This is a genomic window from Arsukibacterium indicum (assembly GCF_019100565.1).
Lineage (GTDB): Bacteria > Pseudomonadota > Gammaproteobacteria > Enterobacterales > Alteromonadaceae > Alishewanella > Alishewanella indicum.
This window is the reverse complement of sequence record NZ_JAHRID010000010.1, coordinates 1-57,418: the sequence shown is the minus strand read 5'-3', so window position 1 is coordinate 57,418 and position 57,418 is coordinate 1. Positions and strand designations below refer to the sequence as shown.

Annotated in this window: 55 protein-coding genes (1 of these 55 cut by a window edge); 33 read left to right on the top strand and 22 right to left on the bottom strand. The window is 48.7% G+C overall.

Annotated elements, in window-relative coordinates; translation table 11 throughout:
• The 3 genes from ompR to KQY15_RS17450 all read left to right on the top strand — a co-directional run.
• Positions 1 to 673, top strand: partial view of an osmolarity response regulator transcription factor OmpR gene (ompR, locus tag KQY15_RS17460; RefSeq protein ID WP_217671204.1) — the 3' portion only. The gene continues 53 nt to the left of window position 1, outside the view; the window shows 673 of its 726 coding nt (coding positions 54-726); its start codon lies beyond the left edge, outside the window; the stop codon is at positions 671 to 673.
• The gene (envZ, locus tag KQY15_RS17455) at positions 673 to 1,986 is read left to right on the top strand and encodes a two-component system sensor histidine kinase EnvZ (RefSeq protein WP_217671203.1); all 1,314 of its coding nucleotides are present in this window, start codon (positions 673 to 675) and stop codon (positions 1,984 to 1,986) included. Before ompR ends, envZ begins: the two co-directional genes overlap by 1 nt.
• A gap of 353 nt (positions 1,987 to 2,339) precedes the next feature.
• Positions 2,340 to 6,083 (top strand): S8 family serine peptidase, encoded by a 3,744-nt coding sequence (locus tag KQY15_RS17450; protein ID WP_217671313.1) that lies wholly within the window; start codon positions 2,340 to 2,342, stop codon positions 6,081 to 6,083.
• Positions 6,084 to 6,149: 66 nt separating this feature from the next.
• Here the strand turns inward: KQY15_RS17450 and hslO are convergent, their stop codons facing one another.
• Together hslO and hslR are read right to left on the bottom strand one after the other, a co-directional pair.
• Positions 6,150 to 6,995, bottom strand: coding sequence for an Hsp33 family molecular chaperone HslO (gene hslO / locus KQY15_RS17445; RefSeq protein WP_217671202.1), 846 nt, complete (start codon positions 6,993 to 6,995; stop codon positions 6,150 to 6,152).
• Positions 6,996 to 7,005: 10 nt separating this feature from the next.
• Positions 7,006 to 7,416, bottom strand: a complete 411-nt coding sequence (hslR, locus tag KQY15_RS17440; protein ID WP_217671201.1) for a ribosome-associated heat shock protein Hsp15 — start codon at positions 7,414 to 7,416, stop codon at positions 7,006 to 7,008.
• Between the two features lie 168 nt (positions 7,417 to 7,584).
• Here hslR and gspC point away from each other — a divergent pair, with 168 nt between their 5' ends.
• Genes gspC through KQY15_RS17380 form a run of 12 tightly spaced genes read left to right on the top strand, consistent with a single transcriptional unit; the run spans position 7,585 to position 18,899 of the window.
• Positions 7,585 to 8,520, top strand: coding sequence for a type II secretion system protein GspC (gspC, locus tag KQY15_RS17435; protein ID WP_254795813.1), 936 nt, complete (start codon positions 7,585 to 7,587; stop codon positions 8,518 to 8,520).
• 30 nt (positions 8,521 to 8,550) lie between these two features.
• Positions 8,551 to 10,662: a type II secretion system secretin GspD gene (gene gspD / locus KQY15_RS17430; protein WP_217671200.1), complete on the top strand. Its 2,112-nt coding sequence runs from the start codon at positions 8,551 to 8,553 to the stop codon at positions 10,660 to 10,662.
• Complete coding sequence (gene gspE / locus KQY15_RS17425; protein WP_217671199.1) at positions 10,662 to 12,173, top strand: type II secretion system ATPase GspE; 1,512 nt, start codon at positions 10,662 to 10,664, stop codon at positions 12,171 to 12,173. Before gspD ends, gspE begins: the two co-directional genes overlap by 1 nt.
• Entirely contained in the window at positions 12,173 to 13,393 is a 1,221-nt protein-coding gene (gene gspF, locus KQY15_RS17420) for a type II secretion system inner membrane protein GspF (RefSeq protein ID WP_217671198.1), read from the top strand. Before gspE ends, gspF begins: the two co-directional genes overlap by 1 nt.
• A gap of 1 nt (position 13,394) precedes the next feature.
• Positions 13,395 to 13,838 (top strand): type II secretion system major pseudopilin GspG, encoded by a 444-nt coding sequence (gene gspG / locus KQY15_RS17415; RefSeq protein ID WP_217671197.1) that lies wholly within the window; start codon positions 13,395 to 13,397, stop codon positions 13,836 to 13,838.
• A complete protein-coding gene (gspH, locus tag KQY15_RS17410; RefSeq protein WP_217671196.1) occupies positions 13,838 to 14,425 on the top strand; it encodes a type II secretion system minor pseudopilin GspH in 588 nt (195 codons plus the stop codon). The genes gspG and gspH overlap by 1 nt, the downstream gene beginning before the upstream one ends.
• Positions 14,425 to 14,793 (top strand): type II secretion system minor pseudopilin GspI, encoded by a 369-nt coding sequence (gene gspI / locus KQY15_RS17405; RefSeq protein ID WP_217671195.1) that lies wholly within the window; start codon positions 14,425 to 14,427, stop codon positions 14,791 to 14,793. The genes gspH and gspI overlap by 1 nt, the downstream gene beginning before the upstream one ends.
• Positions 14,786 to 15,514, top strand: a complete 729-nt coding sequence (gene gspJ / locus KQY15_RS17400; protein ID WP_217671194.1) for a type II secretion system minor pseudopilin GspJ — start codon at positions 14,786 to 14,788, stop codon at positions 15,512 to 15,514. Before gspI ends, gspJ begins: the two co-directional genes overlap by 8 nt.
• Complete coding sequence (gspK, locus tag KQY15_RS17395) at positions 15,514 to 16,500, top strand: type II secretion system minor pseudopilin GspK (RefSeq protein ID WP_217671193.1); 987 nt, start codon at positions 15,514 to 15,516, stop codon at positions 16,498 to 16,500. Before gspJ ends, gspK begins: the two co-directional genes overlap by 1 nt.
• Positions 16,497 to 17,687, top strand: a complete 1,191-nt coding sequence (gspL, locus tag KQY15_RS17390; protein WP_217671192.1) for a type II secretion system protein GspL — start codon at positions 16,497 to 16,499, stop codon at positions 17,685 to 17,687. The genes gspK and gspL overlap by 4 nt, the downstream gene beginning before the upstream one ends.
• Positions 17,684 to 18,154, top strand: a complete 471-nt coding sequence (locus KQY15_RS17385) for a type II secretion system protein M (protein WP_217671191.1) — start codon at positions 17,684 to 17,686, stop codon at positions 18,152 to 18,154. Before gspL ends, KQY15_RS17385 begins: the two co-directional genes overlap by 4 nt.
• A 1-nt stretch (position 18,155) precedes the next feature.
• Positions 18,156 to 18,899, top strand: a complete 744-nt coding sequence (locus KQY15_RS17380; RefSeq protein ID WP_217671190.1) for a type II secretion system protein N — start codon at positions 18,156 to 18,158, stop codon at positions 18,897 to 18,899.
• An 18-nt stretch (positions 18,900 to 18,917) separates the two neighbouring features.
• Here the strand turns inward: KQY15_RS17380 and yrfG are convergent, their stop codons facing one another.
• Positions 18,918 to 19,616, bottom strand: a complete 699-nt coding sequence (yrfG, locus tag KQY15_RS17375; RefSeq protein WP_217671189.1) for a GMP/IMP nucleotidase — start codon at positions 19,614 to 19,616, stop codon at positions 18,918 to 18,920.
• A gap of 60 nt (positions 19,617 to 19,676) precedes the next feature.
• Here yrfG and nudE point away from each other — a divergent pair, with 60 nt between their 5' ends.
• From nudE to KQY15_RS17335, 8 genes are all read left to right on the top strand, one after another.
• Positions 19,677 to 20,264 (top strand): ADP compounds hydrolase NudE, encoded by a 588-nt coding sequence (nudE, locus tag KQY15_RS17370; protein ID WP_217671188.1) that lies wholly within the window; start codon positions 19,677 to 19,679, stop codon positions 20,262 to 20,264.
• The gene (gene cysQ, locus KQY15_RS17365; RefSeq protein ID WP_217671187.1) at positions 20,242 to 21,072 is read left to right on the top strand and encodes a 3'(2'),5'-bisphosphate nucleotidase CysQ; all 831 of its coding nucleotides are present in this window, start codon (positions 20,242 to 20,244) and stop codon (positions 21,070 to 21,072) included. The genes nudE and cysQ overlap by 23 nt, the downstream gene beginning before the upstream one ends.
• A 214-nt stretch (positions 21,073 to 21,286) precedes the next feature.
• Positions 21,287 to 22,885: a phosphoenolpyruvate carboxykinase (ATP) gene (gene pckA, locus KQY15_RS17360; protein WP_217671186.1), complete on the top strand. Its 1,599-nt coding sequence runs from the start codon at positions 21,287 to 21,289 to the stop codon at positions 22,883 to 22,885.
• 168 nt (positions 22,886 to 23,053) lie between these two features.
• Positions 23,054 to 23,560 (top strand): hypothetical protein, encoded by a 507-nt coding sequence (locus tag KQY15_RS17355; protein ID WP_254795811.1) that lies wholly within the window; start codon positions 23,054 to 23,056, stop codon positions 23,558 to 23,560.
• Entirely contained in the window at positions 23,560 to 24,228 is a 669-nt protein-coding gene (locus KQY15_RS17350) for a PspA/IM30 family protein (RefSeq protein ID WP_217671185.1), read from the top strand. Before KQY15_RS17355 ends, KQY15_RS17350 begins: the two co-directional genes overlap by 1 nt.
• A complete protein-coding gene (locus KQY15_RS17345) occupies positions 24,228 to 24,911 on the top strand; it encodes a YqiJ family protein (protein ID WP_217671184.1) in 684 nt (227 codons plus the stop codon). The genes KQY15_RS17350 and KQY15_RS17345 overlap by 1 nt, the downstream gene beginning before the upstream one ends.
• Before the next feature lie 35 nt (positions 24,912 to 24,946).
• Positions 24,947 to 26,692, top strand: a complete 1,746-nt coding sequence (locus KQY15_RS17340; protein ID WP_217671183.1) for a flotillin family protein — start codon at positions 24,947 to 24,949, stop codon at positions 26,690 to 26,692.
• Between the two features lie 122 nt (positions 26,693 to 26,814).
• Complete coding sequence (locus tag KQY15_RS17335; protein ID WP_217671182.1) at positions 26,815 to 27,960, top strand: Kelch repeat-containing protein; 1,146 nt, start codon at positions 26,815 to 26,817, stop codon at positions 27,958 to 27,960.
• 7 nt (positions 27,961 to 27,967) lie between these two features.
• Here the strand turns inward: KQY15_RS17335 and KQY15_RS17330 are convergent, their stop codons facing one another.
• Together KQY15_RS17330 and KQY15_RS17325 are read right to left on the bottom strand one after the other, a co-directional pair.
• Positions 27,968 to 28,990 carry a CNNM domain-containing protein gene (locus KQY15_RS17330; protein WP_217671181.1) on the bottom strand — a complete coding sequence of 341 codons (1,023 nt, stop codon included), beginning with the start codon at positions 28,988 to 28,990 and terminating at the stop codon, positions 27,968 to 27,970.
• Between the two features lie 111 nt (positions 28,991 to 29,101).
• Positions 29,102 to 31,906: a TonB-dependent receptor gene (locus KQY15_RS17325; RefSeq protein WP_217671180.1), complete on the bottom strand. Its 2,805-nt coding sequence runs from the start codon at positions 31,904 to 31,906 to the stop codon at positions 29,102 to 29,104.
• A 179-nt stretch (positions 31,907 to 32,085) separates the two neighbouring features.
• Here KQY15_RS17325 and KQY15_RS17320 point away from each other — a divergent pair, with 179 nt between their 5' ends.
• Positions 32,086 to 33,627 carry a ParB-like protein gene (locus KQY15_RS17320; RefSeq protein WP_254795828.1) on the top strand — a complete coding sequence of 514 codons (1,542 nt, stop codon included), beginning with the start codon at positions 32,086 to 32,088 and terminating at the stop codon, positions 33,625 to 33,627.
• On the opposite strand, the gene KQY15_RS17315 is transcribed toward KQY15_RS17320, so the two are convergent.
• Positions 33,624 to 33,860: a YheU family protein gene (locus KQY15_RS17315; protein ID WP_217671178.1), complete on the bottom strand. Its 237-nt coding sequence runs from the start codon at positions 33,858 to 33,860 to the stop codon at positions 33,624 to 33,626. The genes KQY15_RS17320 and KQY15_RS17315 overlap by 4 nt on opposite strands.
• Positions 33,857 to 34,876, bottom strand: coding sequence for a hydrolase (locus KQY15_RS17310; RefSeq protein WP_308160263.1), 1,020 nt, complete (start codon positions 34,874 to 34,876; stop codon positions 33,857 to 33,859). Before KQY15_RS17310 ends, KQY15_RS17315 begins: the two co-directional genes overlap by 4 nt.
• A gap of 46 nt (positions 34,877 to 34,922) precedes the next feature.
• Between KQY15_RS17310 and KQY15_RS17305 the strand changes: the two genes are divergently transcribed.
• From KQY15_RS17305 to KQY15_RS17295, 3 genes are all read left to right on the top strand, one after another.
• Positions 34,923 to 35,426 (top strand): hypothetical protein, encoded by a 504-nt coding sequence (locus tag KQY15_RS17305; protein ID WP_217671176.1) that lies wholly within the window; start codon positions 34,923 to 34,925, stop codon positions 35,424 to 35,426.
• Entirely contained in the window at positions 35,426 to 36,976 is a 1,551-nt protein-coding gene (locus tag KQY15_RS17300) for a GMC family oxidoreductase (protein ID WP_217671175.1), read from the top strand. Before KQY15_RS17305 ends, KQY15_RS17300 begins: the two co-directional genes overlap by 1 nt.
• 88 nt (positions 36,977 to 37,064) lie before the next feature.
• The gene (locus KQY15_RS17295; RefSeq protein ID WP_217671174.1) at positions 37,065 to 38,441 is read left to right on the top strand and encodes a diguanylate cyclase domain-containing protein; all 1,377 of its coding nucleotides are present in this window, start codon (positions 37,065 to 37,067) and stop codon (positions 38,439 to 38,441) included.
• Here the strand turns inward: KQY15_RS17295 and KQY15_RS19205 are convergent.
• The 4 genes from KQY15_RS19205 to KQY15_RS17275 all read right to left on the bottom strand — a co-directional run bounded on the left by KQY15_RS19205 (position 38,438) and on the right by KQY15_RS17275 (position 42,075).
• On the bottom strand, positions 38,438 to 39,226 hold the full coding sequence (locus KQY15_RS19205; protein ID WP_217671173.1) for a CLCA_X family protein: 789 nt from the start codon (positions 39,224 to 39,226) through the stop codon (positions 38,438 to 38,440). The two genes, KQY15_RS17295 and KQY15_RS19205, sit on opposite strands and share 4 nt — an antisense overlap.
• Positions 39,227 to 39,231: 5 nt before the next feature.
• Positions 39,232 to 40,866: an NAD(P)/FAD-dependent oxidoreductase gene (locus KQY15_RS17285; RefSeq protein ID WP_217671172.1), complete on the bottom strand. Its 1,635-nt coding sequence runs from the start codon at positions 40,864 to 40,866 to the stop codon at positions 39,232 to 39,234.
• Between the two features lie 158 nt (positions 40,867 to 41,024).
• Positions 41,025 to 41,447, bottom strand: coding sequence for a response regulator (locus tag KQY15_RS17280; protein ID WP_217671171.1), 423 nt, complete (start codon positions 41,445 to 41,447; stop codon positions 41,025 to 41,027).
• Positions 41,434 to 42,075 carry a response regulator gene (locus tag KQY15_RS17275; RefSeq protein ID WP_217671170.1) on the bottom strand — a complete coding sequence of 214 codons (642 nt, stop codon included), beginning with the start codon at positions 42,073 to 42,075 and terminating at the stop codon, positions 41,434 to 41,436. The genes KQY15_RS17280 and KQY15_RS17275 overlap by 14 nt, the downstream gene beginning before the upstream one ends.
• Before the next feature lie 229 nt (positions 42,076 to 42,304).
• On the opposite strand from KQY15_RS17275, the gene fdxA reads away from it, so the two are divergent.
• Positions 42,305 to 42,628 (top strand): ferredoxin FdxA, encoded by a 324-nt coding sequence (gene fdxA, locus KQY15_RS17270; protein WP_217671169.1) that lies wholly within the window; start codon positions 42,305 to 42,307, stop codon positions 42,626 to 42,628.
• A gap of 27 nt (positions 42,629 to 42,655) precedes the next feature.
• On the opposite strand, the gene KQY15_RS17265 is transcribed toward fdxA, so the two are convergent.
• From KQY15_RS17265 to KQY15_RS17255, 3 genes are all read right to left on the bottom strand, one after another.
• Positions 42,656 to 42,802 carry a DUF3149 domain-containing protein gene (locus KQY15_RS17265; protein WP_217671168.1) on the bottom strand — a complete coding sequence of 49 codons (147 nt, stop codon included), beginning with the start codon at positions 42,800 to 42,802 and terminating at the stop codon, positions 42,656 to 42,658.
• Positions 42,803 to 42,890: 88 nt separating this feature from the next.
• Positions 42,891 to 43,367 (bottom strand): TIGR02444 family protein, encoded by a 477-nt coding sequence (locus KQY15_RS17260; protein WP_217671167.1) that lies wholly within the window; start codon positions 43,365 to 43,367, stop codon positions 42,891 to 42,893.
• Positions 43,360 to 45,267, bottom strand: coding sequence for an ATP-binding cassette domain-containing protein (locus KQY15_RS17255; protein WP_217671166.1), 1,908 nt, complete (start codon positions 45,265 to 45,267; stop codon positions 43,360 to 43,362). Before KQY15_RS17255 ends, KQY15_RS17260 begins: the two co-directional genes overlap by 8 nt.
• Positions 45,268 to 45,368: 101 nt before the next feature.
• Here KQY15_RS17255 and KQY15_RS17250 point away from each other — a divergent pair, with 101 nt between their 5' ends.
• The gene (locus KQY15_RS17250) at positions 45,369 to 45,575 is read left to right on the top strand and encodes a YheV family putative zinc ribbon protein (protein WP_217671165.1); all 207 of its coding nucleotides are present in this window, start codon (positions 45,369 to 45,371) and stop codon (positions 45,573 to 45,575) included.
• Positions 45,576 to 45,601: 26 nt separating this feature from the next.
• Here KQY15_RS17250 and KQY15_RS17245 read toward each other — a convergent pair whose 3' ends face one another.
• Positions 45,602 to 45,829, bottom strand: coding sequence for a SlyX family protein (locus KQY15_RS17245; RefSeq protein WP_217671164.1), 228 nt, complete (start codon positions 45,827 to 45,829; stop codon positions 45,602 to 45,604).
• Positions 45,822 to 46,793: a WD40 repeat domain-containing protein gene (locus KQY15_RS17240; RefSeq protein ID WP_217671163.1), complete on the bottom strand. Its 972-nt coding sequence runs from the start codon at positions 46,791 to 46,793 to the stop codon at positions 45,822 to 45,824. Before KQY15_RS17240 ends, KQY15_RS17245 begins: the two co-directional genes overlap by 8 nt.
• A 104-nt stretch (positions 46,794 to 46,897) precedes the next feature.
• On the opposite strand from KQY15_RS17240, the gene bamJ reads away from it, so the two are divergent.
• Positions 46,898 to 47,626, top strand: a complete 729-nt coding sequence (bamJ, locus tag KQY15_RS17235) for a BamJ family beta-barrel-assembly machinery protein (RefSeq protein WP_254795809.1) — start codon at positions 46,898 to 46,900, stop codon at positions 47,624 to 47,626.
• A gap of 59 nt (positions 47,627 to 47,685) precedes the next feature.
• On the opposite strand, the gene rsd is transcribed toward bamJ, so the two are convergent.
• Entirely contained in the window at positions 47,686 to 48,171 is a 486-nt protein-coding gene (gene rsd, locus KQY15_RS17230) for a sigma D regulator (RefSeq protein WP_217671162.1), read from the bottom strand.
• Between the two features lie 164 nt (positions 48,172 to 48,335).
• Here rsd and nudC point away from each other — a divergent pair, with 164 nt between their 5' ends.
• A complete protein-coding gene (gene nudC / locus KQY15_RS17225) occupies positions 48,336 to 49,121 on the top strand; it encodes an NAD(+) diphosphatase (protein ID WP_217671161.1) in 786 nt (261 codons plus the stop codon).
• A 310-nt stretch (positions 49,122 to 49,431) separates the two neighbouring features.
• Entirely contained in the window at positions 49,432 to 50,511 is a 1,080-nt protein-coding gene (gene hemE, locus KQY15_RS17220; RefSeq protein ID WP_217671160.1) for a uroporphyrinogen decarboxylase, read from the top strand.
• Positions 50,512 to 50,542: 31 nt separating this feature from the next.
• Here hemE and KQY15_RS17215 read toward each other — a convergent pair whose 3' ends face one another.
• From KQY15_RS17215 to KQY15_RS17205, 3 genes are all read right to left on the bottom strand, one after another.
• Positions 50,543 to 51,910, bottom strand: a complete 1,368-nt coding sequence (locus KQY15_RS17215; protein ID WP_217671159.1) for a TonB family protein — start codon at positions 51,908 to 51,910, stop codon at positions 50,543 to 50,545.
• A 126-nt stretch (positions 51,911 to 52,036) separates the two neighbouring features.
• Complete coding sequence (sthA, locus tag KQY15_RS17210) at positions 52,037 to 53,464, bottom strand: Si-specific NAD(P)(+) transhydrogenase (RefSeq protein WP_217671158.1); 1,428 nt, start codon at positions 53,462 to 53,464, stop codon at positions 52,037 to 52,039.
• A gap of 80 nt (positions 53,465 to 53,544) precedes the next feature.
• Entirely contained in the window at positions 53,545 to 54,663 is a 1,119-nt protein-coding gene (locus KQY15_RS17205; RefSeq protein ID WP_217671157.1) for an acyl-CoA desaturase, read from the bottom strand.
• Between the two features lie 95 nt (positions 54,664 to 54,758).
• Between KQY15_RS17205 and fabR the strand changes: the two genes are divergently transcribed.
• Positions 54,759 to 55,370, top strand: a complete 612-nt coding sequence (gene fabR / locus KQY15_RS17200; RefSeq protein WP_217671156.1) for an HTH-type transcriptional repressor FabR — start codon at positions 54,759 to 54,761, stop codon at positions 55,368 to 55,370.
• Here fabR and trmA read toward each other — a convergent pair.
• A complete protein-coding gene (gene trmA, locus KQY15_RS17195) occupies positions 55,367 to 56,461 on the bottom strand; it encodes a tRNA (uridine(54)-C5)-methyltransferase TrmA (protein ID WP_254795808.1) in 1,095 nt (364 codons plus the stop codon). The genes fabR and trmA overlap by 4 nt on opposite strands.
• A gap of 155 nt (positions 56,462 to 56,616) precedes the next feature.
• On the bottom strand, positions 56,617 to 57,090 hold the full coding sequence (locus tag KQY15_RS17190) for an RNA recognition motif domain-containing protein (protein WP_217671155.1): 474 nt from the start codon (positions 57,088 to 57,090) through the stop codon (positions 56,617 to 56,619).
• Positions 57,091 to 57,418: the final 328 nt, after the last annotated feature.

Here is a 57,418-nt window from a genome sequence, read left to right as displayed (position 1 = left end):
ACGTTCACTGCTTGAACGCTATCTGGTCGAGCAGGGTTATCAGGTACGAAGCGTTGGCAACTATGAGCAAATGCAGCGGTTAATGGAGCGTGAGCATTTTCATCTGGTGGTGCTTGATCTGATGTTACCCGGCGAAGATGGATTATCGATCTGCCGTAAGTTACGTCAGCAAAATAATGACGTGCCGATTATTATGCTAACCGCCAAAGGTGATGAGGTGGACAGGATAATTGGCCTGGAGATGGGCGCCGATGATTACCTGCCCAAACCCTTTAATCCCCGAGAGCTACTGGCCAGGATCCGCGCAGTACTGCGGCGCAAAAGTAAAGACTTACCCGGCGCGCCATCGCAGGAAGAAACTGTTATCAGTTTTGGTCCTTTCACTTTCAATTTAGCTACCCGCGAAATGCGCAAGGGCGACCAGCCGTTGCCACTTACCAGTGGTGAATATGCCGTGTTAAAGGTGTTAGTCAGCCATCCGCGCGAGCCATTGTCACGTGATAAACTGATGAACCAGGCCCGGGGTCGTGATTATTCAGCCATGGAGCGCAGTATCGATGTGCAGGTTTCGCGTTTAAGGCGCATGCTGGAAGACGATGCCACTAACCCGCGCTATATTCAAACTGTCTGGGGCCTGGGCTACGTGTTTGTTCCTGATGGCAGCATTGCCTGATGCGGTTGCTACCCCGTAGCGCTTTTGGTCAGACGGTTTTTTTAATTGGGTTTTTATTACTAATTAACCAACTGGTCTCTTATGTATCGGTTGCACTGTACTTTATTAAGCCGACCACCCAGCAAATAAATCACTTAATTGCCAAACAAATTAAGGTGGTTTTTATTGATGCAGGTCAGGATACGCCGGTGTTATCTGAAGAGCTGACCCGCCGCTTCAGTGAGGCGACCGGCATTGAGGTGTACGATGAGACCGAGGCGCTGCAGCGGGGGCTGGCCAATGCCCGTTACTATGGCTATTTTTCTGAACAAATGTCGGCAGAGCTGAATGGCGATGCTGAGGTACGCATTGAGCAGGGCAGTGCCTTTGCTTTTTGGGTCAGGCCACCGCAGGCACCGCAGTACTGGGTGAAAGTACCGTTAAGCGGTTTAGACGAAACAGACTTTTCCCCTTTAACCTTTTATTTGCTACTTATTGGCGTGTTAAGCGTTGGTGGTGCCTGGGTATTCGCCCGCCATTTAAACCGGCCATTAAAGTCGTTGCAGCAAGCGGCACTGCAGGTGGGCCGGGGTGATATTCCGCCACCGCTGAATGCCGACAAAGGCTCAACTGAAATTATTTCGGTGATCCGGGCCTTTAATTATATGGCAGAGGGTATAAAACGGCTTGAGCAGGACCGGGCTCTGCTGATGGCAGGGGTATCCCATGACCTGCGCACACCCTTAACCCGGATCCGGCTCGCTTCAGAAATGATGGCTGAGCCAGACAGTTGGATCCGTGACGGTATTGTCAATGATATCGACGATATGAATGCTATCATCGACCAGTTTATTGATTTCCTGCGACATCATAAACAGGAAAGTCTGCAGAGTGTTGATTTAAATGAGCTGATAAATGAGCTGGTGCTAGCTGAACAGGTTCAGCAGCGACATTTTATTACTCACCTTGACCCGAAACTGCCGGCCATTATGTTGCGAAAAATTGCGATAAAGCGGGTACTGAATAATTTGCTTGAGAATGCCCTGCGGTACAGTGATGGTGATATCGAAATCAGCACCGGTTATGAAAAAAGCCGCAAACAGCTTTATCTCGAAGTGCGGGATCATGGGCCGGGTATTCCTGAACATAAAATGGATGCTATGTTTGCACCTTTCACGCAGGGCGATGAAGCCCGTGGCAGCGGTGGTTCGGGCTTAGGGCTGGCTATTATTAAGAAAATAGTCGATGCTCATCAGGGTAGTATCAGTTTATTTAACCATGCGCATGGTGGCCTGGTTGTCAGAGTTTATCTGCCGATTAAAGCTTCTACCTAGTATATTTACATTTCAGGGCTACCATTGCAGCTTGAAGCCGTGAATTGGCTTAATTTAATCGCTAATGTCAACATTTAGTAACAAAAATAGCTTTTTCGGCTATTTTTTTACGCTGCTATGTCGCAATTTCTTACAATTGCTGAATTACATCCCATTACCTTTGTGATAAAAGAAGATTGGTTTGGTAAAGCAAAGTTTGCTTGCCAGTCAATCAGCTTTTTTGCGTAGTACACAACACGCAAGCAATTCAGTCACCGTGACTGTGCTTTTTGCTGCACCCTCAGCCGCAGCCGGTGATTGTCAGAATAATAGAAAAGTACCTATGCAGTACAAAGGAGTACACCTTGGGAACCATGAATAAAGCCTTATTGGCAACGGCGGTGAGTTTAGCGCTTTCAGGCTACGCTCAAGCCGGTATTACAAAAATAAAGCCTGCTGGTCAGCAGAGTGTCCACGAGTTATTTGGCGACGTGACTGTTAGTCTGGCGGAGCAAACCCCGTCAGCCTGGTATGTGTTATTAAAGGCTCCTGCCGCTAGCTATGCTTTGCAGGGTGAAAACTTTAATCAGGCCCAGGCACAACAGCTTACCTTAGAAGCCGAGACTGTTCAGCAACGTGTAAGCCAGGTATTGTTCAATCTGAACCCGGACGCAAAGGTTCTGACAAAAACAACAAAATTGGCAGTTGGTATGGTCATTACCGCCGATACAGCAACGTTGCAGGCCTTAAAGCAAAATGCACTAGTTGTTGACATCATGCCGGTTTACGACAGTGAGTTGCATGTTGCCGATTCTGCAGAATATATTAAAGCTGCTCAAACTGTGTTGTCTGGCAAAGCAACAGGAGCGGGCGTTAAGGTCGCTATCTTAGATAGCGGTGTTGATTTTACTCATGCTGCTTTTGGTGGTGAAGGAACACCTGAGGCGTATGCTGCCGCTTTTGCAGACCAAACGGCACCACAGTGGCCACAAGGTCAGATTAAAGGAGGGTTCGATTTCGTTGGCAATGATCCTAACCCGATCGACCCGATCAATGATGGCATAGGAGTAAATGGCGGTGGCCATGGTACGTCAGTTGCTCACTCGGTGACTGGTATAGCACCGGGTGTTGATTTATACGCTTACAAAATTTGTACCCGTAGTTGTCCTGGCGCCAATCAGATTGCTGCGTTAGAAGCAGCGATGGATCCGAATGGTGATGGTAATCTCGCTGACCGTGTTGATGTAATTAATATGTCGCTTGGTGGTGAGTTTGGTTCAACTTCAACCATTTCAGGCACCCAGTTTCTGATCCAGCGTGCGTCTGATTTGGGCGTTAATATGGTTATCTCTGCGGGTAATGATGGCAATGTACCGTTCCGCGTTGGCGGGCCAAGTACTACACCTAATGCATTATCTGTTGGCGCAATGTCTCATCCGACATCGGCAGTGGGTGTATTCAGCTCGTCTGCAATCGACGGCGAGACAGTTGAAATGGTGTCTGCCGGATTTAATCCAACATTCGATTTTTCCTTTACTTCTACGGATACGCCTCTGGTGTTAGTTCCAGGTGAATATACCGCATGTGACCCATTGGCAGAAGATGCTGATCTGACAGGTAAAGCGGTATTACTATCAAGGGGAACCTGCCCGTTCTCGCAAAAGGTTCTGAATGCTCAGGCACGCGGTGCTGCTTTTGTTATTATCGCTAATAGCAACCCTGGCGAAGCCCCGATTGTTGCCGGTGGTGATGGTACGGGTATAACAATTCCAACAGTAATGATCACTAAAGAAGTGGGCGATGCGATCAGAGCGATGTTGCTGGAAGAAACAGAAGTCAGTTACGCCATTACTTCTGAAGCGAGATCGGGTGCTGATGCAGTGGCTGGCTTCAGCTCTCGTGGTCCTTCGATGGATGGTTTGCTAAAACCAGAAATTACGGCGCCTGGTGTAAATATCATGGTTGCAGATGTTGGTACGGGTGACGGCCTTGCTCCAGCAACCGGCACTTCATTCTCAGGCCCTATTACGGCCGGCGCTGTTGCTTTACTACGTGAGGCATTGCCCGAACGAAATGCGGCTGAAATTAAAGCAACATTAATGAACAGTGCAAACCTTAATGTCTTTATGGATGCACCTGATATTAACCCGGATGCTGCTGTAGCGCCTATCAGCTTAATTGGCGCAGGTTTGGTTGATGTTGAAAAAGCGGTAAATCTGCCTGTGGCTGCGTGGGTTCATGAACCGGCTTTTGACACCCGTCAGGCTGCCTTATCATTTGGTCTGCAAACCTTAACTGCTGTAAGCAGTATGACCAAAACGGTTACCCTGAAAAACTTCAGTATGCAAGAGCGTACATACGAGCTTTCTGTGGAAGATCGTTTCGCGGATAAAACCGCTACCGGAGCAACCAGTTGGGAGCATCCTGCTGCAGTTACCGTGCCGGCTGGACAATCTGTGCAGTTTGATGTGACGTTAACCATTGACCCTTCGAAGTTACCTGCTTTTGGTCTGGTGAATCAGTTAACCTGGACTGACGTTGGTATTGCTGATGCACTAAGTCGCGCTGAATTTGATGGCGCCCTGGTCTTTAATGACACCAATACCGACAGTGAGCACGACTTGCACATGGTATACCACGTTATTCCAAAACCATCAGCTCAGCTGACACTCGCCAGTGAGATGGTTTCTGAGGAGCTGGTTACTACCCTAACCAACACGGGCGTTGTGCCGGTTGAGCCGGTTGCATCTGCATTAGTTGCTACTTCACCTATGAATTCTGCTGTGATGCCACAGCACGACATTGCTACAATTACGTTAAATGTAGATGAAGCAGCCTGGTGTAGCACCGGCTATGCCTTTTACCCAACCTTCCACCTTGCGGGGGGCATTAACCACCTGTTGCAAGGCAACTATGCTCTTGATTTAGACATCGATGGCGATGGTATTCTGGATTACACCATGAATACCTTGTTGGTTACGCGGCTTGGTACTGCTTATGCCGCTTTCCCTGGCGGTATGGTGTCGTTCAACACGCGGTTCGGTGAGTTATCAGGCGCATTGGGTGATGTTTATCATTTTGCTGGCGGCAAGCAAGTGACACTTGAATCGTGTTTCGAAGACATTGGCCTGACAGCTGATGATATTGGCAGCGACATTGTTGTTCGCTTCAGAACAAATGCAAATAGTTACTCATTAAGCTCGGCTAACACTGCAGATCAGCTTGTCAGTTTAGTCAGGGTAGAGTTAACCCCGGAAATAAGTCTGTCATCTGAACCAATGCCAGAAGCTAACATCACGGCGCAAAACGAAGATGAAACAGCAGTTGATACTACGGTCGAAATGCTTGCGCCGGGCGAAAAAGCTTATGTGGTGCGTGACGCAAACGACAACCGCAGTTTTGTCATGTTGTCCGCCCAGGCTGAAGCAGTAGCGATTGCTGATTTTAGTTCAGCAGTTGCTGAGCCAGTAGTGGTTGCTGAGCAGGTTATGATGGTAAGTGAAAATGCTGCGAATGGCACTGTTGTTGGTCAGGTTGCTGCTACCAGCGATTTCAGGACAGTCATTACGGAAATAGTAACACTGGCAAGCAGTTCAAGTGCCTTTAGTATCAATTCGAACGGTGAAGTGGTCGTGGCAAATTCGGCAGCACTGGATTACGAAGCCGGCATGATGGAAGTCACATTTGAGGTTGCAGCAATTGATGCCAATGGTTCGATTTCAGAACCTGCAACAGTGACGGTAATGGTTAATAATGTGCCGGACGAGCAACCTGACGTTACTGTTAATGTGACTACGCCACAGCTATTGATCGGCAGTGCGGCTGGCACAGTACTTGGCAATGTAGACGTTGTTGTTAACGAAGCTGACGCCACTCTGGTTTCAGTTACTACTAATAACCCATTGTTTACAGTAGACAATGGCCAGCTGAAGTTGGCCAGAATGCCGGTTAAATCTGATGTACGGATGCATACCATAACAATTGCCGCTACAGACAGCGCTGGTATGCGTGGTACGACTAATGTTCAGGTAACCGTTAATAAAGGTTCAAGCGGTAGCTTTGGTATCTTCGCACTGCTGTTACTGCCATTAGCGTGGCTGCGTCGTCGTACTAACTAAGACAAACTAAATTGTTTTAACTAAGCACACTAGTGAATAAAAAGCCCCGCAATCGCGGGGCTTTTTTTACAGCTGATTGCTGATTTGCTGTAATTCGTCGGCACTAAACTGGTACTGTTGATTACAGTACTCGCAGGTCATGTCCAGTTTACCTTCGGCAATATGTTCATTCAGTGCTTCTTTGCCGATGCTGTAAAGCGCTGTTTCACATTTCTGACGGGAGCAGCCACAAACGAATCTGACATCCTGCTCCGGGAACAGCTCAACCTGTTCCTGATGAAATAACCGGTATAGCATTTGCTCAGCGGGCAGCGTTAACAGCTCGTTTGCCGTAATGGTGTCAGCCAGTACGACCAGCTCGGCAAAATCGGCCGCTGCTTTTTCCGGCTCAACCGGCATCACCTGTAACATTAGCCCGGCGGCAGTGTTATTCTCTGAAATGTCAGTATAAATGTACAGCCGGGTGGGGAGTTGTTCAGACTGGGCAAAATAACCTTCCAGCGTGCTGGTCAACGTGTCGCCGGTAAGTGGAATAATGCCCTGATAACGCTCTCCCTGGCGAGGCGTGATCGTAACAATCATATAGCCCTCGCCAATTAACTCACGAAAGCTCTCGCCACTAAGTTCCGCCTGCAGCCGCACCACCGCCCGGAAATTTTGCTGGTTATCACCATTTACCGCGGCAAACTTAACCGGTCCGTCACCTTGCAACTGCACCGCAATTTCGCCATCAAACTTCAGGGTAGCGGTAATTAAACTGGTCGCAACCACAAGTTCGGCCAGCAGCTGTTTTACCGGCAACGGATAATGATGATTACGAAGCATCTGGTCCAGGCTGTCTGCAACCTGCACCAGCTCGCCTCTGACATGTTTTTGCTGAAACAAAAAACGGTGTAGCGTATCCGGGGTCATAACGTCTCTCTTACTGCTTAGATTTTAAAAGTAATAACTGGCGGCGCATTTTTTTATCCGGTTTGGTATCCGGATGGGGTGCGAACAAACTGTTCGTTTTGCGCAGTTCTGCCCGCGCCAGCCGCTGTTCAGTGCTGGCTGCAGTTTCCTGATAAAGCGCCTGGGCAAGAGGTGCAGCCAGACGTTTTTCTGATAAGCCTAAAACAATAACGGTTTTTTCGTCGCTGCCCTGCGCCAGCTTGATGGTTGCGCCAATCTCGACCTGGCGGCTTGCTTTGCAGCGCTGGTCATTGTAGTGTACTTTGCCACCTTCAATCATGCTTTTAGCCAGGGCACGGGTTTTGTAAAACCGGCACGCCCAAAGCCACTTATCCAGCCTTATGCCGTCATTTTGCTGTATGTTGGCTTGCGTTGCTGTCATATTTAACCTGTATGCTGAACTGAATGAGCATTATAGTGCCAAATGGCTGGTGAAGCGTAGTCCCGGTATTGTTTTTACTGTTATTAAGTTGTAAAAATACCGGCCCGCTCTTGTTGGTAAGCCGACAACTGAGTAAGATGAAACCGAACTTATTATAAGAAAGCTGAAATGAATCTGTCCTTGTCGATGCAAGATTTTAGTCGCTATAGTCAGCGTATACCAGTCAGTACTGTTCGCAGGTTACTGAATCTGGTGCTGGTGTTATTGCTTGCCTGGCTGCTGGCCAGGTTAAGCTGGCAACTATTGCCTGCGCCTGAGCTGATTGGCCCGGTTCCGTTGCAACAGGCTGCTACCTCTACAAGTGGTTCAACCGCAATGTCAGTTGAGCAGCTGTTAAGTTTTCCACTGTTCGGTAAAGTTACTGCTGAACCGGAACAAGCTGCGCCTGTGGTTACCGAAGCACCCAAAACCCAGCTTAATGTTAAGCTGACCGGGGTGGTGGCAAGGCCGGATCCGAACAATGGCAGCGCAATTATTGAAAGTCGTGGTAGCGAGGGCACTTATGCCGTGGATGACACTATCGATGGCACCAATGCGGTGTTAAAGCAGGTATTAATTGATCGGGTGCTCATTCAACAGGCTGGCCGGTTTGAAACCTTGATGCTGGATGGCATTGAGTATACCAAAATGGCGCAGGCTAACGCCGGGCTGGGACGGGAAGATAACCCGGAGCCGGCCTATGAAAATGAATTGATCGAGTCGCCTCAGGCTGTAGCGCCTGCCCTGGATGAAAGTGAACTGGCGGTCAGCAGAGAAGAACTGCTGGCGGAGCCAATGAAATTTTTTGATTATATCCGTGTATCGCCTCAGCACCGTGACGGCAACCTTGTCGGTTATCGGTTAATGCCCGGAAAAGATCCGGCCCTGTTTAATCAGCTGGGTTTGCAGCAAAACGATCTGGCTGTCGAGATAAATGGTATACCGCTTAATGACATGCAGCAGGCAATGCGAGTTATTAATGAGCTCAGAGATGCCAGCGAAGCGGCGATAAAAATAGAACGTGACGGCGAAATCAGAGATATTCTGTTTAGTCTGTCGCAATAAAATAATTAGATAACAATTGGTTAAATTCTCATGATATCAGGTGGTTTTCTCAGGGGTTCAGGGCGCGCCATAGCCGGTTTGCTGGCTGGCGCAGTGTTTAGTTTTGCGGTATTGGCTGATACTGAACAGGTGCAGTATTCACCTAACTTCAAAGGCACAGATATCAACGAATTTATCAATATCGTTGGTATGAACCTGAAAAAAACCATAATTGTTGATCCTCAGGTGCGTGGCCGGATTAATGTCCGCAGTTACGAAATGCTGAATGAAGAACAGTATTACCAGTTTTTCTTAAATGTACTTGAGGTTTACAGCTTTGCCGTGGTGGAAATGGAAAGCGGTATTTTAAAAGTTGTCCGGAACAAAGACGCCAAAACCTCGAATATTCCGGTAGTAGGGGATGACGATCCCGGTTACGGCGATGAAATGGTGACCCGGGTAGTACAGGTTCGCAATGTTTCAGTGCGGGAACTGGCTCCGCTGTTGCGCCAGTTCAGCAACCAGGCTGGCGGTGGCCATGTTGTTAACTATGACCCGTCTAATGTCATTATGATGACGGGGCCGGCAGCCGTAGTAAACCGGATAGTGGATATTATTCAGCGGGTGGATAAAGCTGGCGATCAGGAACTGGAAATTTTAAAGCTTGAATTTGCCTCAGCCGGTGAAATTGTCAGGATCCTTGAGAACATTTATAAAAGCCAGGGCCGGGCTGAGCAGCCTGATTTTCTAATTCCAAAAATTGTCGCTGATGAGCGCACCAACAGCGTAATCGTCAGTGGAGAATTGCAAGCGCGGCAGCGGGTTATCGAACTGGCCAAGCGGCTGGATGCCGAGCTGAAAACCAGCGGCAATACCCGGGTTTACTATTTAAAATATGCTAAAGCCGAAGAATTGGTGCCGGTGCTAAAAGGGGTAAGTGAGTCTATTGTTGCTGAAGTGCAGGGGGCGACAGGCGCTGCCGGAGCGCAGGGCGCCAGACGAAGTGGCGGCACCGGCCGTGAAATCAGCATCGAAGCGCATGCTGACAGCAACTCGCTGGTGGTAACCGCCCAGCCTGATATGATGCGCTCCTTAGAGGATGTTATCCGGCAGCTGGATATTCGCCGCGCCCAGGTACTGGTAGAGGCTATTATCGTCGAAGTATTTGAAGGCGATGGTACCGACTTTGGGGTGCAGTGGTTAAACGCCAATGGGGGCGGTACAAACTTTAGTAATGGCAATACCATTCCGATTGTTAACGTCGCAGGGGCTGCGGCGCTTGCGTCGCAGGTAAATCAGGGGACAACCACCACTACCGTAGTCGATGGTGTTCCGGTAACGCAAACGACACCAGATTCAAACCGTGATTACTCGGCCTTAGCCACCGTATTACAGGGCCTGAATGGTGCGATGCTGGGCTTTTACAATGGCGACTGGGCTGCTATTTTGCAGGCTGTTCGTACCAGTACTAACTCTAACGTGCTGGCAACCCCGCATATTACTACTATGGATAACCAGGAGGCCTTCTTTCTGGTTGGTCAGGAAGTGCCGGTCATTACCGGTTCTACCACCGGCGCCAATAATACCAACCCTTTCCAGCAGGTACAGCGTCAGGAAGTGGGTATTAAGCTTAAAGTTACCCCGCAAATTAACGAAGGCAATGCCGTGCAGCTGACAATTGAACAGGAAGTGTCGAGCATTGGCGGTGCCACTCCGGTAGATATCACCATTAATAAGCGTGAAATTAAAACCACGGTGATGACCGATGATGGCGCAACAGTGGTGCTGGGCGGCTTAATTGATGAAGACGTGCAGGAAAGTGAGTCTAAAGTGCCATTGCTGGGCGATATTCCACTGCTGGGTCATTTATTTAAGTCTACCAGTGTCACAAAGCAAAAACGGAATCTGATGGTGTTTATTAAAGCTACCATCGTCCGGGAGGGCTCTGCTATCTCGGGTATTTCCAAGGCGAAATACAACCATATCCGTGCTGAGCAACTACTGCGCGATGAAGAAGGTATTCGATTGATGCCAAACACCAGGCAGGTGGTATTGCCGGAGTGGGACGACTCGTTAACCCTGCCACCGACCTTTGATCGCTTTATGCAAGAGCAACAACAGCAGCCGGCCGAGCAACAGCCTGCCACCGGAAGCCGCGACTAATGGAAGGCCTGGTAGCGGAAGAAGAAGTTAAGCCGGTAAGCAGCCGGATCCGGTTGCCGTTTAGTTTTGCCAAACGCCACGGTGTACTGCTACAACAGCAGCAGGATGGCTGGTTGTTGTATGTGCAGCCAGGTACCCGACCAGAATCTGTTCTTGAAGTCAGGCGTTTACTGGCTGAAAGCTTTAGCGTGACATCTTTGTCGGCGCCAGAGTTTGAAGCTTTACTGGAAGCCAGCTATCAGCGTGATTCTTCCGAGGCGCAGCAGCTGATGGAGGATATTGGCAATGAAGTCAACCTGGCGTCACTGGCTGATGATATTCCGGAAACGGAAGATTTACTGGAAAATGAAGACGACGCGCCCATTATCAAACTGATCAATGCCATGCTTGGTGAGGCGATTAAACTGGGTGCTTCCGATATTCATATTGAAACCTTTGAAAAAGCGCTGATTATCCGTTTTCGGGTTGATGGCCTGTTGCGTGAAGTGCTAAGGCCTAACCGTCGCTTATCCAGCCTGCTGGTGTCGCGGATTAAAGTCATGTCAAAAATGGATATTGCTGAAAAGCGGGTGCCACAGGATGGCCGGATTAGCTTGCGCATAGCAGGCCGGGCAGTAGATGTGCGGGTGTCGACCATGCCGTCAAGTCATGGTGAGAGGGTGGTATTGCGTCTTCTGGATAAAAATAACTCGCACTTAAATCTGGCCGATTTAGGTATGACGTTAGCGGTGCAACAGGCGTTCTCTAAGCTTATTTTGAAACCCCATGGCATTATTCTGGTAACCGGCCCTACCGGATCGGGTAAAAGTACCACCCTGTATGCCGGTTTAACTGAAATTAATAGTAAAGACCGCAATATCCTGACCGTTGAAGACCCGATAGAGTATGAGCTGGAAGGGGTTGGCCAGACTCAGGTTAATACCAAAGTCAGCATGACCTTTGCCCGTGGCCTGCGGGCCATTCTGCGGCAGGACCCGGATGTGGTGATGGTTGGCGAAATCCGTGACCTTGAAACCGCACAGATCGCAGTGCAGGCCAGTTTAACCGGTCACTTAGTGTTATCGACCTTACACACCAACACGGCAGCAGGTGCTATTACCCGGTTGGAAGATATGGGAGTAGAAGCATTTTTATTGTCATCCAGTTTGCTGGGGGTATTGGCTCAGCGACTGGTGCGAACCTTATGCAGCCACTGTAAAGAATTACATGAGCCTGACAAAGAAGAGCGAAACTTGCTTGGCATCAGCAAAAAAGAAGGCCAGCAAATTTACCGGGCTAAAGGCTGTGAGCATTGTAACTTTACCGGCTATCGCGGTCGTACCGGCATTCATGAGCTGCTACAGGTCGACGAAACAATTCGAGAAATGATCCATAACGGTAAAGGCGAGCAGTCTATTGAAAAGTATGCCCGGGCCCATTGCCCCAGTATCCGGGTTGACGGTTTCAGCAAGGTGCTGGCCGGCCAAACTACCCTGGAAGAGGTATTGCGGGTTACCCGTGAGGATGTGTAATGGCCGCATTTGAATATCTGGCGCTGGATTTACGCGGTAAAAAAAATAAAGGGGTGCTGGAGGCCGACAACGCACGCCATGCCAGGCAAATGCTGCGCGAGCAAAAGTTACAGCCACTGAGTGTTGAGCTGGCGTCGCAACAGGAAAAGCTGGTTGCATCGGGCAGGAAATGGCTGAGCCGGAAAATTTCTGCAGCAGAATTAGCGCTGTTAACCCGTCAGCTTGCTACCCTGGTGGAAGCGGCATTACCGATTGAAAGTGCGTTGCTGGCGGTGGCCGAGCAGTGTGAAAAACCGCGCTTACAAAATATGATGATGGCGGTGCGCTCCAAGGTGGTCGAAGGCTATACTCTGGCTGAGGGCCTCGCGGAGTTTCCGCATGTGTTCGACCATTTGTTTCGCTCAATGGTTGCAGCGGGTGAAAAATCCGGGCATCTGGAACAAGTGCTTAACCGGCTGGCTGATTATACCGAGCAGCGCCAGCATATGCGCAGCCAGATCATGCAGGCCCTGTTATATCCGATTATTCTAACCTGTTTCGCGGTATTGGTGATTAGCATACTACTGGCGGCGGTGGTACCGAAAATTGTTGGTCAGTTTGAGCATATGGGCCAGTCTTTACCGGGTACCACCCTGTTTTTGATAGCCGCCAGCGATTTTATTCGAAACTACGGTGTCTTATTGCTGGTAGCGATTATGCTGGCGGCGGTATTCTGGCAGCGGGCACTGCGCAAACCTGAGCTGAAATACCGCTGGGATCGTTTTACGTTGCATTTGGGCATGTTCGGAAAAGTGAGCCGGGGCCTGAATACCGCAAGGTTCGCTCGCACACTGAGTATTCTGAATGCCAGCTCAGTACCATTGCTTGAAGCGATGCGGATCAGCGCCGATGTATTAAGCAACAGTTATATGAAAGAGGCAGTTGCTGAAGCAACCGGAAGGGTGCGGGAAGGAACCTCGCTTAGAAACGCCCTGGAGCAGACTAAAATGTTCCCGCCGATGATGCTGCATATGATTGCCAGCGGTGAGAAAAGTGGCCAGCTTGACAGTATGCTGGAGCGGGCAGCAAACGCCCAGGATAAAGAATTTGAGTCGTTAGTAACGGTGTCGTTAAAAGTTTTTGAGCCCGTGTTGGTATCAGTTATGGCGGGCATGGTGTTATTTATTGTAATGGCAATATTACAACCTATTTTAGCGTTAAATAATATGGTGGGGGGATAAGATGTTAAAGCAGATTCAAAAAGGCTTTACCTTGCTTGAGGTAATGGTGGTTATCGTTATTCTGGGTATTATTGCCAGTATGGTGGTGCCGAATTTAATGGGTAACCAGGAGCAGGCCGCCCGCCAGAAAGTGGTCGTTGATATTCAGCAACTGGAGAGTGCGCTGGATATGTACCGGCTTCGGAACGGTTTTTACCCGACCACTGAGCAGGGTATTGAGTCATTGGTTACAGCACCTACTTCACAACCTGTACCGCGCTCTTTTCCTGAAGGCGGTTTTATTCGCCGCTTACCCAAAGACCCATGGAATGAAGATTATATTATGGTAAGCCCAGGGCAGTTGGGCCGGATTGATGTGTACAGTAAGGGCCCGGATCGGGTAGCGGGTACTGATGATGACATTGGTAACTGGAATCTGGACGCGGCTGAAAGCAGCGAAAATTAATGCCAACTTTGCTGCCGGGCCAGTTGCGCCAGAGGGGATTCACCTTATTGGAAGTGATGCTGGTAATGCTATTGATTGGCTTACTGGCTACTACCGTTGTCTTGAATTTCAGTGGTGATTCGCCAGAGCAGCGGTTGAATAAAGAAACTGAGCGCTTTCAGCAGGTTTTTCAGTTTATTGCAGAAACTGCGATGTTAAAGCAGCAGGAATGGGGTTTGGTGGTGCAGGAGGGCAGTTACAGTTTTGTCTATTTCGATGGCGAAAAATGGTTGCAGGCTGATGAACCCAAAGCCGCTGAAATTTATGAACTGGCAGATGATATCGGCTTACAACTGGAACTGGAAGGGCTGCCAGGGGCAGAGCTCAGCCTGCTAAGCCAGCTAAACTGGCAGAATGACGACGAGTTTGCTGATGATTCCAGTGAGCAACAGCCTGTACTACCGCAAGTGTTTATTTTGTCGTCTGGTGAAATCAGTCCCTTCCGGTTAATGTTTCAGCTGGGTGAGCGTCTTGATCAGGTAAGCCAGACTGTGGGTACCGATTTTACTATTCCGCTAAACCGTTCAGAAGTGGTTACGGTGCGCTGATGAGCAACCGCGGCTTCACCCTGTTAGAATTGCTGGTGGCCATGGCGATATTTGCCACAGCTGGTCTGGCTATTATGCAGGCGAGCGGAGGTCATATCAGGGCGCTGAGCCAGATTGAAGATCTGACAATAGCCGGTTATGTTGCTAACAATCAGCTGCAACTGGCAATGCTGGAACCCAACTGGCCGCCAAAAGAAATACTGCAGGGTGAAGTGGAAATGGCCAACCGGCAATGGCTGTGGCGCCAGCAGGCCACAACTGTGCCGGATGCAGATTTACGTCAGCTGGTGGTAAGTGTCAGCCTGGCTGAGCAGCCAGATGACGTGTTGCTACAACTGACAACGTTTGTGGGTAAACCCAGTGGTTAAACAACGGGGTTTTACCTTTATTGAAATGTTGCTGGCTACTGCTATCTTCGCCATGGTAGGCCTTGCTTCGGTTGCCGTGCTGAGCAGTGTTACTAACAGCGACGAGTTATCACAGGAAGCGACCGAAAGAATCCAGCAACTGCAGCGAACTATGCTGATGCTGGAACGTGATTTTATGCAAATCAGTGCCCGCCATGTCAGGCTCGATGGAGAAGCGCCGGTAAAATACCGGCTGTACGGTGAGCAGTATTTGCTGGACAGTGAAGATCATGGCCTTAGTTTTACCCGGCAGGGTTGGCGTAACCCTGGCCATATCCTGCCACGTGGTGAAGTACAGCTGGTTGCCTACCGGCTGCAGCAGGGCCAGCTGCATCGCATGTTTAGCCTTTACCCCGACGCAGTGGCCGGCAGCGAGCCGTTGGTGCAGGTTTTGCAACATAACCTGACAGCTTTTAGCGTGAGTTATTTGCAAGGCGAAGAATGGCTGGAAAAATGGCAGGACAGCGTGATGCCTAAAGCCGTAAAAGTAACCCTGACTCACGATTACCTTGGTACTATTGAGCGGATTTTCAGCTTACCATCTGGCATGGTGGTGCAACGCAGTGCGGCCATGACTGACCCAAACTCAGGCGGACAGCAGCGGCAAAATAATAACCGCGACCGCCCGGGAGACACCAATAACCCCGGACAGCCGGATGATCAGCGGCGGGGGCAGCGTTGATGCTAAAACCAGAGCGCGGTGCAGCGCTTATTACCGTACTGATGATAGTGGCGATAGTGGTAGTGATAGCCGTTAATATGACTGGTCGGTTGCAATTACAGCTGCAGCGCCAGCAAAATCTGCAACAGCAACAACAGGCATTCTGGTATGCGATGGGGGCTGAGCATTTTGCCCGGGTATTACTAAGCCGTAGCCTTAGTGGTGAGCAAACAGTGAACCTTGAACAGGACTGGGCGCAAAGTGGCGCCAGTTTTGTAGTGACGGATGGCAATATCGCAGGTGAGATCACTGACTTACAAGCGTGTTTTAACTTAAATGCGTTGCAACAGGCTGGCCAGCGCGGGCCCTCAGGTCGGATTGAGCAAACTGCCGCACAGCGCGGTTTTAACCGGCTGCTGGAATTGGTCGCCGCGGATTTGTCGATGCCAGCCGAGTACCTGGTAGCAAGAGTTCACGACTGGCTGGATGAAGACAGCCTGCTCAGCACAGCCGGAAGTGCGGAAGAAGATGATTATGCTGCGCTGCAATTTCCCTACTATAGCGCTAACTCGCTAATGGTCTCAGTCAGTGAGCTAAGACAAATCCTGGATATCACACCGGCGGATATGCAGCTGCTGTTACCCTACGTGTGTGTAATACCGGAAAACAGCCAGTTTCAGTTAAATATTAATACCCTGACAGAGCAGACAGCAGTTTTGCTGGCTGCGCTGGTCCCGGAATTAACCGAAGCTGATGCGGTTGATATGATTGCAGAGCGGCCGGAAGGCGGCTTTAGCAGTGTAGATGAATTACTGGCGCTGCCGCAATTATCCGGGGTTGAGATAAATGATGATGTTAAAGCACTATTAACGATAAAATCCAGTTACTTTCAGTTACTCGCAACCACATCTTATCTGGAAAGTGGTTTCGTGCTAACGTCAATATTCAGAGTAGATGATGAGAATACAGTCAGGGTATTGGCCCGGCGATTTGGAGGCCAGGGATGAGTGAACAGTTAATTATCAGGCTGGGAAGCCGGGCTGGTGACACCATCAGCTGGCTGGTATGGGCCAGCCATAATGCTGAGGTCATCGCCTCAGGTGAAATTGGCCATGCTGATGAACTGGCAGATTTAGCGGAACGGGTTGGCAACAGGCCGGTGGTAGCACTGGTACCCGCCTCTGACGTGGTATTAAAACAGGTTAGCCTGCCTACCCGGCCCACCCGGCAGATTTTACAGGCACTGCCCTATATGCTGGAGGACGAGCAGGCTGAGGATATTGATCAATTGTGGCTGGCACTTGGTGATTTAGAGCAACAGGAAGGCCAGTACCAGCAGCACGTGGCAGTGGTAAAACGGGCACGGATGGATGACTGGCTTAGCTGGCTACAACAGGCTGGCTTTAAAGTAGTGCGCATGTTGCCGGACGCTCTGCTTTTGCCTGATAACCCTTTACCGGCCTGCATTGAGTTGAATAATCAGTGGCTGATTAAGCAGGGCGTCTGGCAGGCGAGTGCGATAGATAGTAGCTGGTGGCCGCAATATCTGGCATTAGCAGCATTGCCTAATATTGCCAGCTACAGCCCGTGGCCCGCTGATATTATGCAGTCTCAACAAAACATGGAACCAGAATTGCCATTGGCGTTGCTTGCCAGACAGCTGCCGCAAATTAACTTTACCCTGCTGCAGGGGCCCTATGCGCCCAAGCGCCAGAGCAACAAATACTGGCAGCAATGGCGCAGTACTGTGGTTCTGGCTGCCAGCTGTTTCGGACTATTTCTGTTGGTGCAAAGCTTTGCAATTTGGCAGCTGGACAGGCAGCTAACTCAGGTACAGCAAAATAGCCTGGCTGAATATCAGCAAGCCTTTCCTGGTGAAACCATCGTCAATTTATCCCGCCAGATTGAGCAAAAACTGGCAACAGTAGGGATGGGGAGTGAGTCAGCAGGGTTTCTGACCTTGTTGAATGCGCTGCAACGTCACCTTGCCGAAGTCGGTGATATTAATGTTGATAGTTTACGGTTTGATGCAGCCCGAACCGAGCTGAGGTTTTCTGCCAACGCAGGAGGCTTTCAGAATTTTGAGCGTTTAAAAACCGCACTGGAGGGTGCCGGCTATGTGATAGAGCAGGGTGCATTAAGCAATGACGGCGCCAGAGTTCAGGGAACGGTAGTAATGCGGAGCAGGGCATGAAACAGCAAATACAAAACTGGTGGGGCGGATTGGCTGCGCGCGAGCAGCGGCTGGTGAGCATCGCGGTAGTGGTGCTGGGTGTAGGTGCCCTTTACTGGTTTATCTGGCAGCCATTGCAGCAGGGATATGCCAGCAAGCAGGCTGCGTTAGCTCAGGCCCAACTGCAGCTGGCTAAATTACAACAGGCTATACCGCAGCTGCGGCAGGCCGCTTCAAGCCAGGGGCGGGTAGGTGGAAGTCTGGCTCAGATTGTCAGTAACAGCTCGCGGACCTACAATATCCGGGTAAGCCGAATGCAACCGCAGAATGAACAATTACAGTTGGTGCTGGAGGATGTACCTTTCGAGCAATTGTTGCGCTGGCTGGCACAGTTGCAAAGTGCTAACGGAGTGAAACTGGTTAGTCTGGATGTGGCCAATACCGACAAGAGTGGCATTGTAAGGGTTAGACGGATGGTAATCGAATAGTATGAAGTATTGGAAATTAACCCTGGTTGCGGTGCTGGCATATGTATTTTTTCTGCTGTATTTAGTGCCTGCAGCCTGGTTTGTACATTGGTTAGGCTTGCCAGCCAATATCCAGTTGGGACAGGTAAAGGGCACAATCTGGCAAGGTTCAGCAATGGTTGCCCAGTACCGGAGTTTGCAATTTCAGCAGCTACGCTGGCAGTTTAATGGCTGGTCATTATTGCGCCTGTCCCCGCAAATTAATCTGAGCGCAGGTAGTATCGGCGAGCGTGAGCAACCCTATTTTACAGCAGAGGTAGCTTATAGTTTCAGTGGCATGGAAATACAACAGGCATTGCTGCGACTGCCAGTGAGTCAGTTATTGCCACTGGAGCAGTTGCCGCTGCCGGTTTCTGCCACAGGGGAACTGATGGTTGAAGTGAAGGATTTCCAGCAGGGTAAACCCTGGTGTAGCAGCCTGGCTGGTACTGCCAGCTGGCTGGATGCACGGTTGCAAACCCCTACTGGTACCTGGTTGGAGCTGAACAGTATTGTCGCTGATTTAAGCTGCATCGAAGGCAGCCCGGTGCTGATAACGGATGGCAACAACAGTTTGGGTCTGGCGGTAACCGCAGCTGTTGAAAATAAGCGCTTAACCGTGAATGGTACGCTGAAGCCTGAAGCCAGCCTGCCGCAGGAAGTGCATCAGGCGATGCGGTTTGTCGGCCGGCCGGACGAGCAGGGCCGCTATACCATCAGGTTTTAACGGCACCCGGCTGCTTAATCAGCCATTGTCGGTCGCTGTTGCTGATAATTTAGAATGGGCCAGAATATCCGGTAAAAGTGGCGTGTAGTCTGTTATCGCCGGAAACTCACTGATAGTTCTGGCTTGTTGCTTGCTATCTGGATTGGCCACTGCCAGTAAATGGCGGATACCGAAGTTTTTGGCGGCAGACAGAATGGGCAGACTGTCGTCAACAAATAACGTGGTTTCATTATTAAAACCAAGCCGCTGCTGCAGTTTTTGCCACAAGGCCCAGCTTTCTTTGGTGACACCAAATTCATGGGTAGAAATAAGCGTGTCGATATATTTAGCTAAATCGGTTCGCTCAAGCTTTAGTGACAGACTGTCGGGGTGGGCGTTGGTTACCAGCACAATATCCCGGCCGGATTGTTTCAGCGCAGTTAAAAATGCCGGTACATCTGGTCGCATCTGAATTTTATCCATCACTTCACGCTTCAGCTCGGTAATAGGCAATTGCAAGCGCTCGCCCCAGTAATCGAGGCAGTACCACTGGATCTTGCCATTCAGTTCGGCATATTCACTTTGCAGCTGGGCTTTGGCCTCAGTCAGGGCAATGCCGCTTATTTCAGCCCAGCGCCGTGGCAGATGCTCCAGCCAGAAGTGATTGTCAAAGTGTAAATCCAGTAAGGTGCCATCCATATCAAGTAATACGGTATCAATTTCTGCCCAATCCAGCATAGGTTTTTCCTGCCAATCGTTTTATAGTAGCCAATAGCAGATTGTAACAGAGGGCAAGTGATGACGCAGCGCCATACGAGCAAACAGGTACCGGAAATTCTGGCGCAGGAAATCGTGGCCCAAAGCAGATTGTTTAAAATTGAGCAGTTACAGCTTCGCTTCAGTAATGGTGCAGAGCGCACTTATGAGCGGATGCGTGGCTCTGGCCGCGGTGCTGTCATGATTGTGGCTTGTCCTGATCCTGACCACTTTTATCTGATTAGGGAATACAGTGCCGGTACCCACGATTATCAGCTGGGTTTCCCCAAAGGTTTAATTGATCCTGGTGAAGATGTGCTGGCGGCTGCGAATCGCGAATTGAAAGAAGAAATTGGTTTTGGCGCCAGCCGTTTTGTAACATTAAAGTCACTGGCACTCGCACCAGGATATTTTAATGCTACAATGCATATAGTTATGGCGTTCGATTTATTTCCCGAGCAGCAAGAGGGAGATGAACCTGAACCGCTGGAACTAATCAGTTGGGCGCGCGGTAAAACTGATCTGTTACTACAACAGGCCGATTTTACCGAAGCAAGGAGCGTGGCCGCCCTGTTACTGGCACAGCAATACCTGGAAGCAAATCCGGATGTTTTTAAGCAAACTGCTTGAGAGTGTAAAACACACCGCCCGCGAAGCCGGCCAGCATTTATGGCAGCTGTATCAAAGCGGCGACTTTGTCGCCGAACAAAAAGCAGATACCAGCCCGGTCACCACAGCGGATCTCGAAGCTAACGCCATGATTATTGATCGGTTGTCAGATTTAACCCCAGATATCCCGATAATTTCAGAAGAAACTACCATAATCCCGTTAGCGCAGCGTCAGCACTGGCCTCGCTACTGGCTGATTGATCCAATGGATGGCACTCAGGAATTTGTTGCCCGCAGTGGCGATTTTGCTGTCAGTATTGCCCTGGTAGAACATGGCTGGCCAGCGTTGGGAGTCATATACTGGCCGAAAGAAGATATTCTGTATTATGCCAGCCGAGGCCATGGCTCCTTTAAACAGCAACGCAATTTAATAAACCGGATGCAGGTGCATCAGCATCAGCAGGGCGAAGTGCTGCGAATTGCAGTAAGCCGGCGCCAACCATTACAGCCAATTATCTCTTTACTCAGCGCGCGTCAGACGGTTGAGTATATTCCTCTGGGCAGTTGTTCACTGAAAAGTTGTCTGGTGGCTGAGGGAAAAGCAGATTGCTATCTGCGCCTGGGGCCAACCGGGGAATGGGATACCGGCGCGGTGCATATCATTGTTGAGGAAGCAGGGGGTAAAATTCTCGATAGTCAGTTTGCACCCCTTAGTTATAATCAGCGGGAAACCCTTGCCAACCCCGATTTTATGGTAATAGGCCAGGCAGAATTACCGTGGCGGGAATTGATCCAGGCCAAACCAACAACCCGGCCTCTTATTTCATAACCAATCATTTATTTTGCATAACTTTGCTATAGGCCAGACGGCACGCGGTTTTCTGCGTTTATTGCGCCATTCTCAACTATCTTTTTTCTGCCGAAAACGCTAAGATGCACGGGTATTTTTTGGGCAAAAACCAGGCTGTTGCCCAAAAAATAACATAATTAATAAGTCCGCTAGAGACTGCACCCTTACCTACAGTACCCTTAGGAGTTACATCATGTCCGATCTGGATCTGGGCCAATACGGCATTACAGATGTCACGGAAATCGTTTATAACCCGTCATATGAATTATTGTTTGCGGAAGAAACCCGCAGCGATTTACAGGGTTATGAGCAAGGCAAACTGACCAAGCTGGGCGCGGTTTCGGTTGATACCGGCATCTTCACCGGCCGCTCCCCGAAAGACAAATATATTGTTCGTGACGACACTACCCGCAATACGGTGTGGTGGTCAGATCAAGGCAAAAACGATAACAAGCCAATCAGTACCGAAGTATGGGCTGATTTAAAGTCACTGGTGACTAACCAGCTATCTGGTAAGCGTTTGTTTGTTGTTGACACCTACTGTGGCGCCAACGCCGACACCCGGCTGGCCGTGCGCTTTATAACCGAAGTAGCCTGGCAGGCGCACTTCGTCAAAAATATGTTTATCCGGCCAACCGACGAAGAGCTGAAGAGTTACAAGCCGGATTTTATCGTGATGAATGGCGCTAAATGCACTAACCCGAACTGGCAGCAACAGGGCTTGAACTCCGAGAACTTTGTAGCATTTAACCTGACTGAACGGATGCAGCTGATTGGTGGCACCTGGTACGGCGGTGAGATGAAAAAAGGCATGTTCTCAATGATGAACTACTTTTTACCGCTGCAGGGTATCGCGTCCATGCACTGTTCCGCCAACGTCGGTAAAGACGGTGATGTAGCGGTATTCTTTGGTTTGTCTGGCACCGGTAAAACCACACTATCGACCGATCCGAAGCGGCAGCTGATTGGCGATGACGAGCACGGTTGGGATGATGATGGTGTGTTTAACTTTGAGGGCGGTTGTTACGCCAAGACCATTAATTTATCCGAAGAAAACGAGCCTGATATATACCATGCTATCCGCCGGGATGCGCTGCTGGAAAACGTTAGTGTAGCAAATGATGGTACTATCGATTTTGACGATGGATCAAAGACTGAGAATACCCGGGTGTCCTATCCGATTTATCATATCGATAATATCGTTACCCCGGTCTCTAAAGCCGGCCATGCTAAAAAAGTGATTTTCTTAACCGCTGATGCGTTTGGCGTATTACCACCAGTATCGAAGCTAACCAAAGACCAGGCAAAGTACCACTTTTTATCTGGCTTTACCGCAAAGCTGGCCGGTACTGAGCGCGGTATTACTGAGCCAACACCTACTTTTTCAAGTTGTTTCGGTGCGGCCTTTTTAAGCCTGCACCCGACAAAATATGCTGAGGTGTTAGGCAAGCGGATGACAGATTCAGGTGCAGAGGCCTATCTGGTCAATACTGGCTGGAATGGCAGTGGTAAGCGGATTTCTATTAAAGCAACCCGCGCTATTATCGATGCTATTTTAGATGGCAGCATTGAAAATGCCGAATTTGTGCAGTTGCCGTATTTTAATCTGGCTATGCCAAAACACTTGCACGGTGTTGAAGACGGTATTCTGGATCCGCGCGCGACCTACAGCAACCCGGCAGATTGGGAAGTAAAAGCGAAAGATTTAGCCAAGCGCTTTGTCGATAACTTTGCCAAGTTTACCGACAATGCCGAAGGCAAGGCTTTAGTGGCGGCAGGCCCGCAATTGTAAGCAGCCAGTTTTGTTAATAGAAGCCAACCTTCGGGTTGGCTTTTTTGTTTATAAAGCAAATTAGTTAATTATTTATCAATATTCTCAATTTAAATATTTACTTTTGAATTCATTTGAATACACTGGGTGCAAATTGAACACAAAGCAGCCAATAACAGGGAGTGCAGAATGAGCAGCAAAACGGTGCCTTTTAGTGCCCGGATAAGTATTGAAGATGCCGAGTTTATCAGCACACTGGAATACGATGGAGCTCATACGCCGTCTGACAAGTTGCGGGCGTTGCTGGCAGAAACCCGCCGCAAACATGCCAGTTATCCTGACTATGGTCACAATCTGGCGCAAATGCAGGAGTGGCTGGGGCAAATGAAGCGGCAGCTCCTTATTCGCCAACAGCAGCTTAATCAGCAGGCAGAACCAGTATTGCGGGTATTGGATGCGTTGCCGGATTTACTGGCAACGTTACAAACGATGGCTGCCCGATGTCCGCAGATGAATGTGCGGGAGCTGCAACAGACAGAGCAAAGTGTTTTGCAGAAAGTTTACCGGCTAAATGAGTTACTACTGCCACTGGCGTTAACCCAGGGCGATAACGATGAGCATGAGTTGCAGCAGGGTTTATTTGCGCTGGCAACATTGATCAGTGAACACAGAATGGCAATACAAGGAGAGCAGTGATGAGCGAGAGTATTACCCGCCGGGTGGCCCGGTTAGTTAGCGGCAGTGTTAATGCATTAGTCGACGCGGTAGAAAGTAGCGCGCCTGAGGCTGTAATGGAACAGGCCATTCGCGAGCTGGATGCCGCAATTGCCGATACCCGTGCCGAATTGGGACAACAGGTGGCCCAAAAACACCTGGCCAGTAAAAAATTAATGGAAGAGAACAGTCGTTATGAACTGCTGGCTGGTCAGCTGGAGGTGGCGGTGGCCAATGGCCGGGATGATTTAGCCGAAGCCGGTATCGCTCAGCAAATGGATATTGAAGCGCGAATTCCGGTGCTGGAGGCATCAATCAGTGATTGCGCGAACCGCGAAAAAGAACTGGAAGGTTTTATTCAGGCCTTGCAGGCGAAAAAGCGCGAAATGAAAGCTGAGTTAACTGCCTTTGTCCAATCGCAAGCGGCGAGAAACACTGCCACAGTCAGTAGCGGCAAACACGCTGACAATGCAACCGACAAAGCAGAGCGGGCAAGTGATGCTTTTGGCCGGGTGCTCGAGAAGGCGTCTGGCATCGCCGGGCGGGATACTGGCCTGGGGAATGCCGGCAAATTAGCAGAGCTGGAAGAGCTGGCCCGAAAAAACCGGGTAGCTGAAAGATTAGCAGCCCTGAAGGCCGGTAAAAGCTGATGTTGAGTCTGGCACTGGCCAGTGAAAACCTGGTATTTAGCATTGCCCTGGTGCTGATGTTAATGATTGCAGTACTGGAAGGGGTGGCAGCTTTGTTTGGTGCTGGTATGTCTTCAGCCCTCGAGAGCCTGCTGCCTGAGTCTGAATTAAGCCCGCATACCGAAGTTGGTGCGATAGAAGCTGATTCCGCGCTTAGTCGTTTTCTCGGCTGGTTACGAATTGGCGAAGTACCGATCCTGATGTTACTGGTGATTTTCTTACTTAGCTTTGGCCTTGCCGGCTTATTGTTGCAGGGCCTGCTTCATTCTGTGACTGGCAGCCTGGCGCCGGGCTGGCTGGCAGTGCCCGTGGTGTTTTTATTAAGTTTACCGGTGGTACGGCTTGGTGGTGGAGTGCTGCAGGCCATAATGCCGAAAGATGAAACCACTGCCGTTACAGAGGATAGCCTACTGGGACGGATAGCGGTAATTACCCTTGGTACGGCCCGACTTAACTATCCGGCCGAAGCCCGGGTAAAAGATCAGCATGGCTACAGCCATTACCTGCAACTTGAACCAGATACTGAAGGCGACGAGTTTGTACAGGGTACAGAAGTATTATTGTTGTCCCGCCAGGGCGCAGTTTATAAGGGGATCAGGAATGCTAATCCTCATTTGTCAGATCAGGACCCGAACCGGTCTTAATTAAACGGAAAGACATTTTTCAAAAGGAGCAGTAAATGTTGGCAATGAATTTGGTAGATATTTTAATTATCGCCGGGGTAGCACTGGTTGGGTTGCTGGTGCTGGGAATGATTCTGGCGCGCTTATATAAAAGAGCGACCAAAGAAATTTCCTTTGTACGTACCGGTTTTCGCGGTGAAAAAGTGATTATGAACGGCGGTGCTATTGTGCTGCCGGTACTACATGAAATTATTCCGGTAAATATGAACACTCTGCGTCTGGAAGTACGCCGCGCCAATGAGCAGGCTTTGATTACCCGGGATCGGATGCGCGCAGATGTCACGGCTGAATTTTATGTCCGGGTTAAACCAACGGTTGACGCTATAGCAAACGCCGCCCAGACCCTGGGTTTAAAAACGATGAACCCGGCTGAGCTTAAAGAGCTGGTTGAGGGTAAATTTGTTGATGCGTTGCGTTCTGTTGCCGCTGAAATGGCAATGGAAGAATTGCATGAGAAGCGGGTCGATTTTGTCCAGAAAGTGCAGCATGTGGTATCAGAAGACTTACTGAAAAACGGTCTGGAGTTGGAGTCAGTATCACTAACCGGGCTGGATCAGACGGCTTTCGAGCACTTTAACCCGCAAAATGCGTTTGATGCCGAAGGTTTAACCAAGTTAACCCAGGCCATTGAGTCGCGGCGTAAAATTCGTAACGATATCGAGCAGGAAACAGACTTAGCGATTAAAACTAAAAACCTGGAAGCGGAACGGGCCAAGCTGAATATTTCCCGGGAAGAGGAATATGCTCGCCTTGAGCAGGAGCGGGAGGTTTCTATTCGCCGTGCCTCACAAATGGCAGAAATTGCCCGGGAACAGGCCGAGAAAAAACGGGAAGCCGAGGAGGCGCAGATTGCCTCACAGCGTGAAATTGATTTAAAACGCATTATGTCAGAGCGGGATATCGACAACGAAAATATTCAGAAAGACCGGGCCGTGCGGGAAATGGATATTGCCAAGCAACGGGCAGTCGAACAGGCTGAGATTGAACGACAAAAAGCAGTAGAGCTGGCCTCACAAGACAAATCCATAGCGGTTGCTGAGAAATCACGGGCTGAATCAGAAGCGAAAGCAGAAGCCGATAAAGCGCGGGCGCTGGCCGTTAGGCAGGAAGAAGGGGTTATCACCGTGCGCCAGACCGAGCAGGCAGAGCGGGCAAAACAGGTTGATTTGATTATGGCGCGCCAGCTGGCAGAAAAAGAAGCCATACAACTGGTGGTAGCGGCTGAAGCTGAGAAAAAGGCAGCAGAAGATCAGGCAGAAGCCATGCGGGTTGCGGCTCAGGGTGAGGCAGATAAAGAACGGTTGACCGCCAAAGGCCAGGCCGATGCTGAACTGCTGTTAGCCGATGCTAAAGCGCGTAGCTATGAAGTCGATGCTGAAGGTAAGAAAGCCATCAATGCCGCAGCTAATATGTTGTCGGTTGACCAGATTGCCATGCAGATCCGGTTGGCGCTGATTGAGCAATTACCTGAAATTATTGCCCAGAGTGTTAAACCGATGGAGCAAATCAGCGACATTAAGATTTTGCAGGTTAACGGTATGGGTAACCAGGGAGGTGGCAATAACGGAGAAACAGGTAGCGGCGAGGCAGGCAACGGTTCACTGGCCGATCAGGTGGTAAACAGTGCCCTGCGTTACCGGGCTCAGGCGCCAATTCTTGATTCATTGCTGTCAGAGATTGGCTTAAAAGCCGGGGACATCAATGGCATGACCGAGGCGTTGCAAGCGCCGTTAAAGCAATAAGTCAGTTTTAATCGGAGAAATACAGGCCGCAATTGCGGCCTGTTTCTGTTCAGGTTTTAGTTATTCTGCTGTGCTATGGTAACTACCAACAATTTACCGGCAAAACCGCACAGGAGGCACGAATGAAATTACTGGCCCTGATTGCTACGGCCAGTGCTGGCGTAGTCTTACTAGGCGTGTCGCTGATCCTGTCCCAGCCCGAAGCTAACGATTTAACCCGTGCTAACCCAGACAAAACGCAACGCTATACTGCTGGCTGGCAACCAATAAACGGCACCGTGCTGACAGAGCACTGTCCTGCTAATGGTTTATATGATTATTCATTTGCTGATTATTGCCACAATGTGGTGTTTGCCTGGGGCGGCGCTGATCTGGATGAAAATACCGGCCGGCTATATCTGTGGGGCGGTGGCCATAACGATTATTATGGCAATGAAGTTTATCAGCTAGATGCAATAAGAGGCGAGCTGCGCCGGCTGACAGAGCCGGCACAGCCGGCAGATCCGGATACAACCCCAAGGCTGACCGAACTGGCCCCGTTCGACGGCAGCCAGCCTAATTCACGGCATACATATGATGGTATGGCTTTTATCAGTAGTAAAGGTTTGCTGTGGGCGTTTTCCGGTGCCCTGGCTGGCCGGCATTCTGGTGCACCTGATCCTAACACCTGGTTATTTAATCCCGTTACCGGGCGCTGGTATAAAGATACCCCCAGTGGCGATATGCCGCGTGGGGCCTTTGGTGTCGTTGCCGCTTATGACAGTAAAACCGGTTTAGTGTTTTTACACGATAGGTCGGCATTATACAGTTATAAATTTCAGCCTGATGGTGGCATTTACAAAAAGCTGAATGATAAAGGCGGCCTGGGACTGGGGGTTAATGCAGCAATAGACCCGGCTAACCGGAAAATGCTGATCATTGGTCAGAAGAAACAGATTTTATATGACTTAACCGCTACTTCAGGTTATAAAAGAATGATCTTGCCGTTAAAAGGTGATGCTGAGTTTATTAATCAGTTCCCGGCTCCGGGTTTAACCTACAACAACAAGGATGGCCATTTTTATGCGTGGCCGGGTGACGGCAAGTTGTATAAATTTGATTTAGCCAGTTTAAGCTGGCAGGGCATAGCAATTGATGGTGATCCCGGGCCGCAGGTTCGGCACGGTACCTTTGGCCGGTTTGCTTATGTTAAAGCTCTGGACGGTTTTGTGTTGTTGAATAATCCACGCCAGCCAGCTTATTTTTTAAAGCTACCGGCGCGGCAATAGCGTTTACTTAATCATCCGACAGGTTTTTCAGGCGGTGTTCCCAACGCCTTTTGGCAAAGCGGCGCATATTGGGAATATCATCGGTTTCATCCATTATCGGTTGGCCGATAATGGTTTCAATCACGTCTTCCATGGTGACCAGCCCAAGCCAGCTGCCATATTCGTCGTACACCAGGCACATATGCTGGCGCTCGTGCATTAGCTGAGTCATTAAATGTTCAGCATTCATTTTATCCGAGATCACTTTTACCGGCTTCATGATGTCTGCCACCACTTGCTGATCAGTAATATTAAGTAAATCATAGCGAAACACGATGCCCAGTGGTGACTCGTCATTGTCCAGTACCGGGTAGCGTGAAAATTGTCCCACTTTGACCCGCTCAGTAAATTCGGCCAGTGTTTCGTCCGGGCTGGCACTTTCACAGACGGTACGTGGGGTCATAATATCGCGTACTTTAAAATCATGCAGGTCGAGAATATTGGCAATAACCCGCTGCTCATCTTCATCCAGCTTATTCATTTCCCGGCCGAGTACTGTCAGCGCTTTTATTTCCTGGCGCAGGTCAGGCTCATGGCTTACGCCACCGAATAATTTCATTAGTTGGTCTGACAGCCAGATAAAAGGCCGCAGCAAAGTGATCATTATTTTTAATGTAACCGGCAGTATTGGTGCCAATGCAGGCCAGTAACGAGCACCAATTGTTTTTGGGATAATCTCTGAAAGCACTAAAATAAGCAATGTCATGACTGCTGAGGCAATACCGAGATAACCATCACCAAATACCAATGTAACCTGAGCACCAACGCCGGTAGCACCTACCGTATGTGCAACTGTATTCAGGGTGAGAATAGCCGCAAGAGGCTGATCAATCTTGTCTTTTAATACTTTAAGTTTTTCATAAAGTTTCGGGTTGTTCTGCTTCTGCTGGGCAATGTAACTGGGGGTAACGGAGAGCAATGCTGCTTCCAGAATGGAGCAAATAAAAGATACCGCAATAGATAAAACTGCAAACGCAATTAACAGGCTCATACAGGTTGATTACAACACTCCGTTTTGCTAAGGAAGCGGCAGTATAAAATGGCTTAACGAGAAAAGCGAGCCACCTACAATACGTGGCTCGCTTTTAAGTGAGGTTAGCGCTTAGAAACGGCCTTTAATGCCAAGCGCGAAGGTCATGCCGTATTCTTCAAACTGGTAAGTGTAGGCGGCGTTACCCTGATAAAGTTCCAGCGGCTCATCAGTCAGATTTATCAACTCCGCCACCAGTTCTACCTGCTTGCTCAGTTTGTAAGATGCCGTGACATCTACCTGAGTATGCGCCGCCACATAGATGTCATAGTTTACATCATCGCCAACTTCGCTTAGGAATTTATCTCTATACGACACACTTAAGCGGGTACTGAATTTTTTATCTTCGTAACCCAGGTAAAAGTTACCGGCTTGTTCGGCCGATTCCGGCAAGCTGAAACTTTCACCTGGCCGTTCCAGAACTGCTAAGTCTGTATCCAGCAACGTGAAGTTGGCGCCTACTAATATTCCGGTAAGTTGCGGCTGAACAAAGCTATGCTGCCAGGCGAACTCTAAACCGCTGACAATGGCGCTAAGGGCGTTCACTGGCCGGGTAACGTCGAAGCCAGCAAATTCGGGAACGTCATTGCTGGTTAGCTCAACAATAAAGTTGTCGATATCTTTATAGAAAATCCCGGCTGATAGCAAACTGCCTTCGTTGTAGTACCAATCCAGCAGTAAATCGTAGTTGGTTGCTTCATATGGGTCCAGATCCGGGTTGCCCAGCTCAACTTCATTGTCTTCTAAATTGATTTCAGCACGAGGTGAAATATCATTGAAACTTGGCCGGGCGATCGTATTGGTCCAGGCGGCCCGTAACATCAAATCATCTGCCAGCTCGTAGCTGTAATGCAGGCCCGGCAACACATTGGTGTAGTTGTTGCTGACGCTACGTTGGCTGACAGTTAATTCACCGTCCTCATCAAAGGTCAGCTGGTTGCCGCTGGCGGAGTAATCTGTTCGTTCTACCCTTACCCCGGCAATTAAGCGGCTGCGTTCGCCATCGTAGGTAGCCATCAGATAGCCGGCCTGCACATCTTCATCGGCGACAAAATCTTCAACAAGCGATAGCTGGGTATTTTCCGCAATATCTTGTGGCCGGGCGGTAAAGTCTGCGCGGTTTTGATTAAAGAAGTTAATGTAACCGGCCGAACTTATACCCTGGCCCAGATTACCTAAACCATATGAAGGTGCACCAATGGTGAATTGATCCAGCATCGCATCCGGAGTACGGCGCAGTTCTATAATATCAATATTGGTGTCCTTTTGCTTCCAACGCAGGTCGATGCCAGTTTTCAGGGTCAGATTATTGTTACCAAAAGCATACGGCAGTTCAAAATTTGCGCCCAGGTTATATTCATCGTCATCGATAACTTTTGGCTCTAATACTGCCCGATCCAGTTCATAATTAGCATTGTCCAGATGGCTGGTATTGGCCACGCCATTACTGAAAATACCAAAGCCTGGGATGCCCTGGCCTATAACATAGGTAGCATCCAGCGGGTCACCGGTGTACTCAAAACGACCTTCGTTTTCGTCAAGTACCCGTTCCCGGGTAGCAGAAACACCAGCATAGTAATCAAGGTTGTAGCTGCTGCGGCTATGCTCTGCACCCAGATTCAGCGCCAGGGTGTCCTGTTCTTTTGTGCGGAAACGGATCCGGCGGCGAAAGGCATCAGGTTCCATCTCAGTAACATAGGCATTATTACCATCAAAATCGCTCAGGGTGCCGTCTTCAAATACAAAAATGCTGCGCTGGCGAGTTTCAGCATCACTAAAGCGGCTGAATACGGTATTGGCGAAATATTTATTGCTGCTGTCGGGCCGATATTCCAGGTTCAGGTTGGCACCAATTCGCTCGCGGTTTACATAGTATTTGCGTTGTTGCAATTCAATCAGGCTGAATACTTCACCATCCTGAAAGTCGACCATGTCGTATTCTGCTTCAACGTTGTCAGACTCCAGTTTGCGGTCGAGATAATTCAGGCCAACAGCTACACCAAAGTTTTTGTTGTTATCACCATTAAGGCTAAAGGTATCGCTCGCATTCAGGCTCAGCTTCGGGCTGGTTTCCCCGCTAAGCTCGTTAAAAGACGCTTCTGCCCGGTAACGGATTTGTCTGCCTTCGCGATCAAATGCTGACGCCGATTTCACGTCTACTGAGCCACCTATTGCGTCGCCCGGCATGTCTGGGGTAGGTGCCTTGGTCACTGAAATACCTTCGATAGAACCTGTTGGAATAACATCCAGCGGTACCGCCCGCGAGCTACCTTCTGGCGTACCAATTCGCATGCCATTTACCGTTACCGAACTTAAACCGGCAGCAATACCGCGAATGCTGACGAAACGGCCTTCGCCTTGATCCCGGCTAATAGAAGTACCTGGTAAGCGTTGCAGTGATTCAGCAACGTTTTGATCGACAAATTGCCCCATGTCATCGGCAGCAATGTAATTGGTAATTGCGTCAGAAGCCCGATACATATTAAGTGCTTTGTTTTGAGCCTGACGCTGGCCAACCACGGCCAAACGTTCCACATCTGCCAGTTCAATAACCACGGCCTGGGTGCTGTTTTCGGACAACTCAATTTGCTGGCGCTGGGCGGGTAAACCGATGTAACTGATTTCGAGTGTTACCGTGCCCGGGTTCAGATTGCGCAACACAAATCGACCGGAGGCGTCAGTAAAAACCTGCTGCTGGCTATCTGCAACTTTGACCAAGGCGCCAGATAACACATTGCCACTGTTGGCTTTTTGCACAACGCCTTCGACGACAGCAGCCGCCTGAACATAGGCGGCGACTGGCAAAGTAAGAGCCACTAGCAGGCTGTTTACGATGGGCTTTTTATTAAATCCGGTTTTGCGCTTTACAGCTAACATGCTGAGTTCCTTTGTTTATTTTTAGTGATTTGCAAATGTTAATAGCTTTAAGTTGCAAAGAAATGACATTTAAATTTCACTGATATGACTGTAAATGCGCAGTTTTTTTGTCATGATAATGTCACTTACAACTTGTATTGTTATTTAAATTAATGAGTTACAGGGGGTGTGCCGTGATCATGTGGTTTCGTGTATTGGTGTGGTGCTGCTGTGTGCTACCTCTTTACAGCTATGGTCAGCAAGCAAACAAGACTGCTGAAAGTACGCTATTGGGAAATGCTGTTGCCGGACGCATACTCGAAGTGCCACTGGGCAACTTACGGCCGACCCAGAGTGTTATTGCCCATGAACAGGTGAACTACAAACTGGCGTTGTACCGCGATAATCGTCAGCAAATGTTTGCTGATCTTTGCGAAAACGCCGGCTGGGGTCGGCAGGTAAGTTTTAATAAGCAATCAGCACCTAACCAACCTGATAGTTATCGCTGCAGCAATGCCGGCAGCAAAGTGCGCAACACTAAGCAATTAAAAACGGTAGTAGTGGGAGCTGATAACCAGCTGTATCTTACCGATGGTCATCATACGTTTTCCGCCTTTTATGACATGCCAGAAGGAGGGCCTGAACTTATCGTAACGGTTTATGTTCAGGCGAAGCTGGAGTCGACAGAGCCCTCGGCATTCTGGCAGCAGATGGTGCAGCAGGGTAACGCCTGGCTTTACGATGCCGCGGGCGGGCGAATAGGGTATCAGGAACTGCCGGGCAATCTGGGCCGGCAAAGTTTGCAGAACGACCCATACCGGGCGGCGCTTTATTTTTTACGCGATGGGGTATGGGCCAAGCCGAAACCAGCCATTCCTTTTGTGGAGTTTTACTGGGCACAGTATTTACGGGCGCAGAGCGAGTTGCAATTTCCTGGCTACTACAGTGCGGCTGAGTATCTGCAATGGCTGGAGCGAATTCATAGCCATTTAATGCGTCTTGATAAAGGTAGCATCATTTTTGGTGACATTACGGCGGAGCAGTTAGGCTGGCGCGGTAAGACAGACTACGTAAGGCTTAACCAGTTATTGTGTCATCGCGAAGCCGCAGGAGACACTATGGGTGTGCTCGGTATCGCTCTGAGCCAGCGTGGCATGCCAATACAATGTGATAAGCGTCAATATTTAGATAGAGCCAAATTGGCTACCGGACTACTGCAAATGCCGCCAGCAGCAAATGCGGATGGCAGTGTTAACGTTTTGATTGAAATTCCTGCTGGCAGCAATGCCAAATGGCAGCAAGATAAAGCAGCGCCGCTGCAGCTGGAGTGGGAGCAACAACAGGGCAAACTACGGCAAATTCATTATCTGGCCTATCCGGCGAACTACGGTATTGTCAGTAACACTATGCTGACAAAAGAGCGGGGTGGTGATGGTGACCCGCTGGATGTGGTGGTGCTGGGGCAGGCATTGCCTCAGGGCACGGTTCAGCAGGTACGTTTGGTCGCGGTAATGCGGATGCTGGATAACGGCGAGCAGGATGATAAACTACTGGCAGTGCCGTTATCCGGGGTATTCTCTGATGTTACTGACCTGGCTGAGTTACAACGCCAGTTTCCCGGGGTAACAGAGCAGCTGCAACTATGGTTTGAACATTACAAAGGCGCTGCCGGTGATATAAGCGTGCAGCGTATTGAAGACAAAGCGGCAGCAATGGCGTTGTTAGATATCAGCCAGCTTTAAGGCTGGCTGTGTTGATCCTTTAGAAACTGCTGTTTCGGCATCAGGTTGACGGTTTCATGTAACTCTGAATACACGATTACGACTTCACCGCTTTTTAGCTGGCGTCTCACTGCGGTGACTTTTTGTGGCAGCGACACTTCCTGCTCGCCGTAGTCGGTGCCTTCGCGCAGTACATAGTATTCAATCAGATTATTCAGAGTATCCTGATCCAGTTGGTGGTAAGGAATTATCATAAGTTAAATTGCTGCTTTATAAAGGCCGGAATACGCTGGTTAAGCCAGAACCGGGGTTTTAGCGGGCTACCATACACAAAGCCGACGTGACCGCCACCAGTGGTTAATTCATAGTGAATATTGTCATTCAACTCTGCTGCCGCCGGAATAACGTCGTCACTTAAAAAAGGGTCGTCCTGAGCGTGGATAATAAGTGTTGGTATTTCAATATGCTTTAAATAGGCCTTAGCGCTGGCTTTTTGATAGTAATCCTGTGCGTTTAAAAAGCCATGTATCGGTGCGGTATAGTGTTCGTCAAACTGTTCAATACTGGCAAAACCCAGTACTTTTTCGGCTGTTAACGGCAGCGGAAAATCAGTAAATTGCTGTAGTTTTAGTAAGGTACTGCGTTTTAGGCGGTCCAGTAAATAGCGTTGATATAACTTGCTGCTACCGGTATTAATACGCTTGGCGCAAGCTGATAAAGACAAAGGCGGGCATACTGCGATAGCTGCTGCCAGCGGGTTGGCATAAGCCTGCTCGCCACAGTATTTTAACAGCACATTGCCGCCAAGCGAATAACCTATAGCCACCAGAGGCCGGGTAGGGTAGCGCCGTTTTATTTCTTTTATTACCAGCGCCACATCTGCGGTGTCACCACTGTGATAGGCCCGGGGTAATTTATTTGGTTTCCCATTGCAGCCGCGAAAATGCAGCATTACTGCATTCCAATCTAATATCTGACTTTGTGCCAACATCGCCTGAATGTAATGGCTGTTTATATCGCCAGCCAGGCCATGCAACAAAAGCAGCAGCGGGGTGGTGTCTGTCGCATTTTTGGCATGCAACCAGTTTAGTTGCAGCTCATCACCATCGGGCAGGCTGAATATTTCAACTTCGGTATTAATTAGGTGTTTCGGGCTTAAATATTTGGCAAACACCGTTTGCAGGTGAGCATGGCGTAACCACCAGGCGGGTTGAAAAGGCGCCTGGGAGTGCTGCTTTGGTACTGGTCTGAGCTGAGCTTGCAAATGCACGTATCCTGATAAACAATGGCTTAAATTCTACTACTGGTACAGCACTATGGTTCGGCGGCAATTTATTTTATCCGGTATAGCGCTCGCTGCTGCAGCCAGTTTAGGTGTCACCTTAACCTGGCATGGCTGGCGGCAAAGCCTGAACGCTGATGATAACAATCGTGACTTAGTGCTGTCGGCCGTATTGCCTGCGCTATTGTACGGCGCTTTGCCCCAAGATGCGACCTTGGCTGCCGCTGAACTTGCGCGAACTAAAGCGGCGGTGAATGATTATCTGGCCTTTTTGCCGTTACGTCAGCAGCAGGAACTTCATCAGCTGTTTAATTTGTTAGCCAACCGGTTCAGCCGGTTGGGCCTGACCGGCCATTTAACTCAGCTGGTGGATTTAAGCATTCAGCAGCGCTTGGCATTATTGGATAGCTGGCGCGACAGTTATCTTGAGGTATTGCAGCAAGCTTATCATGGCCTGCGTGCTTTATTGTATGGCGCTTATTATGGTCAGCCCGAGCACTGGCAGCTACTGGCGTATACTGCACCGAGGTTTCGTTAATGACTAATCACCTGGATGCCAGCCAGTTTACTGAAGATCAGCAGTTTGACGCTGATATTGCAATTATCGGCTCTGGTGCCGGTGGCGGCATTGCCGCTGAGCAATTGGCTCAGGCGGGTTTTAAGGTGTTGCTGTTAGAAGAGGGAGCTTATTACACCCGCGCTGATTTTGTGATGGAAGAGCGCTGGGCTTACCCGCATTTATATCAGGAAGGCGCAGCGCGGCAAACCCGAGATGGTGCTATTGGTATTTTGCAGGGGCGCACGGTTGGCGGCTCTACCACTGTTAACTGGACTACTTCTATTCGCACGCCGCAACCCACATTGGATTATTGGCAAAGCGAGTTTGGTTTAAATTTTGCCGGTGCAGATGAGCTAGCGCCATATTTTGTCAAAGCCGAGCAACGGTTGAATATTACACCCTGGCCAATACCGCCTAACGGCAATAACAGTGCACTGCAACGGGGCTGCGAAGCATTGGGCTGGGAATATACGGTGATAAACCGCAACGTCAATGGCTGCGCTAATTTAGGCTATTGTGGCATGGGCTGCCCGATCAATGGTAAACAATCGATGCTGGTCAGTACCATACCGGCGGCGATGGCGCTGGGCGCGACGCTTATTTCACGGGTTTCGGTACGGCAACTGCGCTGGAAGGGCGATAAGGTTAACGGGCTTGAAGCGGTACCGGTTGATCAGCATTTTCAGCCGCGCAGTGATATTCGCATCCGAATTCGCGCCAAACACTATATTCTGGCGGCCGGTGCCATTGGCTCACCCGCTGTATTGCTGCGCTCTAAAGTGCCTAACCCTTCGGGGCGGCTGGGCAAGCATACCTACCTGCATCCGTCACTAATTAGCGGTGCGTTGTTTGCTGACGACATAAATGGCCATGCCGGTGCACCACAGTCGGTTTATTCCGATCAGTTTGTCTGGCCAGCAGGTGACGAGATTGGCTATAAATTGGAGACTGCCCCGGTGCATCCGGTATTAATGGCGACGAAGTTGATTGGTACCGGTGAGCAGCATGCTGCTTTAATGCAGCAGTTTAACAAGTTGCAGGTGAGTATTGCGCTATTGCGAGATGGCTTTCATCCGCAAAGTCAGGGCGGCACGGTAAGTTTAGACAGTCAGCAACAGCCACAGCTGGACTATCCAATATCTGATTATCTATGGCAGGGCGCCCGTCGAGCCTTGCTGTCGATGGCTGAAATGCAGTTTGCTGCCGGGGCGAAACAGGTATTACCCATTCATCATGATGCCAGGTTGTACAGCAGCTGGCGTGAGGCAAAAGCCGCTATCGAGGTACTGCCTATGCAAAAATACCGGCAAACCGTGGCGTCAGCCCATGTGATGGGCGGCTGTAATATGAGTGCTGAGCCGGCGAAAGGGGTAGTTAACCAAGATGGCCGGCATCATCAGCTGCAAAACCTGTCGATATTCGACGGTTCCATTCTGCCTACCAGCCTAGGCGCCAACCCGCAGTTGACGATATACGGCATGACCTGGCGCAATTGCCATACCTTACTGGCAGAGCTGGCTAAGGCATAGTTGGCCTTTGCCAATTTCATGCTATTGTTAAATATGACAGCCGGGGGTTAACGCCCGGACAACAGCAATTTAAATTGCGAAGCTGAATATGACCGAACCCAGTTATACGGTATTGAGTAATTACATTGATTTACTGCTGGACGCGGTCTGTGCAGTGGATAAACAAGGACGCTTTCAATTTGTCAGCGCAGGGGCAGAGCGCATTTTTGGTTACAAACCGCAGGAAATGATCGGCCGCTCCATGCTGGATTTTATTCACCCGGATGATCAGCCTTTAACACTGGCTACTGCCGAGCAAATAAACAAAGGCACCGTAAAACTGGATTTCGAAAACCGTTATATTCGTAAAGATGGCTCAGTGGTACATTTGCTCTGGTCGGCTCGCTGGTCGGACGATAAGCAGCAACGGGTTGCGGTGGCACGTGATATCAGCAGCCTGAAACTGGCACAGCGCCGCCAGGCAGCACTCTATGCCATAGCAGAAGCGGCGTTTGCCGCAGACGACATCGACCAGCTATATCAGCATATTCACCAGATTATTGCCGGCCTGATGCCAATGCATAGCTTTGCCATTGCCCGGCATGATAGCCAAACTGGTTTGAGTTTTGGCTACAACAGTACCACCGAAACACCACTAAGCAAGCAGACTTTAACGGCTGAGTTATGCAAGCAGGTTATTGACAGTGGCCAGAGCAGACTATTTTATGGCCCGCAGCAAGCAGCGCAAAGTTCTGGCCAAAGGCTGACTGCGCTAGTTGCAGATCTTAATGCTTTAGCGGTACCGTTGAAAACGCACAGTGGAATTATTGGGGTTTTGCTGGTGCAGAATACAGTTCAGGCAGCGGCATACAGTAATGCTGATCTGGAAATGCTGGAATTTGTGGCTACCCAGGTAGCGGTATCTATCGAGCGCAAGCAGATGCTGGCCAGGTTAAAGCATCATGCGTTATATGATCAGCTAACCAGCTTACCAAACCGGGAGCTTTTTCAGGACCGAATACATTCAGCATTGGCCAGGGCAGAGCGCGAGCAATTCAGCCTGGCTTTACTCTATGTCGATTTAGATAAGTTTAAACATATCAATGATAGTTTTGGCCATAATGTCGGTGATGAGGTGTTACAGATAGCGGCGCAGCGTCTGCAACAGGCGATCCGGCAAACCGATACAGTAGCCCGTTTTGGTGGTGATGAGTTTGTTGTGCTTTTAGAGCAGGTAGCGAATGACAGCATAGCCTTGCAACTGGCTGAGCACGTTCGGCAGATGCTCGGTCAGCCATTTCTGATTAATTGTCAGCGACTGAGTATTTATCCCAGTATCGGTGTTGCCTTGTATCCGGAACATGGTTCTGTCCAAAACGCGCTGATACAGCAGGCCGATGCAGCGATGTATCAGGCAAAGCAGGCCGGTGGCAATAAAGTTGTGCTTAGCAATAACAAATTACTGCTCAACCATGCGGCTAATTAAGCTGGTTTTCGACGTAAACCGGCGCCCAACGCTTGAAAATACGGCAGCCAAAGCTGGCTAAGGGCGTGGCTTAGAGGCTCGTCCGGATAAATCCCCAACTTAGCGGCCTTGCTTTGCAAAGTGCCTGACACCAGAAAACTGTTTTTTAATGGCTGACGCTGCAGCATATTCTCAAATGCCCGGGCGGCCATTTCTTCCGGCATTGCCAGATACAGCTGCTGGCGCGAGGCATCCAGTACGCGGCACTGGTTGAAAAAGGCGCTTTCGTTCTGGCCATCATCCGATAGATATAAAGTCTGAAAAGCCTGCTGCAGCAGATCATTCAGCGGGTGGGTGCGCACAGGCAGGCCATCCAGATAGCAGCGGCTGGCAAAGCGGTTGCCGGAAGGTGCCGGGCTGAACATCTTGCTGGAAATATAGTGATCAAAAGCATGAAACCATTCATGGGCCAGGCTGCCGCCACCGGCGTTTTTGGCCAGTGCCAGAATGCGACCTTGTGGCTGATAGTGAGCGCAGACACCGCGCTGACCGCCAATGCCATAAGTCAGCGCCAGGCTGCCATTAAGCGAAATAACCTGCTCAGGAACTTGCAATAACAGCTGCAAATCGCACAGCGCATCGAAGAATAAATTAGCCGCCTGCTGTTGCTCGGCACGTTGTACCCAGCGGCCAATATGAATGCTGTTAAAACCGAATATCTTAACTAAATCACCAAAACTGACATCGGCACCGGCCCGGTGTGGCGGGCCATTGCGGTAGTACTGCCGGCGAAGTCCGTCAGGCACGGTGGTTATGCAGTCGCAGTATTATCAGTAGCAGAATCAGCATCCAGCATGGCCAGTGCCAGCGCTTCGGCCACTTTTATGCCATCAATGCCGGCTGATAAAATACCACCGGCATAGCCTGCGCCTTCCCCGGCCGGATACAGGCCTCTGACATTAATGCTTTGATAATCGCTGCCGCGTTTAATGCAAATGGGCGACGAGGTGCGGGTTTCCACGCCGGTTAACAAACCATCAGCTTTGGCAAAACCTTTAATCTGACGGTCAAACGCCGGTATCGCTTCGCGAATAGCCGCGATGGCAAAGTCGGGCAGCACCTGAGTCAGATCGGTTAAGGTAATACCCGGAGTATAAGACGGCTTTACTTCGCCAAGCCCGGCAGAAGCGCGGCCTTTTAAAAAGTCACCAATCAGTTGCGCTGGTGCGTGGTAGCTTTCGCCGCCGACTTTAAAGGCCTGCTCTTCCAGCTGGCGCTGCAGGGCGATACCTGCCAGTGGGTGGCCAGGGTAATCACGCTCGGGGTCAATACCCACCACAATGGCGCTGTTGGCATTACGCTCGTGGCGTGAGTACTGGCTCATTCCGTTGGTGACTACCCGGCCTGGCTCAGAGGCTGCGGCCACCACGGTGCCGCCCGGGCACATACAAAAACTGTAAACAGTGCGGTTATTGCTGCAATGGTGCACCAATTTATAATCCGCAGCGCCCAGAATCGGGTTGCCGGCATTAGGACCAAACCGGCACTCGTCTATCATCGATTGCTCGTGCTCTATCCGAAAGCCAATAGAGAACGGCTTGGCTTCAATATGCACGCCCTGATCGTACAGCATCTGAAAGGTATCACGGGCACTGTGGCCAACCGCCAGCACCACATGTTTGCTGTGCAGTTGCTCGCCGCTGGCCAGAGTTAAACCGGTTAACTGGCCATTATCAATATGCAGTTTTTCGACTTTGCTACTAAAGCGGATTTCGCCGCCCAGCTCGATGATTTTCGCCCGCATTTTTTCAACCATCGCCACCAGCTTAAAGGTACCGATATGCGGCTTACTGACGTACATGATCTCTTCAGGCGCACCGGCTGCCACAAATTCGCTCATTACTTTGCGGCCATAATGCTTCGGATCTTTTACCTGGCTGTAAAGCTTGCCATCAGAAAAGGTACCGGCTCCGCCTTCGCCATATTGCACGTTTGATTCTGGGTTTAGCGCTTTGCCACGCCAGAAGCCAAAGGTGTCTTTGGTGCGCTCACGTACTTCTTTACCGCGCTCCAAAATAATTGGTTTAAAGCCCATTTGCGCTAATAGTAAACCGGCAAATAAACCACAGGGGCCAAGGCCAATCACAATTGGTCGTTCGGCTAATTCAGCCGGCGCCCGGGCGACAAATTTATAGCTGGTATCAGGCGAGGGTTTAACATGCTGATCGCTGGCAAAGGTGGCTAACAGCTGCGCTTCGTTCTCTACCTCTAAATCCAGAGTGTAAATTAACTGAATATCAGTTTTTTTGCGGGCATCAAAGCCGCGTTTGAATACAGTAAAGCTGTGAAGTTGCTCAGCGTTTATCTGTAATTTACTTAAAATAGCAGCAGTTAGCGCTTTTTCATCGTGGTTTAGTGGTAGTTTTATTTCGGTCAGGCGCAGCATAGAGGTTCCGTATCGGTGTCATTGCGACCAGGCAACAGGCCAGCCGCTCACAAGATGGCGCTATTTTACGCCAAGCTGCAGCGAATGTCCGTAAGGGTTTTGCAGCGGTTATATGAATATCGGTCAAAGATGTCATGTAAGTCATTTTAAGCTTAGCGTCAGGAATCATTTAACGTAGTTATCTGATGAAATCGTTTTTCCATTAATCGCATTGCTGCCAGAATTTTATCGCCACTAAAGGGTTTTACAATAAAGGTAGCTGCGCCCATTTTAATGCTTTGGGTAACATTCTCCAGCGTGCTGGCGCCACTTATCATAACGATACAACATTCAGGTTTTTGTTGTTTAAACTGTGCTAATAGCTCCAGGCCGGACTGGTCTGGTAGCTCAATATCAAGGAATACAACATCGGGCTGGTGCAATCTGAATAAAATATTGGCATCTGTTGCAGTGCCTGCGTTGAAAAAATTGTAACTGCGATTTTTCAGCAACTTGGTAGCAGCCAGCGCCATGATATTGTTTCGCAGCAGTTGGCGACTGTAATCAACGTCATCTACCAACAATATTTTAGGTTGCCTCATTGTCTGCCCCCGATTGCTGCAATATCAGCAGAAACTGTCTGGATTCCTGAAACAGCGTGTTGTCAGGGCTATCATTAGCAAGTCGGTGCTGCATGCGGTCAGCCAGCTGGCTCAGATTCATGTGACCAAAACTTGCAGCTCCGCCCTTAATTTTATGGCAGATTTGCCGCATCGTCGTGACATCCTGTTGCTGGAGTGCGGTAGTAAAATCCTGGCTAAGCTGGGCTAAATTCTGGTAAAAAAGGTCAGTGAGCTCGCTGTTGATTTGTAGCTGAACTTTATGTTGTTGCGGTGTTTGGTCACACAGCCCAGCCAGCTGATCAATGTCTACTGGTTTTTGTAAAATACAATCGAAACCTGCGCAGTCCAGACTATCAGCCGACATCGCAAATATCGGGCGGTCATAGCCAAGGCGCCGTAGTATCTGCATTGCCTGAATACCGTCACACAATGGCATCTGAATATCGGTTAATATAATATCGTATTGATAACTAAGCGCTTCTGCAATCAATTGCTCGCCGTTTTCTACGCAGCATGTTTGCATATTCATACTGCTGCACTGCAGCTCAAGTAGCGACAGCAAAAAGCTATCGTCTTCAGCGATTAAAATTTGCTTGCTGCTGGTCATGTTGGCTCCTGAGACACAGCCATAATTAAGTAGCACCAGATACAAAGATCCGGTACCGCAGATAATTTTACGTTATAGGGTTCGGACACTTTTAGCAAGCAGGCATAAAGTCAGGTACGTAGTTTGGTTTATGGACAACTGGATTGAAGCCAGTTTGTTTTTTTTGATTGCTGCAGTATGATCTCTTCTTAGGGGACAACAAACCTCATTTAACAGGAACATTAGCGTTATGGCCTTTGTGGTGCTGGATAATTGTATTAAATGCAAATATACCGATTGCGTAGCAGTATGCCCAGTAGATGCGTTTTTTGAAGGGCCCAATTTTCTGGCGATAAGCCCGACAATTTGTATCGATTGTGCCCTGTGCGAACCAGAATGCCCGGCCAACGCCATAGTACAGGAAGATAAAGTGCCTGCTGATCAGCAAGGTTTTATCGCACTTAATGCAGAATTGGCCGAGCTATGGCCCAATATCCGCGAAGTAAAAGCCCCGCCAGCCGATGCTGATAACTGGAATGGTGTGCCGGACAAACTGAGTTATCTGGAAACTTGAAGCAGAGCTTTCCGCCGCAAACCGGCTTTATTGCTGCTTTGACTCTGGCACATCGTGGTCAATTTTATAGATAAAATAGATGGCGTAAAACAGGCAGAGGCCAATGACGATGGCCAGCCCGCTAAAAGAAATAAAAATTACCGGATCGTTTAGAAATTCATGCCACAGGTTCATAACCTTACCCTCTTGCTATGTATGTAAGCACAGTTTAGGCAGTGGCCTCAGACGGTGAAGTGACACAGATCAAAGTTTGACAGCGTGGCTAGTTCAGTTGGCGGCAGGCTTGACGCAGATCAATAATTTGCGCCGCAAGTGCAGGGCTTTTCGCATTTATTTGCGAAAAATACAGCTCAAGTAGTGGCTTGGCGTTGGTTGTTAACGAGGGGCAATGTTTAAGCAACAGCTGTTGTTCAAGCTGCTCCAGCTTAAGTTCGGCCTGTAGTAAGCTTTGCTTAAGTTGTTGCTGCTGGCTGGTTGACAGGCTGGCACTGCTGCTCTTGCGGCGTAAGGCACGCAATGGTTTGGTAAACTGACTACTAAACTGCTCCAACTCTGCTGTCAGCTGCAGCAGTTGCTGATGAGTGAGGCTAAGTTGCTGTTGCTCCAGATAGCACAACAGCAACAGTAAATTGATATTCACTCCGAAGTTATCCTGCCACTGCAGACAGAGGGACTGGACTTTGGGATACAAGGCCAGACTAAACTGCCAGAGTGCTTCTGCTGATGGCCTGCTAACCATTATTTTTCCAGAACTGCTCTGTTTTTTGCTCCAGCTCTTCCTGAGCCAGAAACCAATCTTCTTCAATACTGGCCAGGGTGCTGCTGGCAGTAGCTTGTTTCGCTAATAAGGCAGTCAGTTCGGCTTTACGCTCAGCACTGTAAATATCCGCATCAGCCAGTTGCTGTTCAATGCTGGCCAGTTGCTCCGTCAATTTTTGTTGTTGTTGCTCCAGCTTTTCAATCTTTTGTTTTAATGGCCGCAGTAAATTTCGTAGATCTGCTTCCAGTCTTTTTTGATCTTTGCGAATAACGTTGCCAGTGGCGGGCGCATCCGCCTGATTACTGGTGTTGCTCTGTCGGGCATCTTGTTGTAGCCACTGATAGTAGTCAGTTAAATCACCGTCAAAGGGTGCTACCCGGCCATGGGCGACTAAATAGAATTCGTCTGTGCAGCTGCTTAGCAAATGGCGGTCATGCGAGACAATAACAATGGCGCCTTCAAACTCCTGCAAGGCCATAACGATAGCTTCACGCATATCTAAATCAAGGTGGTTGGTAGGTTCATCCAGCAGCAGCAGGTTAGGGCGCTGATAAACAATTAATGCCAGCACCAGCCGGGCTTTTTCGCCGCCGGAAAATGGTGCACAGGCCTCCAGCGCCTTATCGCCATGAAAACCAAAACCACCCAGAAAATCACGAAGTTTTTGCTCGGGAACTAATGGGTCCAATCGTACAAGATGCTGCAGGGGCGAATCTTGCGGACGTAAGGTCTCCAGCTGATGCTGGGCAAAATAGCCCAGGCTAACACCGTTGGCATACCAGATCTCGCCGCTTTGCGGCTGCATGCTGCCAGAGAGCAGTTTTATCAGGGTAGATTTACCGGCGCCATTGCGTCCCAGCAGGCCTATGCGGCTGCCGGGCAGCAGCTGAAATTTAATCTGGCTTAAAATCACTTTATCAGCATAACCGGCTTGTACGTTATCCATTTTTAACAGTGGATTAGGCAGTGATTTCGGTTCACGAAAACTAAAGCTAAATGGCGAATCAACATGAGCCGGTGCCAGGATGGTCATCCGCTCCAGCGCTTTTATCCGACTTTGCGCCTGGCGGGCCTTGGTGGCTTGAGCTTTAAAGCGGTCGATAAATTTCTGCAGGTGTGCCACCTGACGCTGCTGCTTGTCAAAATTGGCCTGGTGCTGGGATAATTGCTCAGCGCGCTGGCGTTCAAACTGGCTGTAGTTACCTTTGTATAGAGTTAAAGTCTGGCGCTCGATATGGACAATATTGTCCGTTACGGCATCCAGAAAATCCCGGTCGTGGCTTATCAGTAGTAGCGTGCCCTGATAATTGGCCAGATATTTTTCCAGCCACAGCACTGCATCTAAATCCAGGTGGTTGGTTGGCTCATCCAACAGCAGTAACTCAGCCGGTTGCATTAATGCCTTTGCCAGGTTCAGGCGCATACGCCAGCCACCGGAAAACGATTTTACCGCCTGCTGCTGGGCGTCACCACTAAAACCCAAACCGTCGAGCAATACACCCGCTTTTGCTTCAGCCCGGTAACCGTCCATAGCCTCAATCTGTAAATGCACCGCGCCTAAATCCGCTTCACTGCACTGACTGCGCGCTTTAACTAACAACGGGAATAGTTTTTCATCGCCCTGCAGCACATAGTCCATGGCGGTGCAGTCCAGCGCAGGCGTTTCCTGAGCAACAGTAGAAATAACCCAGCGCTCCGGAATGTTAATATTACCGGCATCAGCATGCAGTTTCCCTTGCAGCAAAGCAAACAAGCTGGATTTACCGCAACCATTGGCACCAATTATTCCGACTTTTTGCCCCGGAAATACGGTAAGATCGGCGTTCGTAAACAATGCCTGTGGGCCGCGGCGCAGTTCAACCTGCTGTAACTGAATCATGCTTTTACCTGTAATACTGAACTAGGGCGCCAATTTTACGCTATAACCAGCATAAACCAAGGGGCCAGGCTGAAAATTGCTACTAATGAATTGAGATAACTATGACTGTTCGTAAGAAAAAACGTTTTATCGCCGGTGCCAGTTGCCCGAAGTGCCACGCCATGGATACCATGATGTTATTTCTGGAAAATAATGTGGAAAAAGTCGAATGTGTTAGTTGCGGCCATCAGATGGTGCAGCCAGACCAGCAGGTTAGCAAGGCCAGCCGCGCCAGCGAGCAGGTAATTGGCGTGTTTAAACCGGAATAGTTTGCTGGCGAAATGTCTGCCTGCTGCTAATAGTGTGGTGGTGGTGGTTCTTCCTCAGGACGTAATATGCCCTGATCATCTGGTAACTGCCGGAGCTTCTCGGCCAGTAACATCACCTGTTGCTGCAATTTTTCTATCCGTTGCTGATGTTGATGTAATTCATTATTCAGGCTGTTAACAGTGTCTTCCTGAAACGCCAATTTACTTTCCAGCTCAATAAGTTGTTGCTGCATGGCAGCATCGTGCTCAGTCATAATTAATTTCCCATACCTCGGCAAAGCCACTGGAGCTTTCGGTAATTATACGTGTTGGGCTTAAGAATGCTACTGCATGAACCACAGCCCCGGCTGGCCGGCTACCATCCAGTGGCGTTACCCGCCAACGCTGCAGCTCCTGGCCATCACTTACCCGCCACAAGGCAGCGTTGCGGGTTGGGGCGCCGGTAAGTAAATAATTGCCATCATCACTAAAACGCACAGCACTGAATACTTGCTGGCGCGCGGTAATTTGCAGGGTACTGACCAGCGCTCCGGTTTGAATATCCCAAATCCTAGCCAGGCTCTGACTGTCGGCAGTAAAGGCAAAGCGACCTTTGGGATCTAGGGCAACTTTGCTCACCCGGCTGGGGTGGCTGAAGGTATGAATAATCTGAGCGCTGTCAGTATCCCACAGGTAAGCCTGATAATCATTGCTGCCAGTCAGGGCGTAGCGACCATTAGGTGACATTGCCACGCTGTTAATTTTCTCGCTGTGCCCCAGAAATTCCAGGCGCCGGCCTGAGCTTAGGGTGATATGTTGCACCGCGCCATCACTTTTACCTATCAGCAGATGTGCGCCATTGGCTGACAGTGCAACATCGCGCACTGTTGACTGGTCAAGCTGCCAGAAACCAGCATTCTGGCCAGTATCTGTGCGCCATAGAGCAAAAGTTTGCTGATCAGCTGTTAATACATAACTGTTATCCGGGCTGATAGCCAGACTGAATACCAGATTCTCCTGGTCCGGGTTATGTTGCCACTGGTATTTAAGCGCGTTTTTTTCCAGATCCCAATATGCTACACCGTGCTGCACTGACGAGACGACAGCGAAGTTGCCATTTTGGGCTATTTCAGCAGCATAACTGCCCTGAGCGACATGTTGCCACTGCTGCAGTGCCGTTGTTTCCACTTTTGTACACGACATCATTAAAAAAGTGAGAAAAAGCACAGGATATTTCATTGCGGGTGTTAACCTCATTCGCACAAACCGTTAGTATAGGTCAGAACCTGACAAATTATTAAAACACACTTTTGCAGCCAGGCTGCCAATAATTGGAGAAATGAATGCGCGTAACAACCAAATTATCACTTATTGCCGTGGCAATGCTAACGTTATCAGCCTGCCAGAAAGAGCAACAACCTGAAGCACCTGCGTTAGATACCGAGCAAGCAAAACAGGCTTATAGTCTTGGCGTATCTGCCGGTCGGTATCTGGAAAGTACTATTCAGGAATATGACAAAATTGCTGTTGAGCTGAACAGTGATTTGATTATGCAAGGTGTTAAAGACGGTCTGGCTGGCAACTCAAGTGTCAGCGATGAAGAAATTCAAACGCTACTGGCCAGTCTGGACGAGCAATATCGTGCTAAGCAGGCTGAAATTGCTGCAGCAGAGTCTGAAGCGGTAATTGCTGCCGGTAAAGCTTATTTAGAGCAAAATGCCAGCAAAGAAGGCGTAACGGTTACTGAATCAGGTTTACAATATGAAGTACTGGAGCAAGGTGACGGTGCCAAGCCAGCGGCTACTGATGTTGTAAAGGTGCATTATACCGGTACGTTGACAGACGGCACTAAATTCGACAGCTCTTACGATCGTGATGCACCGGCAGAATTTCCGTTAAACCGGGTTATACCAGGTTGGACAGAAGGTGTGCAGCTGATGAATGTGGGTTCAAAATACAAGTTTACCATACCGTCTGAACTGGCTTATGGTGAGCGCGATATGGGCGTAATTACCCCACATAGCGTTTTAGTATTTGAAGTTGAGTTGCTTGAGATTGTTTCAGCGGAATAATCAGTAGTCAGGCAGCGACAACAATAGGTTGTCGCTGCTATTTACTTAAGCCTGGTAACTTATGCAGACACACTATCATCAGTATGTTTAGCGTGTAATGTATCAATCAGTTCATCTTCCAGCTCAAATCGCTCTTCTAAAGCTTGCCCCAGTTCAGACAATTCCCGATCAAATGCTGCACTGTTACGGGTGCTTAAATGATCAGCGTAAGCGTCATTAAAGCTTAGTGCCAAGTCAGTTGATACTGAAATCTTTGGATATAAGCTATCTGCTAATTTTCGGGAGTCTGTTCCATTTACGGTGCACTGATCAACGATGCGTTCATAAACTTCAAAGTGACCGGCAGATAAGTAATCCATCAATAGCTGGCAGAATTCGCGGATTTTGTCCTGAGCAGGCAACGTATGACGATCCTTTTCAAATGGAGGTAAGCCAGCTAACTTGCAATAACTGACAATAAGCTGCTGACGCTCGTCAAGCCAGTTATCTATAGCAGTTAACGACCCTCCCCACTTTTGTTGCGCTTGTTGCACACGACGGTACATTGTCTTCTCCTTAAGAGCAGTAAAAATTCTGCTACCTCTAATTAAAAGAAATTCACACTAAAAATCAACCATTTTTTTATTGGTCAGCCCAGTGAGCAAGTCGTATCATAGCAACAGTGCACTGATATGTAACTGAATATACTATGTCAATGAAGGACATTATCATGATAAAACACAGCATTACTTTGCCAACAAATCAGTCGGGGTACTGGTTTGTTGTTAACAAAGGGCGGCTGTTTCTGACCGACAAAGGCCTTGTGCCGCAGGGTAAACTGGCAGATTTAGCCATAGTGGCAGAGCCTGAGCAAATTTGCTGGTTAGGTCAGTATCAGCAGCAACCCTGCTACCTGCTGGTAGATCATGATCAAATCACTGATGATTCCTGCTGGCATTCAGCCCGAAGTTTGTTGAGTCAGGATGAACAGTTATTCCAGCTTGCTGCGCGGGCGCTGCAGGTTTCGCTATTTTTACAAACTCATCGCTTCTGTGGCCAGTGCGGCAGTGCTATGCATCTGGTGAACTGGGAACTGGCAGCACTTTGTAATAAGTGCGGCCATCGGTGTTATCCAAGAATTGCCCCCTGCGTACTGGTGGGTATCACCCGCCCGGGACAAATACTGCTGGCGCGATCCAGCCGGCATAAACCCGGCTTCTTCTCAATTCTGGCTGGCTTTGTGGAGTCTGCGGAAACGCTGGAACAGGCCGCTGTTCGCGAAGTCAAAGAAGAGGTAGGGGTAGATATTAAAAATTTGTCATATGTTGGCAGTCAACCCTGGCCGTTTCCTCATTCGTTAATGACTGGTTTTACTGCAGACTACGTACGAGGGAGTATTGTGTGTCAGCCGAACGAAATTGCTGAAGCAGCTTGGTTTGATTTAAATGACTTACCTGAAGTGCCGCCGGCGGAAACATTGTCTGGCAGGATTATCAGGCAACTACAGCAAAAATAATTCTCTAAACGGCAGCAAATAAAAAATCTTCCGGAAAGATTTTTAACAATGCAAAGAGTTGGCCCGAAGGGTTTGCGCCATGGATGGCAGCAAATAAAAAAGCCACAAAATGTGGCTTAACTTGGTACAACACGGTCCTGTAAATCAGGCTTCTCGCTTATAATTCTTCACTAGCGCAATTAGTTTATAACAGATAGCGTTTATCGATACAAGCACTGAACATAAAAAATATGAACTGCAGATTAATAACCTAGAGTCAGGCGATGACAGATGCTAAACTTGCCCAGATTTTATTGAAGGCGAATGAATTATGCAGTTACAAAACGACCGTTACCTGCGAGCACTGTTAAAACAGCCAGTGGACCGGACACCAGTCTGGATGATGCGACAAGCTGGTCGTTATCTGCCAGAGTACCGTGCTACCCGCGCTGTGGCAGGTGACTTTATGTCACTGTGTAAAAACCCTGAATTAGCGTGTGAAGTGACGTTGCAGCCGTTGCGACGGTATGCGCTGGATGCCGCTATTTTGTTCAGCGATATTTTAACTATTCCCGATGCAATGGGCCTGGGGTTATACTTTGGCGAGGGCGAGGGCCCTAAATTCCAGCGACCAATTCGTGATTTTATGGATGTGGTCAACTTACCGATTCCTGATCCGGAGCAAGAATTAAGATATGTAATGGATGCCGTCCGAACTATTCGTCGTGAACTGAATGGTAGTGTGCCACTTATTGGTTTTTCAGGTAGCCCATGGACTCTGGCAACCTATATGGTGGAAGGCAGCGGTAGCAAAACGTTCAGTATCATTAAAAAGATGATGTACAGTGAACCTGAAGTGCTGCATATGCTGTTAGACAAACTTGCACAAAGTGTTGTGCTTTACCTGAATGCGCAAATTGCTGCCGGTGCGCAGTCAGTAATGATATTTGATACATGGGGCGGCATTCTGACTCCGCGCGACTACAAAGAGTTTTCATTGAGCTATATGCAAACTATTGTTAATGGGCTAACTCGTGAGGCTGATGGTCGGAAAGTGCCGGTAACTTTATTCACAAAAAATGGTGGTCAGTGGCTAGAGACCATTGCTGCGACAGGCTGCGACGGGGTAGGGCTGGACTGGACCACTGATATTGGTAGTGCCCGGGCCCGAATAGGCGACAAAGTGGCGTTGCAGGGCAATATGGACCCATCGGTGCTGCTTGGCTCGCCAGAGCGGATTCGGCAGGAAGTATTATCAATATTAGATAGTTTCGGCCAGGGCTCGGGACATGTATTTAATCTGGGGCACGGTATTACGCCTGACGTGGATCCTGAACGTGCCGGAGTGTTTATCGAGGCGGTGCAGTCATTAAGCCGCACATATCATCTGGATACCAGTGATAAAGAATAATAAAAAGGCCATCATCTGATGGCCTTTTTATTCAATTGGTGCCAGCAACAGAGGTCTGGTAGTCAAGTAACAGGTCTTCGAAATTCTGGGTTGCCCAGTTCCGTTTTCTTGCCTCTGTTATAGCTTGTTGTAGCATAGTTTCTCCCCGCCCCTGCTGACCAAGCTCAATAAAGGCTACGCCCAGCGTAGATAATAAATCAGGATGATTAGGGTCGATAGCCCGTCCTTGTTCAGCCAGGCTGACCGCCTTGTTAGGATTATAGATTTGCGGATCATCTGACATCGCCAGTAGTGACGCGTAATCTGCTATAGCTGGCATATACTCTTGCAATGCGGCCAGCTCCAGATAGCGGGCTGCTTTGCGTGGCTCAAAGTTAACGTTATTGCTGTCAAGTAACTCCTGTGCCAATAAGTAGGCCGCTTTTGGGTTACCGCCTTCGGCTGCTACCGCCAGCCAGTTAACAGCTTTGCTGCGGTCTTTGTCGCAACCATTGCCTGTTATCAGACACTGCGCCAACCGGTATTGGGCAGTTTGATGACCGTTAATGGCCGCTTTCTGATACCACTCAAGCGGATTTTCAGTTTTGATAATGTTACTTTCTGCCAGAATAGCGTACAGGTACTGATACTCAGCAAATTCAGCTTTCGCTGCCGCCTCTATTGCATCAAGATACTCCTTGTTTTCACGGTTAAACCGGCGAGACTGAGAACCCTGATTCGCTTTAATCTGAAAACTGTGTAATTGCATTTCCAGCCGCTTGGTGTCGCCATATAAATCTCTTGGCGGTTCAAAACGCCAACTGTTGACCGCATCCAAAACATATTCGTTAATACCATCAACCGGGAACGACGCAACTACCTTAGCATTTTCGACTTTACCGTCTTCATTTATATCATAATGAACCACCGCCCATGCCGACACACCACCCCGTTCAAAATAACTGGGATAGTTAGGTTCATCCTGGCGGATTGCTTTTATTCTTGTACCACTACCAACAACAAACCTATTGGCCATTGGATATAAATTGCCAAACAATGCTTCTTTGCCATATTTGCTGTTAAGGTCGTTAAACGCTTCCTTGCCTTCGCGGCGTGATTCAAGCTTTCGTCGTAGGGTCAGATAATTTTCAGCAGCCTCCGCGTGATCCCGATCCCGGGCAATAAGGGTCCATGCATAGGCTTTATTGATGTCTACATCTGTTCCCAATCCTTCGGCATAAATTCTGGATACCAGAAATTGTGCTTCAACATGGCCGAGCTCTGCCAGTTTTTCCAGCCTGGGTTTTGCCAGTTGATATTCTTGTTTTTCAAATAACGATTTTGCAGTAGGAAAATCTGCAACAGCATGCCATGAGAAGCAGATTGCAATCCAAGCCAGACTAATACGAACTATTGGCATAACAGGTCTCCACGACTTTCCCACAAAATTTTATTCTTTCATTGAGTTTACAATGATTCATCAGTCAAAACAAAAATAATTATTTTGTTTACTTTCATGTTGTTATGAATCATTCCTGCTGTATTGTTAAAAAAGACGGTTGAGGCCATTTAATGCGGCAACCCGGTATGCCTCGGCCATAGTAGGATAATTAAATGTGGTATGAACAAAATAATTAAGATTATTACCACCGTTTGTCTGCATCATAATCGCCTGGCCGATGTGAACAATTTCTGCTGCACGCTCACCAAAACAGTGAATGCCAAGTATTTCCAACGTATCACGGTGAAACAGTATTTTCAGACTACCCACACTGGTGTTAGCAATTTGCGCTCTTGCCAGGTGTTTGAACTGAGCACGGCCAACTTCATACGGTATTTTAGCATTGGTCAGTTCCTGCTCAGTTTTACCGACGGAACTCATTTCTGGAATGGTATAAATGCCGACTGGGATATCCGCAATAAGATGCCCATCTAAATTTCCCTTAACGATAGCTTCGCCTGCCAGGCGGCCCTGATCGTATGCTGCACTGGCTAAACTCGGGTAACCAATAACATCACCAACCGCATAAATATTGTCGATACTGGTCTGGTAACGCGAATTAACGCTGACTAAGCCCCTGCTATCTGCGTTCAGGTTAATTGCCGCCAGATTTAACATGTCAGTATTGCCGGTACGGCCATTAGCAAACAGAAAACAGTCTGCTTTCATCTTTTTGCCTGATTGTAAGTGCAACACTACTCCGTCTTCATGACCTTCGATCTGAGCAAACTCTTCACCATGACGAATTGTCATGCCAGAATTCCAGAAATGATAACTAAGTGAGTCTGATATCTCTGCATCCATAAAAGATAACAGCCGATCCCGGGTATTAACCAGATCAACTCTTACGCCAAGGCCACGGAATATCGAGGCATACTCACAACCAATAACACCAGCACCGTAAATAATAATGTGTTTCGGTTCATGGGCCAGCGATAGAATTGTGTCACTGTCGTAAATGCGCGTATGGTTAAAATTAACCTGGGGTGGGCGATAAGGCCTTGAGCCTGTGGCAATAACAATATTCTCAGCACTCAGAGTATAACTACTGCCGTCATCGTCTGAAATTTCAAGAGTGTGAGCATCAATGAAGCGAGCTTCGCCCTGATGTATTTTAACGAGGTTACGGTCATAGAAGCCGGCTCTTAATTTTACCTGTTTGCGGATAACGCCGGCCGCGTGCTTCAAAATCTGAGAAAACGTCAGGCGGGTATGTTGATCATCTAATTGAAACAACGGATTTTCATTAAATTCGATTAGCCGGCTTACAGAGTGCCGTAATGCTTTGGATGGAATAGTACCCCAGTGAGTACAGCCGCCACCAACTGATTTATACCGTTCTATGGCAGCAACGCGTTTACCGCTTTTGGCCAGATACATGGCAGCACCCTCACCACCAGGGCCCGTACCAATAACTATGGCGTCATAATCATATACCGTTTTCTTTGTAATCTTTTTCTCGGTCACAAGCATCGCCTTTTCTGTGCAATCAGTTGCTTGTCAGCATAACAGGTCTTTAACGCAAAAAAAGAGGCCGCAGCCTCTTTTTAGTATCATTGAAAAGCGGCTGTCAGCCTCTGCCAATGCCGGTGTTGTTGCTGCAGATGGTATTTAAACTCGCGGTACCGTAACTTAAAATCAGCAGATTGGTATTGCTCAATCAAGGCTTGCTTTTTCTGAACCACAAATTGTTTTTTCAGAAGGTAAAAATCCTGAATTCTGGCAACAAGTAGTTCGTACTCGCGCTCTAAAAGTTGCAAGAGCTGTTCAGAGTTTGGCAGCAACTGAGCTTTCTGTTGGGCCCGCACTAATTGCATTTTTGCTTTTGCCATGGCAATGCGTTCTTCTGGTACAGTCCTTAGGTTCCGGGTCAGACCAATAAAGCTACTGGTTTTAATTAACCATTTTGTCGGGTCAAACTGCCACCATCTGATACCATTTCGGTAATCGTATTCGAAAATATGGTGATAATTATGATAACCCTCACCATAAGTCAGAAATGCAAGCACGCCATTGTCGCGAGCCGAATTTTTGTCGGTATAGGGTTGACTACCCCAGATATGAGCAAGCGAGTTAATAAAAAAAGTAAAATGATGACTTAACACAAGCCTTAATACGCCAACACTCAATATCATGCCAAGCATGTTGCCGCTAAGCCAGCCCAGCAATACCGGAATACCCAGATTGGTCGCGATTGTAAGTAAAAGATAATGCTTGTGTTGCCAGGCAACAATGCGATTTTTTTGTAAATCGCGAACATTGGAGTAATCGTTATAAACATCTCCCTGATAATCACGTAACATCCAGCCAATGTGGCTATACCAGAAACCACGACCGGCAGAATAGGGATCTTTGTCGTTATTATCTACGTGCCGGTGATGATCGCGGTGATCTGATGACCAGTGTAAGGCACTGTTTTGCAGTGCGAAAGCTCCCCCAATTGCAAAAAACCATTGCAGTAAAGGGTGAGCATCGTAGGTCTTGTGGGCCCATAACCGATGATAACCTGCAGTAATTGACATACCGCAGTAGCCAAGGGCTACAATGGTGGCGATAATTTCAAACCAGCCGAAACCCACCACTAGGGCATACCAGGGCACAGCAATCGCGGCGACAAGGAAGGTTACACTGAATAAAATAGTGGTGGTCCATATTATGGGCGCTTTTTTCATATTAGACACTTTGAGCTTACAACTGTACGCTAATTTAACTAGCCAGCAGGGCAAGGTCAAGGTATAAAATAGCAAATTTTTAGACAGGATGGGCTGTGAGCAGAGCGCAACAAAAAGAAAGAACGCGTAAGGCTATAATAGAAGCCGCTTTTTCTCAGCTGAGCGCTGAAAAAAGTTTCGCTAGTTTAAGTTTGCGGGAAGTTGCCCGGGAAGCTGGCATAGCGCCAACTTCATTCTACCGGCATTTTGCCGATATGGACGAACTGGGTTTAACCTTAGTTGACGAGGCAGGTTTAATGCTGCGCCAGTTAATGCGTCAGGCAAGACAGCGAATTGAAAATAATGGCAGCGTAATCAGTACATCAATTGAAACCTTTATGGAGTTTGTTACAGGTAACAGTAATGTCTTCAGGTTGCTGTTGCGAGAGCGCTCAGGCACTTCGGCTGCGTTTCGGGCGGCAGTGGCCCGCGAAATCCAACACTTCTCGGCCGAGTTGGCGCATTATCTGCGTAAAGAGACAGCCTGTCCGGATGAGCTGGCGCAATTGCAGGCTGAAGCGATGGTTACTCTGGTTTTTCATACCGGAGCTGATGCTTTGGACGCTCCACCAGAACAATACGCCAGTTTAACCAGTCGCACTGTCACTCAATTGCGTTGGTTAGCACATGGCGCTGCAAGCTACGGCAGAAACAAAGCGAAAAGTTAACGCTTTTGTAGCCAGAGACCGGTCTCAACATGGTGGCTGTAAGGAAACTGGTCAAATAACGCGCTACAAACAACCCGGTGGGTTTTATCAAGTATCTGCAAGTTATCTGCAAGGGTTTGCGGATTGCAGGAAATGTAAATAATGTCGTTGAAACGACTTACCAATTGCAATGTATCCGGATCCAGCCCGGCCCGCGGTGGATCTACCAGCACAGTGTTCAGGGTCATGCTGGCAAGGTCGATATGCTTTAAAGCTGAGCCATTAGCCAGTGCCTTTGATACATCTTCAGCGGACATTTGCAGAACCTGAACATTGTCAATGCCGTTAAGTGCGATATTGTACTGAGCCGACTTTATCGAGGTTCGCGAGATTTCTGTGGCAACAACCTGCTCAAAATAGTCAGCCAAAGCCAGGGAGAAATTGGCATTGCCGCAGTACAGTTCCAGTAAGTCACCATTAAGCTGACCCGCTATCTTGGCTGCCCAGTTTAACATCTGCTGATTTACGCCGGCGTTTGGCTGAGTAAAGCTGCCTTCAACTTGCTGGTAGGCAAGCGTCTTTTTGCCTACCGCAAATCGTTCTGTTACAAAGTCATCCTTCAGAACAACTTTTTGCTTGCGCGAGCGACCAATTATTTTGACGTTCCATTCAGGAAGCAGTTCATTGGTCAGGTCATTTGCCGCCTGTTGCCACTGCTCATCGAGTTGTCGTTTGTAGATCATGCTTATCAGCAGCTCACCTGATAAAGTTGCCAGGTAATCAACTTGGTATAGTTTATAACGGAGTGCATGGTTGAATTGAATTTTGCTGAGCAAAACCGGCATAAAGTCGGCAATTAACTTCGACGCTACCGGAAAGTAATCAATCCGGACTTTTTGTTTAGTGTCTGAATCAAACATAGCGTGGTAAATATCATCACCGTCATGCCATATCCTAAACTCAGCGCGTTGCCGGTAGTGTTCTGGTTCAGAGCGATAAATCTCAATTTCTGGTAATGCGTATGGTGCGAACAGGTCTTGCAACAGCGCCTTTTTCGAAGTTAACTGTGATTCATATTCTGCCGGAAATACCTGACCTATTCGCATAACCATCTCTGCTGCTATTATAAAGGCGGGTATTTTAGGTGTTTTTGGCTGTGACGCAAACCGAAGTTAATACTGCAGCCAGGTAATGCACTGACAGAAATATATAACGCCGGCAAAATACCGGCGTGCAATGACTCAGGTTGAACTCTTGAAATGATAATCTACTGCTGACTATCGTCTTCCTGACGTTCTTTTGCTTCACGAACTTTCAACGTTCTTTCCTGGAATTCGAAGTCATTAAGTTTATTGATTATTTTAGCTGCATCTTTAGCGGAAACTTCAACAAACCCAAAACCACGACGCCGACCTGTTTGCCTGTCTTTCATTAAACGAACATTTTTTACAGCACCATATGACGAAAACAGTTCTTTCACGGCATCTTCGTTTGCACGGTATGGCAGATTACCTACGTATAAAGTAGCCGTCTCACCTTCAAACTCGTGATGTACTGCTGAGGTTGAACTTTCATCGCCTTTCACGTCCACCAATACTGGTACTAATATGCCAGCAAGCAAGACACCGATAACAACGAACCAGGCCTGATTAATTTCAAGGGTAAAGAATGCAAACGCAAAATAAGCCAGCACGGCCAATGCCAGTGTGTAAGGTAATGAAGCACGTAAGGTTGGTAACATAATTAATTCCTAAATACAGAGAAAAAAAAATTACTTACAAATAAGCGAATCTATATTAGCGGTTAGAACTTAAGCAGCCAACAGAAAAAATTCTGTTGCTGGAAATAATAATCAAGTAAAAGTAGGTAAAAAGTGCGAATTATAAGCAGTTAACCATAAAAGCTGAATTATTTAAGGGTTAGCCACTTGCAGCTTAGTTAAAACGCCCCTACAATGCGCGCCATGCCGACGGGTGCTGCGTTAAGCAGGCCTCAGGTGAGATAAACCGGATTGCAAAAATCTTTAAAAAAGACCCTTGACAGTCAGGTTTAAATCACTAAAATGGCGC

Coding starts and splice junctions, on each gene's coding strand:
- KQY15_RS17260 (WP_217671167.1), bottom strand. CDS start 43,367: ATGGTTAGCAGGCCATCAGCAGAAGCACTCTGGCAGTTTAGTCTGGCC.
- pckA (WP_217671186.1), top strand. CDS start 21,287: ATGTCCGATCTGGATCTGGGCCAATACGGCATTACAGATGTCACGGAA.
- hslO (WP_217671202.1), bottom strand. CDS start 6,995: ATGACCCCGGATACGCTACACCGTTTTTTGTTTCAGCAAAAACATGTC.
- sthA (WP_217671158.1), bottom strand. CDS start 53,464: ATGCTTGTGACCGAGAAAAAGATTACAAAGAAAACGGTATATGATTAT.
- gspE (WP_217671199.1), top strand. CDS start 10,662: ATGGAAGGCCTGGTAGCGGAAGAAGAAGTTAAGCCGGTAAGCAGCCGG.
- KQY15_RS17300 (WP_217671175.1), top strand. CDS start 35,426: ATGACTAATCACCTGGATGCCAGCCAGTTTACTGAAGATCAGCAGTTT.
- KQY15_RS17450 (WP_217671313.1), top strand. CDS start 2,340: ATGAATAAAGCCTTATTGGCAACGGCGGTGAGTTTAGCGCTTTCAGGC.
- KQY15_RS17325 (WP_217671180.1), bottom strand. CDS start 31,906: ATGTTAGCTGTAAAGCGCAAAACCGGATTTAATAAAAAGCCCATCGTA.
- KQY15_RS17355 (WP_254795811.1), top strand. CDS start 23,054: ATGAGCAGCAAAACGGTGCCTTTTAGTGCCCGGATAAGTATTGAAGAT.
- KQY15_RS17265 (WP_217671168.1), bottom strand. CDS start 42,802: ATGAACCTGTGGCATGAATTTCTAAACGATCCGGTAATTTTTATTTCT.
- nudC (WP_217671161.1), top strand. CDS start 48,336: ATGATAAAACACAGCATTACTTTGCCAACAAATCAGTCGGGGTACTGG.
- yrfG (WP_217671189.1), bottom strand. CDS start 19,616: ATGCTGGATTGGGCAGAAATTGATACCGTATTACTTGATATGGATGGC.
- bamJ (WP_254795809.1), top strand. CDS start 46,898: ATGCGCGTAACAACCAAATTATCACTTATTGCCGTGGCAATGCTAACG.
- gspD (WP_217671200.1), top strand. CDS start 8,551: ATGATATCAGGTGGTTTTCTCAGGGGTTCAGGGCGCGCCATAGCCGGT.
- KQY15_RS17250 (WP_217671165.1), top strand. CDS start 45,369: ATGACTGTTCGTAAGAAAAAACGTTTTATCGCCGGTGCCAGTTGCCCG.
- KQY15_RS17255 (WP_217671166.1), bottom strand. CDS start 45,267: ATGATTCAGTTACAGCAGGTTGAACTGCGCCGCGGCCCACAGGCATTG.
- gspL (WP_217671192.1), top strand. CDS start 16,497: ATGAGTGAACAGTTAATTATCAGGCTGGGAAGCCGGGCTGGTGACACC.
- nudE (WP_217671188.1), top strand. CDS start 19,677: ATGACGCAGCGCCATACGAGCAAACAGGTACCGGAAATTCTGGCGCAG.
- KQY15_RS17285 (WP_217671172.1), bottom strand. CDS start 40,866: ATGCTGCGCCTGACCGAAATAAAACTACCACTAAACCACGATGAAAAA.
- KQY15_RS17295 (WP_217671174.1), top strand. CDS start 37,065: ATGACCGAACCCAGTTATACGGTATTGAGTAATTACATTGATTTACTG.
- KQY15_RS17190 (WP_217671155.1), bottom strand. CDS start 57,090: ATGTTACCAACCTTACGTGCTTCATTACCTTACACACTGGCATTGGCC.
- gspI (WP_217671195.1), top strand. CDS start 14,425: ATGAGCAACCGCGGCTTCACCCTGTTAGAATTGCTGGTGGCCATGGCG.
- KQY15_RS17215 (WP_217671159.1), bottom strand. CDS start 51,910: ATGCCAATAGTTCGTATTAGTCTGGCTTGGATTGCAATCTGCTTCTCA.
- gspH (WP_217671196.1), top strand. CDS start 13,838: ATGCCAACTTTGCTGCCGGGCCAGTTGCGCCAGAGGGGATTCACCTTA.
- fdxA (WP_217671169.1), top strand. CDS start 42,305: ATGGCCTTTGTGGTGCTGGATAATTGTATTAAATGCAAATATACCGAT.
- KQY15_RS17345 (WP_217671184.1), top strand. CDS start 24,228: ATGTTGAGTCTGGCACTGGCCAGTGAAAACCTGGTATTTAGCATTGCC.
- cysQ (WP_217671187.1), top strand. CDS start 20,242: ATGTTTTTAAGCAAACTGCTTGAGAGTGTAAAACACACCGCCCGCGAA.
- gspC (WP_254795813.1), top strand. CDS start 7,585: ATGAATCTGTCCTTGTCGATGCAAGATTTTAGTCGCTATAGTCAGCGT.
- KQY15_RS17335 (WP_217671182.1), top strand. CDS start 26,815: ATGAAATTACTGGCCCTGATTGCTACGGCCAGTGCTGGCGTAGTCTTA.
- KQY15_RS17315 (WP_217671178.1), bottom strand. CDS start 33,860: ATGATAATTCCTTACCACCAACTGGATCAGGATACTCTGAATAATCTG.
- KQY15_RS17275 (WP_217671170.1), bottom strand. CDS start 42,075: ATGACCAGCAGCAAGCAAATTTTAATCGCTGAAGACGATAGCTTTTTG.
- trmA (WP_254795808.1), bottom strand. CDS start 56,461: ATGGTTATGCGAATAGGTCAGGTATTTCCGGCAGAATATGAATCACAG.
- KQY15_RS17330 (WP_217671181.1), bottom strand. CDS start 28,990: ATGAGCCTGTTAATTGCGTTTGCAGTTTTATCTATTGCGGTATCTTTT.
- KQY15_RS17350 (WP_217671185.1), top strand. CDS start 23,560: ATGAGCGAGAGTATTACCCGCCGGGTGGCCCGGTTAGTTAGCGGCAGT.
- KQY15_RS17240 (WP_217671163.1), bottom strand. CDS start 46,793: ATGAAATATCCTGTGCTTTTTCTCACTTTTTTAATGATGTCGTGTACA.
- KQY15_RS17380 (WP_217671190.1), top strand. CDS start 18,156: ATGAAGTATTGGAAATTAACCCTGGTTGCGGTGCTGGCATATGTATTT.
- gspF (WP_217671198.1), top strand. CDS start 12,173: ATGGCCGCATTTGAATATCTGGCGCTGGATTTACGCGGTAAAAAAAAT.
- KQY15_RS17320 (WP_254795828.1), top strand. CDS start 32,086: ATGTGGTTTCGTGTATTGGTGTGGTGCTGCTGTGTGCTACCTCTTTAC.
- KQY15_RS17245 (WP_217671164.1), bottom strand. CDS start 45,829: ATGACTGAGCACGATGCTGCCATGCAGCAACAACTTATTGAGCTGGAA.
- KQY15_RS17280 (WP_217671171.1), bottom strand. CDS start 41,447: ATGAGGCAACCTAAAATATTGTTGGTAGATGACGTTGATTACAGTCGC.
- KQY15_RS17385 (WP_217671191.1), top strand. CDS start 17,684: ATGAAACAGCAAATACAAAACTGGTGGGGCGGATTGGCTGCGCGCGAG.
- KQY15_RS17340 (WP_217671183.1), top strand. CDS start 24,947: ATGTTGGCAATGAATTTGGTAGATATTTTAATTATCGCCGGGGTAGCA.
- envZ (WP_217671203.1), top strand. CDS start 673: ATGCGGTTGCTACCCCGTAGCGCTTTTGGTCAGACGGTTTTTTTAATT.
- gspK (WP_217671193.1), top strand. CDS start 15,514: ATGCTAAAACCAGAGCGCGGTGCAGCGCTTATTACCGTACTGATGATA.
- hemE (WP_217671160.1), top strand. CDS start 49,432: ATGCAGTTACAAAACGACCGTTACCTGCGAGCACTGTTAAAACAGCCA.
- KQY15_RS17205 (WP_217671157.1), bottom strand. CDS start 54,663: ATGAAAAAAGCGCCCATAATATGGACCACCACTATTTTATTCAGTGTA.
- gspG (WP_217671197.1), top strand. CDS start 13,395: ATGTTAAAGCAGATTCAAAAAGGCTTTACCTTGCTTGAGGTAATGGTG.
- rsd (WP_217671162.1), bottom strand. CDS start 48,171: ATGTACCGTCGTGTGCAACAAGCGCAACAAAAGTGGGGAGGGTCGTTA.
- KQY15_RS17305 (WP_217671176.1), top strand. CDS start 34,923: ATGGTTCGGCGGCAATTTATTTTATCCGGTATAGCGCTCGCTGCTGCA.
- hslR (WP_217671201.1), bottom strand. CDS start 7,416: ATGACAGCAACGCAAGCCAACATACAGCAAAATGACGGCATAAGGCTG.